Annotated in this window: 55 protein-coding genes (1 of these 55 running past the window's edge); 27 read left to right on the top strand and 28 right to left on the bottom strand. The window is 36.2% G+C overall.

Features of this window, described 5'->3' with window-relative positions; translation table 11 throughout:
- Positions 1 to 2,037 carry the 5' portion of an endonuclease MutS2 gene (locus B4F31_RS14320; RefSeq protein ID WP_286761579.1) on the bottom strand. Its footprint begins 150 nt before the window's first position, so the window shows 2,037 of its 2,187 coding nt (coding positions 1–2,037); the start codon lies at positions 2,035 to 2,037; its stop codon lies off the left edge, out of view.
- Positions 2,038 to 2,084: 47 nt separating this feature from the next.
- Between B4F31_RS14320 and B4F31_RS14315 the strand changes: the two genes are divergently transcribed.
- Positions 2,085 to 2,750 carry a uracil-DNA glycosylase gene (locus tag B4F31_RS14315; RefSeq protein WP_075326860.1) on the top strand — a complete coding sequence of 222 codons (666 nt, stop codon included), beginning with the start codon at positions 2,085 to 2,087 and terminating at the stop codon, positions 2,748 to 2,750.
- A gap of 2 nt (positions 2,751 to 2,752) precedes the next feature.
- Here B4F31_RS14315 and B4F31_RS14310 read toward each other — a convergent pair whose 3' ends face one another.
- The 7 genes from B4F31_RS14310 to B4F31_RS14280 form a co-directional block, all read right to left on the bottom strand.
- Positions 2,753 to 3,328: a hypothetical protein gene (locus B4F31_RS14310; RefSeq protein WP_075326859.1), complete on the bottom strand. Its 576-nt coding sequence runs from the start codon at positions 3,326 to 3,328 to the stop codon at positions 2,753 to 2,755.
- Positions 3,329 to 3,368: 40 nt separating this feature from the next.
- Positions 3,369 to 4,220 carry a substrate-binding domain-containing protein gene (locus B4F31_RS14305; RefSeq protein WP_075326858.1) on the bottom strand — a complete coding sequence of 284 codons (852 nt, stop codon included), beginning with the start codon at positions 4,218 to 4,220 and terminating at the stop codon, positions 3,369 to 3,371.
- Positions 4,217 to 6,271: a polyphosphate kinase 1 gene (gene ppk1, locus B4F31_RS14300; protein ID WP_093302690.1), complete on the bottom strand. Its 2,055-nt coding sequence runs from the start codon at positions 6,269 to 6,271 to the stop codon at positions 4,217 to 4,219. Before ppk1 ends, B4F31_RS14305 begins: the two co-directional genes overlap by 4 nt.
- A gap of 112 nt (positions 6,272 to 6,383) precedes the next feature.
- Positions 6,384 to 7,253: a nucleoside phosphorylase gene (locus B4F31_RS14295; RefSeq protein ID WP_286761578.1), complete on the bottom strand. Its 870-nt coding sequence runs from the start codon at positions 7,251 to 7,253 to the stop codon at positions 6,384 to 6,386.
- 1 nt (position 7,254) lies between these two features.
- A complete protein-coding gene (locus tag B4F31_RS14290) occupies positions 7,255 to 8,187 on the bottom strand; it encodes a DUF1835 domain-containing protein (RefSeq protein ID WP_286761577.1) in 933 nt (310 codons plus the stop codon).
- A gap of 26 nt (positions 8,188 to 8,213) precedes the next feature.
- Positions 8,214 to 8,564, bottom strand: a complete 351-nt coding sequence (locus tag B4F31_RS14285) for a translation initiation factor (RefSeq protein ID WP_075326854.1) — start codon at positions 8,562 to 8,564, stop codon at positions 8,214 to 8,216.
- 3 nt (positions 8,565 to 8,567) lie between these two features.
- Complete coding sequence (locus tag B4F31_RS14280) at positions 8,568 to 9,518, bottom strand: isopenicillin N synthase family dioxygenase (protein ID WP_286761583.1); 951 nt, start codon at positions 9,516 to 9,518, stop codon at positions 8,568 to 8,570.
- Positions 9,519 to 9,646: 128 nt separating this feature from the next.
- Between B4F31_RS14280 and B4F31_RS14275 the strand changes: the two genes are divergently transcribed.
- The 14 genes from B4F31_RS14275 (at position 9,647) to B4F31_RS14210 (ending at position 22,627) form a co-directional block, all read left to right on the top strand.
- Complete coding sequence (locus B4F31_RS14275) at positions 9,647 to 11,653, top strand: alpha-ketoacid dehydrogenase subunit alpha/beta (RefSeq protein WP_286761576.1); 2,007 nt, start codon at positions 9,647 to 9,649, stop codon at positions 11,651 to 11,653.
- Positions 11,654 to 11,782: 129 nt separating this feature from the next.
- Positions 11,783 to 11,944 (top strand): DUF1328 domain-containing protein, encoded by a 162-nt coding sequence (locus B4F31_RS14270; RefSeq protein WP_070055250.1) that lies wholly within the window; start codon positions 11,783 to 11,785, stop codon positions 11,942 to 11,944.
- Between the two features lie 92 nt (positions 11,945 to 12,036).
- Positions 12,037 to 12,516 (top strand): lipocalin family protein, encoded by a 480-nt coding sequence (locus tag B4F31_RS14265; RefSeq protein ID WP_075326852.1) that lies wholly within the window; start codon positions 12,037 to 12,039, stop codon positions 12,514 to 12,516.
- A gap of 15 nt (positions 12,517 to 12,531) precedes the next feature.
- On the top strand, positions 12,532 to 13,230 hold the full coding sequence (locus B4F31_RS14260) for an OmpA family protein (protein WP_286761575.1): 699 nt from the start codon (positions 12,532 to 12,534) through the stop codon (positions 13,228 to 13,230).
- A 75-nt stretch (positions 13,231 to 13,305) separates the two neighbouring features.
- Positions 13,306 to 14,433: an NAD(P)/FAD-dependent oxidoreductase gene (locus tag B4F31_RS14255; protein WP_286761574.1), complete on the top strand. Its 1,128-nt coding sequence runs from the start codon at positions 13,306 to 13,308 to the stop codon at positions 14,431 to 14,433.
- The gene (locus B4F31_RS14250; protein WP_286761573.1) at positions 14,430 to 15,149 is read left to right on the top strand and encodes a methyltransferase domain-containing protein; all 720 of its coding nucleotides are present in this window, start codon (positions 14,430 to 14,432) and stop codon (positions 15,147 to 15,149) included. The genes B4F31_RS14255 and B4F31_RS14250 overlap by 4 nt, the downstream gene beginning before the upstream one ends.
- On the top strand, positions 15,146 to 16,198 hold the full coding sequence (locus B4F31_RS14245; RefSeq protein WP_075326848.1) for a type III polyketide synthase: 1,053 nt from the start codon (positions 15,146 to 15,148) through the stop codon (positions 16,196 to 16,198). Before B4F31_RS14250 ends, B4F31_RS14245 begins: the two co-directional genes overlap by 4 nt.
- Positions 16,192 to 16,986 carry an enoyl-ACP reductase FabI gene (locus B4F31_RS14240; RefSeq protein ID WP_093302682.1) on the top strand — a complete coding sequence of 265 codons (795 nt, stop codon included), beginning with the start codon at positions 16,192 to 16,194 and terminating at the stop codon, positions 16,984 to 16,986. The genes B4F31_RS14245 and B4F31_RS14240 overlap by 7 nt, the downstream gene beginning before the upstream one ends.
- Before the next feature lie 7 nt (positions 16,987 to 16,993).
- A complete protein-coding gene (locus tag B4F31_RS14235; RefSeq protein ID WP_286761572.1) occupies positions 16,994 to 17,440 on the top strand; it encodes a 3-hydroxyacyl-ACP dehydratase FabZ family protein in 447 nt (148 codons plus the stop codon).
- A 12-nt stretch (positions 17,441 to 17,452) separates the two neighbouring features.
- Complete coding sequence (locus tag B4F31_RS14230) at positions 17,453 to 18,715, top strand: beta-ketoacyl-[acyl-carrier-protein] synthase family protein (protein WP_075326845.1); 1,263 nt, start codon at positions 17,453 to 17,455, stop codon at positions 18,713 to 18,715.
- A gap of 18 nt (positions 18,716 to 18,733) precedes the next feature.
- Positions 18,734 to 18,988: a phosphopantetheine-binding protein gene (locus B4F31_RS14225; protein ID WP_075326844.1), complete on the top strand. Its 255-nt coding sequence runs from the start codon at positions 18,734 to 18,736 to the stop codon at positions 18,986 to 18,988.
- The gene (locus tag B4F31_RS14220; protein WP_286761571.1) at positions 18,985 to 19,548 is read left to right on the top strand and encodes a 4'-phosphopantetheinyl transferase superfamily protein; all 564 of its coding nucleotides are present in this window, start codon (positions 18,985 to 18,987) and stop codon (positions 19,546 to 19,548) included. Before B4F31_RS14225 ends, B4F31_RS14220 begins: the two co-directional genes overlap by 4 nt.
- 73 nt (positions 19,549 to 19,621) lie before the next feature.
- Positions 19,622 to 20,338, top strand: coding sequence for a hypothetical protein (locus tag B4F31_RS14215; RefSeq protein ID WP_075326842.1), 717 nt, complete (start codon positions 19,622 to 19,624; stop codon positions 20,336 to 20,338).
- 267 nt (positions 20,339 to 20,605) lie between these two features.
- Entirely contained in the window at positions 20,606 to 22,627 is a 2,022-nt protein-coding gene (locus B4F31_RS14210; RefSeq protein ID WP_286761570.1) for an aconitate hydratase, read from the top strand.
- A gap of 132 nt (positions 22,628 to 22,759) precedes the next feature.
- On the opposite strand, the gene hpf is transcribed toward B4F31_RS14210, so the two are convergent.
- Complete coding sequence (gene hpf, locus B4F31_RS14205; RefSeq protein WP_075326840.1) at positions 22,760 to 23,065, bottom strand: ribosome hibernation-promoting factor, HPF/YfiA family; 306 nt, start codon at positions 23,063 to 23,065, stop codon at positions 22,760 to 22,762.
- Positions 23,066 to 23,316: 251 nt separating this feature from the next.
- On the opposite strand from hpf, the gene B4F31_RS14200 reads away from it, so the two are divergent.
- On the top strand, positions 23,317 to 23,808 hold the full coding sequence (locus B4F31_RS14200) for a DUF4251 domain-containing protein (protein WP_286761569.1): 492 nt from the start codon (positions 23,317 to 23,319) through the stop codon (positions 23,806 to 23,808).
- Between the two features lie 116 nt (positions 23,809 to 23,924).
- Here B4F31_RS14200 and B4F31_RS14195 read toward each other — a convergent pair whose 3' ends face one another.
- A complete protein-coding gene (locus B4F31_RS14195) occupies positions 23,925 to 26,060 on the bottom strand; it encodes a LytS/YhcK type 5TM receptor domain-containing protein (protein WP_286761568.1) in 2,136 nt (711 codons plus the stop codon).
- A gap of 413 nt (positions 26,061 to 26,473) precedes the next feature.
- On the opposite strand from B4F31_RS14195, the gene B4F31_RS14190 reads away from it, so the two are divergent.
- On the top strand, positions 26,474 to 26,986 hold the full coding sequence (locus B4F31_RS14190; protein WP_286761567.1) for a hypothetical protein: 513 nt from the start codon (positions 26,474 to 26,476) through the stop codon (positions 26,984 to 26,986).
- Between the two features lie 184 nt (positions 26,987 to 27,170).
- Here the strand turns inward: B4F31_RS14190 and B4F31_RS14185 are convergent, their stop codons facing one another.
- The 6 genes from B4F31_RS14185 to B4F31_RS14160 form a co-directional block, all read right to left on the bottom strand.
- On the bottom strand, positions 27,171 to 27,626 hold the full coding sequence (locus tag B4F31_RS14185; RefSeq protein WP_075326836.1) for a KTSC domain-containing protein: 456 nt from the start codon (positions 27,624 to 27,626) through the stop codon (positions 27,171 to 27,173).
- Between the two features lie 319 nt (positions 27,627 to 27,945).
- Positions 27,946 to 28,161, bottom strand: coding sequence for a VF530 family DNA-binding protein (locus B4F31_RS14180; protein ID WP_075326835.1), 216 nt, complete (start codon positions 28,159 to 28,161; stop codon positions 27,946 to 27,948).
- A 2-nt stretch (positions 28,162 to 28,163) separates the two neighbouring features.
- Positions 28,164 to 29,465, bottom strand: coding sequence for a DEAD/DEAH box helicase (locus B4F31_RS14175; protein WP_286761566.1), 1,302 nt, complete (start codon positions 29,463 to 29,465; stop codon positions 28,164 to 28,166).
- 222 nt (positions 29,466 to 29,687) lie between these two features.
- On the bottom strand, positions 29,688 to 30,140 hold the full coding sequence (locus B4F31_RS14170; protein WP_037321592.1) for a cold-shock protein: 453 nt from the start codon (positions 30,138 to 30,140) through the stop codon (positions 29,688 to 29,690).
- A 220-nt stretch (positions 30,141 to 30,360) separates the two neighbouring features.
- Positions 30,361 to 31,065: a TVP38/TMEM64 family protein gene (locus tag B4F31_RS14165; protein WP_075326833.1), complete on the bottom strand. Its 705-nt coding sequence runs from the start codon at positions 31,063 to 31,065 to the stop codon at positions 30,361 to 30,363.
- A 9-nt stretch (positions 31,066 to 31,074) separates the two neighbouring features.
- Positions 31,075 to 31,935, bottom strand: a complete 861-nt coding sequence (locus B4F31_RS14160) for an SdiA-regulated domain-containing protein (protein WP_075326832.1) — start codon at positions 31,933 to 31,935, stop codon at positions 31,075 to 31,077.
- 770 nt (positions 31,936 to 32,705) lie between these two features.
- Here B4F31_RS14160 and B4F31_RS14155 point away from each other — a divergent pair.
- A complete protein-coding gene (locus B4F31_RS14155) occupies positions 32,706 to 35,009 on the top strand; it encodes a transglycosylase domain-containing protein (protein ID WP_286761565.1) in 2,304 nt (767 codons plus the stop codon).
- Between the two features lie 159 nt (positions 35,010 to 35,168).
- Here the strand turns inward: B4F31_RS14155 and katE are convergent, their stop codons facing one another.
- Positions 35,169 to 37,319, bottom strand: coding sequence for a catalase HPII (gene katE / locus B4F31_RS14150; RefSeq protein WP_286761564.1), 2,151 nt, complete (start codon positions 37,317 to 37,319; stop codon positions 35,169 to 35,171).
- A 144-nt stretch (positions 37,320 to 37,463) separates the two neighbouring features.
- Between katE and B4F31_RS14145 the strand changes: the two genes are divergently transcribed.
- Positions 37,464 to 37,943, top strand: coding sequence for a hypothetical protein (locus tag B4F31_RS14145; protein ID WP_075326829.1), 480 nt, complete (start codon positions 37,464 to 37,466; stop codon positions 37,941 to 37,943).
- Between the two features lie 165 nt (positions 37,944 to 38,108).
- Here the strand turns inward: B4F31_RS14145 and B4F31_RS14140 are convergent, their stop codons facing one another.
- A complete protein-coding gene (locus tag B4F31_RS14140) occupies positions 38,109 to 39,623 on the bottom strand; it encodes a DEAD/DEAH box helicase (RefSeq protein WP_075326828.1) in 1,515 nt (504 codons plus the stop codon).
- Positions 39,624 to 39,781: 158 nt separating this feature from the next.
- Between B4F31_RS14140 and B4F31_RS14135 the strand changes: the two genes are divergently transcribed.
- On the top strand, positions 39,782 to 40,480 hold the full coding sequence (locus B4F31_RS14135) for a Crp/Fnr family transcriptional regulator (protein WP_286761563.1): 699 nt from the start codon (positions 39,782 to 39,784) through the stop codon (positions 40,478 to 40,480).
- A gap of 120 nt (positions 40,481 to 40,600) precedes the next feature.
- Positions 40,601 to 41,167 carry a hypothetical protein gene (locus B4F31_RS14130; protein WP_143083615.1) on the top strand — a complete coding sequence of 189 codons (567 nt, stop codon included), beginning with the start codon at positions 40,601 to 40,603 and terminating at the stop codon, positions 41,165 to 41,167.
- Between the two features lie 56 nt (positions 41,168 to 41,223).
- On the opposite strand, the gene cysM is transcribed toward B4F31_RS14130, so the two are convergent.
- Both cysM and epsC read right to left on the bottom strand, forming a co-directional pair.
- Positions 41,224 to 42,108: a cysteine synthase CysM gene (cysM, locus tag B4F31_RS14125; RefSeq protein WP_075326825.1), complete on the bottom strand. Its 885-nt coding sequence runs from the start codon at positions 42,106 to 42,108 to the stop codon at positions 41,224 to 41,226.
- Positions 42,108 to 42,896, bottom strand: a complete 789-nt coding sequence (gene epsC, locus B4F31_RS14120) for a serine O-acetyltransferase EpsC (RefSeq protein ID WP_093302663.1) — start codon at positions 42,894 to 42,896, stop codon at positions 42,108 to 42,110. Before epsC ends, cysM begins: the two co-directional genes overlap by 1 nt.
- A 473-nt stretch (positions 42,897 to 43,369) precedes the next feature.
- On the opposite strand from epsC, the gene B4F31_RS14115 reads away from it, so the two are divergent.
- Positions 43,370 to 44,584, top strand: coding sequence for an MFS transporter (locus B4F31_RS14115; protein WP_286761562.1), 1,215 nt, complete (start codon positions 43,370 to 43,372; stop codon positions 44,582 to 44,584).
- Here B4F31_RS14115 and B4F31_RS14110 read toward each other — a convergent pair.
- From B4F31_RS14110 to B4F31_RS14100, 3 genes are all read right to left on the bottom strand, one after another.
- Positions 44,573 to 46,426 (bottom strand): T9SS type B sorting domain-containing protein, encoded by a 1,854-nt coding sequence (locus B4F31_RS14110; protein WP_286761561.1) that lies wholly within the window; start codon positions 46,424 to 46,426, stop codon positions 44,573 to 44,575. The genes B4F31_RS14115 and B4F31_RS14110 overlap by 12 nt on opposite strands.
- Positions 46,427 to 46,538: 112 nt before the next feature.
- Positions 46,539 to 47,060 carry a DUF6155 family protein gene (locus B4F31_RS14105; RefSeq protein WP_286761560.1) on the bottom strand — a complete coding sequence of 174 codons (522 nt, stop codon included), beginning with the start codon at positions 47,058 to 47,060 and terminating at the stop codon, positions 46,539 to 46,541.
- Positions 47,061 to 49,304 (bottom strand): FUSC family protein, encoded by a 2,244-nt coding sequence (locus B4F31_RS14100; RefSeq protein WP_286761559.1) that lies wholly within the window; start codon positions 49,302 to 49,304, stop codon positions 47,061 to 47,063.
- A 302-nt stretch (positions 49,305 to 49,606) separates the two neighbouring features.
- Between B4F31_RS14100 and B4F31_RS14095 the strand changes: the two genes are divergently transcribed.
- The gene (locus B4F31_RS14095; protein ID WP_286761558.1) at positions 49,607 to 50,602 is read left to right on the top strand and encodes an NADP-dependent oxidoreductase; all 996 of its coding nucleotides are present in this window, start codon (positions 49,607 to 49,609) and stop codon (positions 50,600 to 50,602) included.
- A gap of 83 nt (positions 50,603 to 50,685) precedes the next feature.
- Here B4F31_RS14095 and B4F31_RS14090 read toward each other — a convergent pair whose 3' ends face one another.
- The 5 genes from B4F31_RS14090 to B4F31_RS14070 form a co-directional block, all read right to left on the bottom strand.
- Complete coding sequence (locus B4F31_RS14090) at positions 50,686 to 51,432, bottom strand: SDR family oxidoreductase (protein ID WP_075326819.1); 747 nt, start codon at positions 51,430 to 51,432, stop codon at positions 50,686 to 50,688.
- A 141-nt stretch (positions 51,433 to 51,573) separates the two neighbouring features.
- Positions 51,574 to 52,638, bottom strand: a complete 1,065-nt coding sequence (locus tag B4F31_RS14085) for an ArsO family NAD(P)H-dependent flavin-containing monooxygenase (RefSeq protein ID WP_414706140.1) — start codon at positions 52,636 to 52,638, stop codon at positions 51,574 to 51,576.
- A complete protein-coding gene (arsB, locus tag B4F31_RS14080) occupies positions 52,629 to 53,678 on the bottom strand; it encodes an ACR3 family arsenite efflux transporter (protein WP_286761556.1) in 1,050 nt (349 codons plus the stop codon). The genes B4F31_RS14085 and arsB overlap by 10 nt, the downstream gene beginning before the upstream one ends.
- Positions 53,679 to 53,744: 66 nt before the next feature.
- Entirely contained in the window at positions 53,745 to 54,077 is a 333-nt protein-coding gene (locus B4F31_RS14075) for an ArsR/SmtB family transcription factor (protein WP_208225387.1), read from the bottom strand.
- A 200-nt stretch (positions 54,078 to 54,277) separates the two neighbouring features.
- A complete protein-coding gene (locus B4F31_RS14070; protein WP_286761555.1) occupies positions 54,278 to 54,988 on the bottom strand; it encodes an SDR family oxidoreductase in 711 nt (236 codons plus the stop codon).
- A gap of 253 nt (positions 54,989 to 55,241) precedes the next feature.
- On the opposite strand from B4F31_RS14070, the gene B4F31_RS14065 reads away from it, so the two are divergent.
- The 4 genes from B4F31_RS14065 to B4F31_RS14050 all read left to right on the top strand — a co-directional run bounded on the left by B4F31_RS14065 (position 55,242) and on the right by B4F31_RS14050 (position 57,619).
- On the top strand, positions 55,242 to 55,616 hold the full coding sequence (locus B4F31_RS14065; RefSeq protein WP_075326814.1) for a hypothetical protein: 375 nt from the start codon (positions 55,242 to 55,244) through the stop codon (positions 55,614 to 55,616).
- Between the two features lie 189 nt (positions 55,617 to 55,805).
- The gene (locus tag B4F31_RS14060) at positions 55,806 to 56,423 is read left to right on the top strand and encodes a YqaA family protein (protein WP_075326813.1); all 618 of its coding nucleotides are present in this window, start codon (positions 55,806 to 55,808) and stop codon (positions 56,421 to 56,423) included.
- Between the two features lie 169 nt (positions 56,424 to 56,592).
- Positions 56,593 to 57,369, top strand: coding sequence for a DUF1206 domain-containing protein (locus B4F31_RS14055; RefSeq protein WP_286761554.1), 777 nt, complete (start codon positions 56,593 to 56,595; stop codon positions 57,367 to 57,369).
- A gap of 97 nt (positions 57,370 to 57,466) precedes the next feature.
- Positions 57,467 to 57,619, top strand: coding sequence for a YqaE/Pmp3 family membrane protein (locus B4F31_RS14050; RefSeq protein WP_243870480.1), 153 nt, complete (start codon positions 57,467 to 57,469; stop codon positions 57,617 to 57,619).
- The last annotated feature ends 52 nt before the right edge of the window (positions 57,620 to 57,671 follow it).

Raw genomic sequence — 57,671 nt, 5'->3', positions numbered from 1 at the left:
TTTAGGCGGAATCTTAGGCTTATTCGCTTCCTGGCGTTCTTTCTCGGTAGTTTTATCCTTTTCTTCTTTCTTCTTTTTTCTAATTACTTCAACCTTCTTTTTAACTTCCTGCTGAACCTTTTTCTCCTTTTCTTTCTGAATTTTTCGCTGTTTAGCCGACTCTTTTTTACGCTTGGAATTTTCAATTTCTACAAACTTGAGGAATTCGCCAATAAGCTCCTTTTTCTTTTTATTCTGAAAATATTTTTCACTCAGCTCATTTACCTTTTGTCCCATATAAATGAGGCGCTGGTTGCTGTCGTACAACTCCTGGTAGCTTTCCAGCTTTTGCTGGATCCTGGTATTGGTTTCCTCCAGTTTATCTTTTTCAAGAGCTGCCTTTTGTTCCTTAGTTTTTAGAGAATTGGTAGTTTTTTCAAGTTTAGAGCGTTCTTGCTGAAGTTTTGCAATACTCCTGTCAAACCTAATTTTTCCTTTTTCAACTTTTTTTCGGGATCTATTTATCAAACTATAAGGAATACCATTTTTTTGGGCAACTTCAAAAGTAAATGAGCTACCGGCTTCCCCAACCTGAAGCTTATAAATTGGTTCCAGGCTTTTAGAATCAAAAAGCATATTGGCATTGCTCATATTAGGCATTTCGTTGGCCAGCTTTTTTAAATTCGCATAATGCGTGGTTAAAATACCAAAAGATTCTTTTTCGTAAAAAACTTCGAGAAAAGTTTCAGCTAAAGCACCACCGAGTTCTGGATCACTTCCGGTTCCAAATTCATCGATAAGGAAGAGGGTTTTATCGTCACATTTCCGCAGAAAATAATTCATATTCTTGAGGCGGTAGCTATAGGTACTCAAGTGATTTTCTATAGATTGATTATCACCAATATCGGTTAGAATTTTTTCAAACAAGCACATCCTGCTATACTCATGAACAGGTACTAAAATTCCACTTTGTAGCATTAACTGTAATAATCCTACGGTCTTTAAGGTAATACTTTTTCCGCCGGCATTAGGCCCGGAGATTACAATAATTCTGTTGTCTTTTGCTAGTTCAATACTTTGCGGATAGGTTTTATCGCCTTTTTTCTTATTGCTTAAATAGAGTAGTGGGTGGTAAGCATCTTTAAGCTGAAGTTCGCGCTCTTTTGTGATTTTTGGCAGCAACCCATTGGTCATTTCGGCATATTTCGCTTTTGCCGCAATAACATCTATTTCACAAAGCAAATTCTGATAATCTATTAAAAGTGGTTTAAACGGCCTTATTCTATTGGTCAGCTCCTTTAAAATACGTTTAATTTCCTCTTTTTCTTCATACTCAAGATTATTAAGCTCACGAGTATACTGGTAAGTCGCTTCCGGCTGAATATAAACAATACTTCCGGTTTTCGAATTTCCTAAAATTCCGCCTTTAACCTTTCGGCGATGCATTGCCGTAACGGCTAAAACCCTGACGTTTTCAACCACACTTTCTCTAATTTCATCTAAATAACCATAAGAATGATAAGTGGTAAGCGCTTTTGCGAAACTGGAGTTAATTTGACCTTTTACCTGGTTAATTGATCGTCTAATTTGTTGTAAATGCGGCGTGGCATCATCTTTTAACTCGCCAAATTTGTTGATCACCGCGCCAATGCTATCTACAATTTCAGTAGTATATTCTACTTCAGAAGTTGTTTCAAACAAACTCGGGTAATACTCCTCGAATTTTCTAAAAAATTTGATGTGTGTATTTACAGTTTCTGAAAGGCTTGCGATTTTTCTGAAACTTCCAATTTCCAGGATAGAATCTTCAATTTCCAGAGTACGCAATTCATTTTTAATAGCATCAAAGCCGTGATTTGGAATGCGGCTTTCCCGGGTTTTTGAACTTACATACTCATTTGTTTGATGAAGTCCGAAGAGTGTCTTTTTTCCAGTTTTATATGGCTGAAGTTTTAAAGCTTTTTCTTTTCCCGGTCCTGTAATGCATAAATCTGAAATTTGCTGGCAAACAACAGGAAATTCGAGGTCTATAAGGCTTTTTGGTGCAATTTTAATCATAAATAAATTTCCCTACTTTTGAGGTTCTGCAAATTTACTTAATTAAAATGAAGGTAGATATACACCCCAGCTGGAAAAAAGAACTGGCAGAAGAATTTGAAAAAGGTTATTTTAGAAGCCTGACAGAATTTGTAAAAACCGAATATACCGAACATACTTGTTTTCCAAAAGGGAAAGATATTTTCTCGGCTTTTGAACACGCCACTTTTCCCAATACCAAGGTGGTTATTTTAGGTCAGGATCCTTACCACGGGCCGGGACAGGCTAATGGGCTCTGTTTTTCTGTTAACGATGGAATTCAATCTCCGCCATCGCTTCAAAATATTTTTAGGGAGATTAAAGATGATTTGGGTAAACCGGTACCAGATTCCGGAAATTTAGAACGCTGGGCAGATCAGGGTGTCTTATTGCTGAATGCCACATTAACGGTTAGAGCGCACCAGGCAGGTTCTCACCAAAAGAAAGGCTGGGAACAATTTACCGATAGGATTATAGAAATAATTTCTAAGGAAAAAGAAAATGTAGTTTTCTTACTCTGGGGCGGTTATGCAAAAAAGAAAGGAGCCATAATTGACTCCTCTAAACATCTTATATTACCCAGTGGGCATCCATCTCCTTTAAGCGCAAATCGTGGTTACTGGTTTGGTAATAAGCATTTCAGCAAAGCAAATGCTTATCTAAAAGAAAACGGGAAACAGCCAATAGACTGGTAAGCTTAAAATCTAAATCCAAGATTTACGTTAAACTGGCCCACGATAGTTGGAGAGTTTTCGCTAAGTAGATTTCTACCAATTCCTGCACCTAGGTCTAGAAAGAATCCTCCTGTAGAAACGAATTTGCCGCCAACGCCAAAGCCAAGCGCAAAATCTGTGTAATTTTCATATTCGTAATAACCATAGCCGTCTGGTCCCACTACATAATTATCGTCATATTCTCCACTGGAAAGCATTCCGAAACCGTGAACGTAGAAACCACGAGCGTAACGGTCGCCAAAGAAATATTTGTATTTCCCGGTTAGCGAAAAATCTTTATAAAATGCATCGTCTATATTCTCGTTGTCGCGATCTAAAGCTTTTATAAAGCCTTCAATTGCCCAACTGGAATTCTTGTCGATAATGCGTTCGTATGTGAGATCTAAAGCGCCAAAGGCAACGAGGTTAAGCGCACCAATACTTAATTCATTTTGAGTAATATCCCTTTTATCGGGTTCGGTAGTTTGGGTATTTTGCGAGTCTTGCGCGAAAGTAACTGATGAAATAAGTACTAAAAATAGTAGTAATAGTTTTTTCATTAAAGTAAAATTGATGAGTTATGATTGATGATTAATTAGGCTACAAATTATGAATAAATTCGGATGAACGCTGTTTTTTTGAAATTAAGTTTAGTTCCAATAATTTCTCCTGCACTTTTTCTACCTCAGCTTCAGCAATTTGCTCTGCACTCCAATGTGTAATATCAAGCCATTTTTCAATATCTTCAAGGCGCTGATCGTATCTTTCGGCTAATTTTTCGGCGATTTTTGGTAGTTTTTTAAAGCGTTGAGTCTCCCTGTTTAAAATTTCTAACATTGTCTTAAGGCGTTCCGGTTCATTTTTTAAACTCTCATTTCTGGCTGCAATCACAAAGCACGGCCAGGGCGTAGGGCAATCGGCAAGTCTTCTAAAGGTATGGTTATCTACCAGAGGTTTGGTAGTAAAATGCTCCCACATAAAATACTGGGCTTTATCTTCTTTTAGCGCTTCTACAGCTCCATCCAGGTCTTTTACTATTTCAAACTGTAATTCTTCAGGATTCCATTCGTGGTTTTGTGCATTAACATAGGCCATAAGATGTGAACCGCTACCTTTTCTGCTAATTGCCGCTTTTGTGTGTTTAAGTTCTTCAACCGATTTATACTTAGAACCAGCCGCTACGTGAATTCCCCAAACCAAAGGAGAACCTATGTAAGTTTGAATAATCTTACTTTCATTTCCCGAAATTATATCTTTTAAAATTCCTTCAGTTAAAATTACTGCGACATCAATTTCTCCAGATCGTAAGGCTTTGTTCATAGCACCGGTTCCACCTGGAAAATCTTTCCAAATAACATTAATGCCACGCGTTTCAAATAATTTTTCTTCTATACATAAATGCCACGGAAGGTTAAAATGCTCGGGGACTCCACCTACTTTTATAGTTTTCATTTGCTATGTTTTTCTTTTAAATAATTATAGATTTCGTATTGCGATCTCACGGGCTGCTCACCGTTTGTTCTCTTAACATACTCATTTTTCTCATCAGCATCCTGAATTCTCGCTTTTACATTATCGTTTAGCTGAATTTCAAGGATTTCTTTGAATTCCTGTGCTACATCTTTATCCAGAATAGGGGAGAGCACTTCTATTCGGCGGGAAAGGTTACGCGTCATCCAGTCGGCACTACCGTAATAGATCTTTTCATCTCCACCGTTTTCAAAAATATAAATACGCCCGTGTTCTAAATATCTATCTACAATACTGGTAATATAAATATTTTCACTTAAACCTTTAATTCCGGGAGTTAGGCAGGTAAAACCGCGAACCAGCAGTCTTATTTCTACACCGGCATTACTGGCTTTATAAAGTAACTCGATTATTTCGGGATCTTCAAGGCTGTTCATTTTAGCGGTGATTTTTGCCTTTTTTCCTTCCCGGGCGTTATCAATTTCGTTGTAGATAAGTTTAATAAATTCCTGTCGTGTAGAAAATGGAGAGATCAATAAGTTTTTTTCCCGCGGAATAATTAATTCTCCTTCAAGAACTTTAAACAAACGCGATAATTCTTTAGCAATTTGTTTATTTGAAGTAAAAATAGCGTGATCGCAATATATTTCTGAAGTTTCACTATTAAAATTCCCCGTGCCAATATAGGAATAGTTGACTAAATCATCGCCTTCCATACGCTGTACCAGCATTATTTTAGAATGCACTTTGATCTTGGGGTAAGAATAAATTACATTGGCGCCTTTTTCCTCAAATTTTCGGCCCCAAATTATATTATTTTCTTCATCAAACCTGGCTTTGGCTTCTACAAATACCGTAACCTGTTTTCCGTTTTCCAGAGCCTTTAAAAGTAAACTTGTTAATCTTGATTCATCTGCAACGCGGTATAAAGAAATCTTAATAGCGGTTACATCTTTATCTTTTACGGCCTGCTCCAGGAAATTCTCTACATAAGCAAAAGACATATAAGGGAAATGTACTGCCTGGTCTTTCTCTGAAATTGTTTCAAAATAATTTTTTGATCCCGAGAGTACTTTATGCTCTATTGCAGGAAGTTTTTTATAATGAAGATCTGGATTGTTTGTAGGATCGGGGAAAGAAAAGAAATCATTAAAATTATGATATTTCCCCCCAGGCATCATATCAATTTTTCCCAGCTTCAGCAGTTTTCTAATTTTTTTATGAAGAAAATTTGGCATTTCTGCATCATATAATAGTCGTGTTGGCTGCCCATCGGTTCTTTGAGCGAGGGAGTCGTAAATTTTTTCAGCTAAAACACCTTCATAAATATCTTCAATATAAAGCTCGGCATCGCGGGAAAGTTTAATTTCATAAACACCTTCAATCTTATGATCTTTAAAAATAGAACTTACCTGACTTCTAATAATTTCGTCTAAATAAGTTATGGAATTATCTTCGCCGTCGCCTTCAAGATTAACAAATCTTCCGCAGGCATCCACAGGAATATTTACGATCCCAAGTTTTTCTTTATCGGTAAAACTCACCACAAAATATAATTCGGCGTTTTGAAGAAAAAGTTCATTTTCTTCCTCAAGATCAATAACCTCGGGCTTAATATGCGATTTTACCTTTTGCTGAAAATAATTGGATGCAAATTCATTTTGGGCTGTATTAAAATGCTCGGCATCTATAAGAAGAATATCGTTTTTAGCAAGCTCAGGTAAAATTTGTTTTTGGTAAATCTCGCCAAATTTGTGCTGCTGCCGTTTTACTTCCTCCAGGATTTCCTTGGTAGTTTTAGTAGGTTTTAAGGCGAGTTTTTTACGAATGCTTTTCTCCACACGCTTCATTTGGCGAAGCTGCGCAACCCTTACCCTAAAGTATTCATCTAAATTAGAAGAGAAAATAGCTAAAAAACGAATCCGCTCGTAAAGCGGATTGAGTTTATCTTCTGCCTCCTGTAAGACTCTAGCATTAAAGCTCAGCCAGTTAAGGTCACGATGCCTTAATGGAATTTCTTGTGGTTCCTGCATTATTGATTAGTGGTTTGACCAAAAATACAAATAAGGGCAGAGGTTTGCTTTTAATTTTCTGTTAAATGCGCAGGCAGAAAGATTTTAAGACTCCTATAATTTTATAATAAGATTACTTTGCCAATTGCTCTAAACTGTATTGAATAAGCTCATCTACGGTATTTTTAGGATCTTTAGAAAATGTTCCCGCAGCCCGGTTAGCAATTATTGCATTCATTGAAATCGCATTATGTCCAAGTAATTTAGATAAGCCGTAAATCGCTGAAGTTTCCATTTCAAGATTTGTGATTTTCTTATTATTGAATGAAAACGAAGCTAGTTTATCGTTCATTTTATCATCCTGGAGTGCTAAACGTAAAATTCTACCCTGCGGACCGTAAAATCCAATATTTGTAGCGGTCACCCCTTTATGCAACCTGGAAGAAGCCATACGGGAAATAAGCTTTTCACTCCCGTCTACAACATAAGGTGCAGCTTTCTTTTTAAACCAGTCTAAATGTTGACTAAAAGCATCAGCAAATTCTGAATTTTGAATATGCTCGCTTTCATAGAAGTGTAAAAGTCCGTCAAAGCCAATAGCGCTTTCGCTAATTAAAAAGGAATCTACCGGAACTTCCTTTTGAATAGAGCCCGAAGTTCCAATTCTTATAATATCTAAACTCGTAATTTCTTTTTTAAGCTCCCTGGTTTCAAAATCTATATTTACAAGTGCATCAAGTTCGTTAAGTACAATATCAATATTATCGGGTCCAATGCCAGTAGAAATCACACTGATGCGTTTTCCTTTATAATAACCTGTTTGAGTATAAAATTCCCGTTTTTTTAATTTGAATTCAACTTTATCAAAATGCCTGGTAATTCTCTCAACCCGGTTAGGATCGCCCACTAAAATCACAGTCTTAGCAAGATGTTTTGGTAATAAATTTAAATGGTAAACGCTACCATCACTGTTTTGTATAAATTCTGAAGCTTCTATTGGCATATTATAATTTTAAAACTTTATGGGAGTCGGCATCATAGAGAAAATCAAAAACTCTTGCACCTCCCAAATATTCTTCGTTCTTAAGTTCCTGGTACAAATTTTTCTTCTGGTTTAAGACATCCTGACCTTTTGAGGTTAACACCACGCGATTATCTTCCAGCGCATAGAAAATAGATAGTTTACTGAGTACCCTTTCCATTTGAGAATCGCTATAACCATAATATCCCTGGTACTGCAGGGCGTAACCCAACAATTGGTTAAATGAAGTTATTTGCTGATTTTCTACCAGTTTAAGTACATTTCTCTCCAGCGAATTAATACCGGTTTTACTATTGGGAAAACGTTCTATATGCGCCCTAATGCAACTGGAAAGATATTCAAAATTTGAAGTCTTTTTTATTTGTTTTTTGAGTTTCATGGGGTCGTTGCTGCAATACAGCTCCCAAACCAAATTAGCAATCTCCAGGTCTTCTTCTTCTAACTGAATTTTTTTATTAAAATGATTTAATAAATGTTTTTGCGGAAGCCTGGAAAGCGGTAGAAATTCATCCTCTCCTTTTTGGCGTTTACTACATACCAGGTAAAAAGGAACTTTTGGCTGGTGTTCCCTGTAAAAACTTATGGCCGCCAGCATATTTATATGGCAAAAAAGATCGAATTCAAACCAGAGTACCACGTGGTCGTAATCTTTAGCTTTTTTTAGTTTTTTAAGCTGGGATACAAAACGTTTTTTATATTCTTCAGAAGAAATATTGTAGGCTTCTTTTAAAAATTCCTCTCTTTTCCTAATGAATTTCAAAGAACCGACTTCTTTAACACACGGCCCTTCGCAAAGCAATTCCCGCCAAACAATAATTTGCCCGGGTAGATCCAGTTCTTCAACCTGTTCGGTTAAGCTATCACCATTAACAATATGCAGGGCCTTTTTTTCCATTGGGAGAATTTAAAGGTTGGTGGAAATTAACCGCCAACCCGTTTTACATTATAACCATCTATTCTAAGCAGTTCCATAATTTTTTCCCTGTCGTCACCCTGGATAATAATCTCACCATCTTTAGCCGAACCGCCAACTCCACATTTTTTCTTTAGCTTCTTTCCAAGAATTACTAAATCGTCATTAGTTCCTTCAAAGCCTTTAATAATAGTAACGGTTTTTCCACCGCGACCTTTACTGCTAAAATGCGCTTCCAGTTGCTGATCTGCTGGTGCTAAGGTTTCTTCGGTTTCTTCGTGCTCGTTTCCTTCAAAATCATCATTTGTAGAAAAAACAAAACCGCCTAAATCTTCTAGTCCGAGTTTTTTCTTCGCCATAACTTACTTTTTTAGGAGTCCAATTTCTACCAGGCGCTGGTGTAAAAATTCGCCGGCAGTAATATCTTCATATTGTTTTGGGTTCTCTTCATCTATACATTCTTCCAGGCAATCTAAGCGCATCTCACTTCTGGGGTGCATAAAGAAAGGAATTGAATATCTTGGTTTATCCCATTGCTCCTTTGGCGGGTTAATTACGCGATGAATTGTAGAGCGTAATTTATTATTGGTATGTCTCTCTAACATATCTCCCACATTAATTACCAACTCATCTTCCTGGGGTACCGCATCAATCCACTCGCCATCTTTTCGCAATACCTGTAAACCTCCTGTAGAGGCTCCCATAAGTAAAGTGATAAGGTTTATGTCTCCATGAGCGCCGGCTCTAACCGCACCTTTAGGTTCCTCGGTAATAGGAGGGTAGTGGATTGGTCTTAAAATACTATTTCCGTTGCTGGCCCAGTGATCAAAATAATGTTCTTCCAAACCAATGTATAAAGCTAATGCCCGTAATACATAAATACCGGTTTTTTCCAGCATTCGGTAAGCTTCCATGCCTACCTTATTAAAATCCTTAAGTTCAGAAACCTGTACATTTTCGGGGTATTCTTCAGTAAGATTTGCATCTTCAGCCGGTTCCTGCCCAAAATGCCAGAACTCTTTAAGATCACCTTCTTTTTTACCTTTTGCGTGTTCTTTTCCGAAGGAAATATAGCCCCGCTGACCTGCAAGACCTTCAATTTCATATTTTTTCTTTATTTCTAAAGGAAGCGCAAAAAAACTTTTTACTTCTTTATATAGGTTTTCTTCCAGCTCATTATCAAGAAAATGATTTTTTAAAGCTACAAAACCAATCTCTTCGTAAGCTTTGCCAATCTCTTCAACAAATTTTTGTTTTCTGTTTGGATCATCAGATAGAAAATCGGCAAGATCTACGCTTGGAATATTATTCATTGCCATAATATGCTTAGTTTTTTGAGAATTTAACACACAAAGTTAAAGAAAAATACGGGAGCTAACGAGGCTTTTTAAATTTCTTAGCATTTATAATTTTGGTTACATTTGGTAAACAAATACACACTATGCAACCAAATTCTTCCCAGCCGCCTGCTATAAAATTTGAGAAGAAAAATCTCTCCTCAACCCAGTTATTAGACTTCTATGCATCTTTATTAAAGCCACGTTTAATAGAAGAAAAAATGCTCATCTTGCTAAGACAGGGCAAAATTTCTAAATGGTTTAGTGGGATAGGCCAGGAAGCTATTTCCATTGGAGTTACGAAAGCGCTTAACGCCGATGAGTATATTTTACCAATGCACCGTAATTTAGGAGTATTTACTTCTAGAAACGTCCCTTTAAACCGACTTTTCTCCCAGTGGCAGGGAAAACAAAACGGTTTCACAAAAGGTCGTGACCGCAGTTTTCATTTTGGTACCCAGGAGTATAAAATTGTTGGAATGATTTCTCATTTAGGCCCACAGCTTGGCGTGGCCGATGGGATTGCTTTAGCGCATAAATTGAAAAATGAAAATAAGCTTACCGCGGTTTTTACTGGAGAGGGAGGCACCAGTGAAGGCGATTTTCACGAAGCGCTAAATATTGCATCAGTCTGGGATTTACCGGTTTTGTTTTGCATAGAAAACAATGGCTACGGACTTTCAACTCCAACAAATGAACAATATAGATGTAAAGATCTTGCCGACCGGGCCCAGGGCTACGGAATGGAATCTCATATTATAGACGGAAATAATATAATTGAAGTATACTCTAAAGTTTCTGAGGTTGCTGAAAGTATTAGACAAAATCCCCGACCGGTTTTACTGGAGTTCAAAACTTTTAGAATGCGCGGCCACGAGGAAGCCAGTGGAACAAAATACGTTCCAGAAGATTTAATGAATTTCTGGCAACAAAAAGATCCCGTAGAGAATTTTAAACGTTTCCTCATAGAAGAAAATATACTTTCTGAAGAGCAGGATGTGCACTTTAAAAACGAAATTAAAGCTGAAATTGATGAAAATTTAAAAGCAGCTAATGAAGAACCGGTTTCAGAATACATTGAAATTAATGAATTAAATGATGTTTACCAGGAGTTTATATATCAAGAGATTAAAACAAATTCAGAAACTGAAACTATAAGATTTATTGACGCTATTTCTCAAGCGGTAAAACAATCTATGCAAAGACATAAGTCCCTGGTGTTAATGGGACAGGATATTGCAGAATACGGTGGGGTTTTTAAAATTACTGAAGGATTACTGGAAGAATTTGGCAAAGAAAGAGTGCGAAACACACCTATTTGCGAGTCGGCTATTGTTGGAACTGCAATGGGACTTTCTATAAATGGAATGAAGGCTATGGTAGAAATGCAGTTTGGAGATTTTGTGAGTTCCGGTTTTAATCCTATTGTAAATTACCTGGCTAAAAGCAATTACCGATGGAATCAAAACGCCGATGTGGTTATAAGAATGCCTTGTGGAGCCGGTGTAGGTGCAGGACCTTTCCATAGTCAGACCAACGAGGCCTGGTTTACTAAAATTCCGGGCTTAAAAGTTGTTTACCCAGCTTTTCCATATGATGCAAAAGGCTTGCTGAATACAGCTTTTAACGATCCAAATCCCGTGTTATTCTTTGAACACAAGGCCTTATACCGCAGTATTCGGCAGGAAGTTCCTTTAGATTATTACACCTTACCATTTGGAAAAGCTTCAATATTAAAAGAAGGGGAAAAACTTACAATTATAACCTATGGTGCAGCCGTTCACTGGGCTATAGATACCTTAGAGGGAGCAGAGTTAGAAAACATTGAATTAATAGATCTTCGTAGCCTGCAACCTTTAGATAAAGAGACCATAATTAATTCGGTTAAAAAGACCGGAAAAGCACTTGTACTTACTGAAGACTCGCTTTTTGGAAGTTTAGCCTCAGAAATTTCAGCAATTATTTCAGAAGCATGTTTTGAATTTTTAGACGCTCCAGTAATGCGACTTGGCAGTGGGGAAACTCCAATTCCGTTTGCCGCTGCACTTGAAGAAGGATATCTTCCGAAGAAAAAATTGAAAGAAAAATTACAGCAATTAATAGACTATTAATAATAAGAAGTCCAAATATTTCATATTTTAAGATTCCTTAACAGTTCTGCTGTTAAAGTATTAATAATCTTTTGTCTCCGTTCAACACCTACCGTAATTTAGATTACAACTAATCAAAAATCTTTTATTATGATACGTTTAATCGTTATTTTCTTAATCATTGCTTTGGTAGCTGCTATTTTCGGCTTTGGTGGAATCGCCGAAGGTTTTGCAGACATTGCTAAAATAATCTTTTACATTTTCCTGGTACTATTAGTAATTTCTTTAGTGAGCAGATTATTTAGAAGATAAAAACAAATAAATAAAGAATAAAATCCAATGTATTGCGCCAGGTACCAATCGGCAAGCATTGGATTTTTATGTATAACCCAAACAACTAACTAATGAAAAAAATATTTATACTTGGCTTTGTAGCGGTACTACTTGCCGCTTGCGGACCCAGCAAAACCGCCAAAGAAGCCAGAAAAACCTTTAATGGAAACTGGACGCTTACCAGTGTAACTTACCCAAATAGTTCTGGTGAGTTTGATGTTACCCTACTAAATGATGCCAATGCCTCCTGTTTTGAAAACAGTACGTGGAATTTTGTCTCTAATAATAACAGGGGCGCATATACTGTACAGGGACCTAATTGCAGTGCAGGGCAGCGGTATTTTGTTTGGTCTATAGATGAAGAAAATACTCCGGAAGGAATTTTCGATTTTCTATTGAAACCAACCGATGAAGATTATAACTCTACAACGGGAAATCAAGGTTTCCGAATGAATTTAAGATCACTTTCTGAAACACAAATGGTATGGGAACAATCTGTAATGCTTGAAGGTTCTCCATTTGTGATAAGAATGAATTTTTCTAAACTTTAATTAAATTAATTTACTATGAAAACTACTATAAACAGAATGTTTGCCATTCTTTTTGCTGCCACACTTCTTTTTAGTTGTGAAGCCACTAAGAATGCGAATAATAAACAAAAAGGAGCTGTAATTGGATCTGCCGGTGGAGCCGTAATTGGTGGTGTTGTTGGAAACAATACCGGAGACGGAAATACTGCGCTTGGCGCCATTATTGGCGGAGTTGTAGGTGGAGCAGCCGGAGCAATTATTGGTAACCGTATGGACGAGCAAGCCAAGGAAATTGAACAGGAAATTCCAGGTGCTGAAGTTGAAAGAGTTGGCGAAGGAATTAACGTGACTTTTGATGAAAGCAGCGGGGTATATTTTGATACTGAAAAATATAATATCAACTCTAAATCCCAGGCTACTTTAAATAAACTGGCCGATATTTTTAAAGATTATCCAGATTCTAATATTCTTGTAGAGGGACATACAGATGATACCGGTAGTGAATCCTATAACCTTACACTTTCTAAAAACAGAGCACAGGCTGTGACTAATTATTTAACCAGCCAGGGTCTTAGCAGCGGAAGATTTGATACTAAATGGTATGGCGAAGCCCAGCCTAAATATGATAACGAAACTGCAGAAGGTCGTGCTAAAAACCGTAGGGTAGAGCTTGCAATTGTTGCAAACGAAGAATTAAAAGAAGAAGCCAGGAAACAGGCTGAACAGAAGAACTAGGTTCTATTTCTTCAAACAAATATTAAATCCCGGAAATTTCCGGGATTTTTTTATGTATTTATTTATCTTCAACCAATGGCAGATTTTCAAGTAATTATAGTAGGTGCAGGCCTGGCGGGATTAACTGCTGCCATTCATCTTTCCCGGGCAGGAAAACGTGTCTTGCTTATAGAGAAAAAAGCATATCCCAGACATAAAGTCTGTGGGGAATACCTTTCTAACGAAGTAATTCCTTATCTCCATTCCCTGGATATAGATCTCGAAAAAGATTTAAACCCGGTAAAAATTCATAAACTCCTTTACAGTACCCAGAATGCAAAATCGATAGAAACTTCTTTAAACCTGGGCGGAATGGGCTTAAGCCGTTATGCTTTAGATGATTTTCTTTTTAAAAAAGCTGAAGAAAATGGAGCAGAAACTCTAATTGAATCAGTTGAAAATATAAATTTTGAAAATGATGAATTTACACTGAAACTTTCTTCAGGAAAACAACTAAAAACCCCTATAGTATTAGGTGCTTTTGGAAAAAGATCTAATCTCGATAAAAGCCTGGGACGGGAATTTATCCAGGAAAAATCTTCCTGGCTCGCTATAAAATCACATTATGAAAAGCCAGAATTTCCTCCAGATTTAGTGGCGCTACACAATTTTGAAGGCGGCTACTGCGGATTATCAAAAACTGAAACCGGCGCAGTAAACGCCTGTTATATGGTTTCGTATAAAAGCTTCAAAAAATACAGGAATACCGAAGAATTCAAGGAAAAAGTTTTATTTCAGAATGCTTATTTAAAAGGTTTCTTTAAAAAAGCTAAACCTCTATTTGAAAAAGACCTGAGTATTGCTCAGATCTCTTTTCATAAAAAATCCCTGATCAACAATCATATTTTGATGCTGGGTGACGCTACGGGCTTAATTCACCCGCTTTGTGGTAATGGGATGGCTATGGCTATTCATTCTGGAAAAATCGCTTCAGAAGCTGTTTTAAATAATTTCCACGGAAATAATTTAGACCGCAAAAACCTGGAAAATCAATACCGACAAAACTGGAATACGCATTTCGAAATCCGATTAAAGACTGGACGAATCCTTCAGAAAATATTGATCAATCCATTTTTAGCTTCAACTTCACAGCAGCTCGTTAAAAAATTTCCGTACCTGTTAGAGAAAATCATTAGTAAAACCCACGGGCAACCCTTAGTATGAGCATAGATACCTCAAAAAGAACAAACGCGGTTGAAATTATGGACGATTTTGACCTCCAGGGAAAAGAACTGGACAAAACCTTACGTGACCTGGATAACATAAACAAATGGTTGGGTGGGAATAAAATCACCTTAGAAGGAGTAAAAAATATTGTACAAAACCATTCGAAAACGAAAGAAATCCACATTGCTGATGTGGGTTGCGGCAATGGTGCTGTACTTCGGGAAATCGCGAGATGGGGAAGGAAGAACGGCTATAAATTTAAACTTACCGGCATTGATGCCAATAGCTATGCCATCAAAATTGCTGAAGAAATGTCTATAGACTATCCCGAAATTGATTTTAAATCTATAGATATTTTTAGCCTGGAATTTAAAAATTTTTATAGCGACATAATCTTGTGTACCTTAACACTACATCATTTTAAAAACGGTGAAATTTCAGCTTTACTAAACCTTTTTAATCAACAATCCAGGCTGGGTGTGGTGATTAACGATTTACATCGCTCCAAACTTGCGTATAGGTTATTTCAGGTTTTTTGCGCAGTTTTTATCAACAACGAGATTGCGCGAAAAGATGGGTTGACATCTATCTTAAGAGGATTTAAAAAAGAAGAATTAAAAGATTTTGCCGGGAAAATTCCGCAAACCAATCATCAAATTAGCTGGAAGTGGGCATTTCGCTACCAATGGATTATTCAGAAAGATAAAATATGAGTGTAAAAATTACAGGCGTAGAAAAAGAATTACCGCAGTATGCCCGGGAAACCAAAGATATTTTACCGTTGGTAGAAACCTGGCTTCAGGACCAAAATGATCGCTATCGACGAAAAGTATTGAAGATTTTTGAAGGTGCTGCGGTAGATAAACGCTATTCTATAATGGATCCCGAAGAAGTTTTCACGGCAACTTCTTTTGAAGATAAAAACAATATTTATATACGGGAAGTTAAGAAACTCGGCAAAAATGTATTAAAAAAAGCTTTACAGAATAATAAGTGGGAAGCAGATTCAATCGATTTTATAATTACCGTGAGTTGCACCGGGATTATGATTCCTTCCTTAGATGCTTACCTAATCAATGAAGTAAAATTACGCCAGGATATTACCCGGCTCCCGGTTACCGAAATGGGCTGCGCGGCAGGAATTTCAGGAATAATGTATGCCGCGAATTTTCTTAAGGCAAATCCGGGAAAACGAGCGGCCGTTATTGCAGTTGAAAGTCCTACGGCTACATTTCAGTTAGATGATTTCTCGATGGCCAATATGGTGAGCGCTGCAATTTTTGGAGATGGTGCCGCTTGTGTATTGCTATCTTCAGAGGAAAACGCTACAGGGCCGAAAATTCTGGGTGAAGAAATGTATCATTTTTATGAAGCCACCCATTTAATGGGTTTTGATCTCACCAACCACGGCCTCAAAATGATTTTAGATGAAAGCGTGCCGCAAACTATAGCTTCCCATTTTCCTGAAATTGTTCATCCGTTTTTGAAAAAATTCAACTCAAATATTGAAAAAGTAGACCATTTAATATTTCATCCCGGCGGAAAGAAAATTGTACAAACAGTTGAAGATCTTTTTGGTAACTTAGGAAAGAATATTGATAAAACCCGTGAGGTGCTTAAGCAATACGGGAACATGAGCAGTGCAACGGTGCTGTTTGTGTTAGAAGAATTTATGAAAAATCAGCCAAAACCGGGCGAGCAAGGCTTAATGTTAAGTTTTGGTCCAGGTTTTTCGGCACAAAGAATTTTATTGGAATGGTAACAGAGTTTAAAGATCGTAATTACTGGGCAATTATTTTAGGCGGAAGTACAGGCCTTGGCTTTGCCACCGCCAGAAAACTCGCCCATCATGGGATGAATATAATTATAGTACACCGTGATAGAAGAACCGATATAGCCGAAATAGAAGAAGCTTTTGAAGATATTAGAGAACAGGATGTTAAGTTTGAAAGCTTTAATGTGGATGCTACAAACGCTGAAAAACGAGCAAATTTAATTGAAGAAATTGCTAAGATCTTAGGAAAAGAAGGCAAAATTAGAAGTTTGGTACATAGTATTGCAAAGGGAAACCTAAAACCTATGACCGGTGATGAACCTACTTTAGATAATGTAGATTTTCAAATTACTATAGATGCGATGGCTATTAGCCTTTACGATTGGACAAAAGCTATTTTCAAAGCTAATCTTTTTGCAAAAGATGCCAGGATTATATCGTTTACCAGTGAAGGCAATAAAAAAGCCTGGGCCAATTACGCCGCGGTTTCTGCAGCAAAAGTAGCCTTAGAATCTATAACCCGAAATATCGCCCTGGAATTTGCTCCTTACGGTATTCGCGCAAATTGTATCCAGGCGGGAGTTACGGTTACCCGGTCTTTCCAGATGATTCCCGGGAACGAAACTTTACGCAACCACGCGCTAAAACATAATCCGTTTAAAAGGCTTACCGTTCCAAATGATGTGGCCAATGTGGTTTATTTATTGAGTAAAGACGAAGCCGGTTGGATTACGGGGACTATTATTCCGGTAAATGGTGGGGAACATTTAAAATAAGCAGCGATTGGATTATAAAAACATACTCGAAAAATTACCTTATTCAAAGCCATTCCTATTTATAGATGAATTGTTGAACGTAAATGAGAAATCTGCTGAAGGAATTTATACATTTCCAGAAAATTCTTTTTTTTATAAAGGGCATTTTAAAAATAATCCGGTAACGCCAGGTGTTATTTTAACTGAATGTATGGCGCAAATTGGCGTGGTATGCCTGGGGATTTTCCTGCTGGGAAATGAAAAAACTAATTCTGAAAATATTAAACTTGCCTTAAGTTCTTCTGAAGTAGATTTTTACTTGCCGGTTTTTCCCGGGGAAACGGTAAAAGTAGTTTCAGAAAAGTTGTTTTATAGGTTTAATAAATTGAAATGTGAAGTAAGAATGTATAGCAAGAAAGATAAGCTAATTTGTCGCGGAAAGATTGCCGGAATGATTAAAAACGAATCTGTTTAGAAATTTATTTAAATGAAAAAGCGCGTAGTCATCACAGGAATGGGTGTGGTTGCACCAAATGGTGTTGGGCTGGCTAATTTTGAAGATGCAATTAGAAAAAGCGCAAGTGGGATTAGGTTTGAAGAGGAACTGGAACGTTTAAACTTTAGTTGCCAGATTGCTGGAAAACCACAACTTTCGGAAGAAAAAATAGCTGAATATTTTACGTCTTTACAACTACGCGGACTTAATTCCAGCGGGATTGTGTACGGGGTAATTGCCGGAACCGATGCCTGGCAGGATGCAGGACTTAAAATTGGAGATAACGAACAACCAGATTGGGACTGCGGAATTGTTTTTGGCACCGGAATTCTAGGTGTAGATAAATTTCGGGAAGCGATTCATTTAATAGATGCCGGGAAAACCAGAAGGTTGGGAAGTACCAGCGTTATGCAAACTATGGCCAGTGGAATTAGCGCTTATTTAGGCGGTATTTTAGGCTGCGGAAATCAGGTAACTACTAACTCCTCGGCCTGTACCACGGGCACCGAAGCTTTATTAATGGGATTTGAAAGAATTGCTGCCGGAAAAGCAAAGCGAATGTTAGTTGGAAGCTGCAGCGATCACGGCCCTTATGTTTGGGGCGGTTTTGATGCCATGCGTATTTTACCTTCAAAATATAACAAAAATCCTACTGAAGCTTCCCGGCCAATGAGCGCCTCGGCAGCAGGTCTTGTGCCCGGCAGTGGAGCAGGGGCCTTGGTGTTAGAAGAATACGAATCGGCTAAAGAGCGGGGCGCGAAAATTTACGCCGAAGTTTTAGGTGGTGCTGTAAATAGTGGTGGCCAGCGGGGTGGTGGCAGTATGACGGCTGCTAATAGCGAAGCGGTTATTCGTTGTATTAAGGAAGCTATTCATTTTTCTAACATTTCATCAGAGGAAATCGACGTGATTAATGGGCATCTTACCGCAACCACTAAAGATGCGCTGGAAATTGAGAATTGGAAGAAAGCATTGAAAAGAAGTGATTTTCCGTATATAAATTCTTTAAAGGGAATGACCGGGCATTGCCTGGCCGCTTCGGGAAGTATAGAATGTGTTGCAAGTGTGTTACAGATGGATAAAAATTTTATCTTCGGAAATGTGAATTGCGAAGACCTGAAACCGGAAATAGCAAATTTGGTTTCAGAAGAGAAAATTCCAAGGAAAACTTTAGAGATACCAACTAATATTCTGGCAAAATCCAGTTTTGGATTTGGGGATGTAAATTCCGTAGTTATTTTTAAAAAAATATAAAGCTATTTATTACAAAAAATGAAAGAAAAAGAAATATTGGATGCTATCAAAAAGATCGTCACGCCTTATACCCAACGCAAGGAAGGCCTGGAAAATTTTAGCCAAAAAACCGATTTTATTAAAGACCTGGAAGTAAATTCGGCTAACCTGGTAGATGTGATTTTGGATGTTGAAGACGAGTTTAATATTGAAATAGACAACGAATCTATGGAAGGTATGCTCACTGTGGGCGATGCTAAAAATATTATTGAGCGCAAACTTGCTTCAGCGTGATTGGCAACGATATCATAGACCTTAACCTGATTCGGGCTCAAAGTAACTGGCAAAGAGAAGGCTTTCTTCAGAAATTATTTTCGGAAAAAGAACAAACTTTTATTCAGAATTCAGAAGATCCTGAATTAAATGTCTGGTTGCTTTGGAGTATGAAAGAGGCGGTTTATAAAGCGGTTCAGCGTAAATATAAGCTGAAGCGTTTTTATAATCCGAAGCAATTTGTTTGCGAACAGGTTAAAATTAATCCTGATAAGGCAAGGGGAGTGGTGTGCTATAAAGAAGATGTTTTTGTAATAAATTCTATTCTTTTTCCAAATATGATTCATACAATTACCGGAAACACTGAGTTTTCCCTTATTTCAGAAAATAAAAATTCCAGGCTCAGGTTGCTTCAAAAAATTGCTGAGCAGAGAGGAATTCCATTAGAATCCCTTAACATAAGTAAAGACCAGCAGGGAGTACCATTTGTGAGCTACGGGGGTGATAATCTGCAAATTCCGTTTAGCCTTTCCCACCACGGTAATTTTTCAGCTTACGCTGTCTCGTTAAATCTGTCCTAAAACCCGACTTCAGCATTGTGAAAACATAGCCTTATTTGTATCTTGAAACAACTAATTTAAAACGATTTTGATTATGAAGACTGTTGATAAGATGGAAGTGCTGCACAGCCAAAGTGCCGAATTTGTTGAAAAAGGTGAAACCGGTAAATTTTTAAAGTTAATCCCAGACACATTTATTATTAAAGGTGAAGAAAAAGATGGCGTTTTTAACCAGGGTTACGCTATTAGACATATAAACAGGCAGGATATACTGCTTATTGATGTAGTTGAAAAATCTTCTAAAGATGCTATAAAAAAGCTGGTAACCGATGGGTATAAAATAAAAGGTATTTTAATTACTTGCGATGCTATTTTAAAAGATGCTTATGCCGATCTAAAGACAATTTCTGAAGATGCCGGTGGCGCACCAATTTTTGCACATCCACGCAACAATTTTAAAGACAGTTTTAAAACCAAAGATATAACAGAACGCAAAGGAGTTTTAAAAGATTTTGGTTTAAAAGTTTTTGATCTTCCAGGAAACGGTGGCGCTTCAGTAGTTATTTATTCTGAAGTAAACGATGGAATGTTATTCCCGGGTGAAGATGCCGAAGGCTCTCCATATAATTCAAATTTAAATACCTTTAAAAGACCAAAAATGGATAAATCTAACGACGATTTTGGATTGGCAGGAAGCTGGAGTGCTTTTGATGAAGAATTTGCCTATTTATTTCCAAGAAAAGGAAAACCCGGTTTCAATATTGAAGAAGGTCAGCAAACCGATATTTTAAACGCTTTAAGCAGAAGTTAAAAATATAATTAAGCTGTTTCGAAAGTAGCCCGTTGAATATTTACAACTTAGATTCAGAATATTACAACAGCTATTTTTCAAACAGCTTTTTTTGAAGCCATAAATAAAGAAGAGAACCTTCTCTATTTGTGGCTTTTTTAATGTTTAAAGTTTTCAATATCCGCTAAACATTAAGTATTTAGGGCAGGGTAGAAGATATAAGATATTGTTAAACGCACCCTTTGTTCTTATAAATTGTAATATTTTAAAGCTTAAAAATAACCAACTATGTCTAAATTAAACGTAACTCAAAAATTAATTAAAGAACATTTGCTCAAGGGAGAAATGATTCCCGGAAAGGAAATAGGAATAAAAATAGATCAGGCATTACTGCAGGATGCTACGGGAACACTGGTACAATTAGAGCTTGAAGCTATGGGGCTCGAAAAAGCTCAAACCGAGGTAGCCGTGCAATATGTAGATCACAACCTGCTACAAACCGACTTTAAAAATGCCGATGACCACTTGTTTTTACTTTCGGCAGCGCAAAAATTCGGACTTTGGTATAGTAGACCCGGAAACGGTGTAAGCCATCCAGTACATATGGAACGCTTTGGGAAACCGGGTAAAACTATGGTAGGTTCAGATAGCCACACTCCGGCTGCAGGTTCTTTAGGAATGCTGGCCATTGGTACTGGTGGACTTGACGTTGCGGCAGCGATTGCAGGACAACCATATTTCGTGAAAATGCCAAAAGTTTGGGGCGTAAAACTTACCGGAAAATTACCAGACTGGGTAAGTGCTAAAGATGTTATTCTTGAAATGCTTCGCCGTCACGATGTAAAAGGCGGAGTTGGCAAAGTAATAGAATATTATGGCGACGGACTTAAGAATTTAAGTGCTATGGATCGTCACGTGATTGCCAATATGGGTGCTGAACTTGGTGCTACCACCACCGTTTTCCCAAGTGATAACGAGACAAAAAGATTTCTAAAATCTCAGGAACGTGAAGATGATTGGAGAGAATTGGTAGCCGATGAAGGTTGTGAATACGATCTTCACGAAGAAATAATTTTAGATGAACTGGTTCCCTTAATTGCCTTACCAACCAGTCCTGGAAATGTTGTTCCAGTGAGGGAGGTTGCAGGAAAATCAATTAGCCAGGTAGTTATTGGTTCTTCAGCCAATCCCGGTTTAAGAGATTTCTGGGTGGCAGGTGCTATAGTAGAAGATAAATCGGTTAGTAGTGATGTTTCTTTAGATATTAACCCAACTTCAAGGCAAATTATTCAGAATATGATAGAAAATAGAGCTTTTGCGAACTTAATCAAGGCAGGAGCGCGTTTTCACCAGTCAGGATGTATGGGTTGTATAGGAATGGGACAGGCACCGGCATCTGGAACTATTAGTTTGCGTACTATGCCCAGAAACTTCCCAGATCGTTCCGGTACAAAAGATGACCAGGTACATTTATGTAGTCCAGAAACAGCAGCAGCTTCAGCTTTAACAGGAAAAATTACCGATCCAAGGGATATGGAAAAGCTTTATAATATGAAGTATCCTAAATTTGAATATCCCGAATTTCAGATTATTAAAGAAGATATGCTGGTTGCTCCTCCAGAAGATGGTTCTAAAGTTGAACTTCAAAAAGGTCCAAATATTAAATCGCTCCCATATATTGAGCCTATGCAGGATAAATACAGCGTACCGGTTATGCTGAAAATGGGTGATAATATTTCTACCGATGAAATTTTAAAAGCAGGAGCAGAGGTACTGCCATTTAGAAGTAACCTGCCAGAAATTAGTAAATTTTCTTACACGGTTATTGACGAAAGTTTTTATGATCGTGCAATGAAAGCTAAAGGAGAACACGGCGGCCATATTGTAGTTGCTAAAGATAATTATGCGCAAGGTTCCAGTAGGGAGCACGCGGCAATTGCCCCAAAATATTTAGGACAGGTAGCGGTAATTGCAAATAGTTATGCAAGAATTGCCTGGCAAAACCTGGTGAATTTTGGTATTCTTCCGTTGGAATTTTTAGACATCGCAGATTATGAAAAAATAGATCAGGACGATCAAATAATTTTTAGAAACCTGCGGGAAGATATCATAAACCGAAATAATATTAAGGTAATTGTTAGAAAAGCAAATGGTGATAAACTGGAGTTTGAAACAAAACACAGTATGAGCGACAGACAAATTAATATTTTACTAAAAGGTGGAATTATTAATGAGTTTAAAGAACGTATTGAAGCAAACGAACTTGGTGAAGATCAAGCCAAAGATGCTGAAGAAGCCGAAACAAAATAAAAATTGATATTCCCGAATTCACTTCTGGATATTCTGATTACTATCTACCTGGTTTCTGAAACAATTGTAGGACGAAAAAAACCCTGATGTGAGTTACATCAGGGTTTTTTATGAATTAAACTGAAAATATTCTTAGTTTGAATGTGTTTTCATTTGGCCTTTTCTTTTTGATAACTGCCGTTCCAAATCTCTAATAGTTTCAGAGGTTGCAGCTTCAAAAGAGTTTTCGTTAGATTCGGCAAAAATTTGAGGCCCGGGAGCACTCAATTTAATATTACAAATATAACCTTTAGGATCCTGGACTTCTTCCTTTTTAAAATACACCTGGGCTTTCACGATCCAGTCATATTTATTCTCCAGTTTATCTAATTTTTTTTGAGCGAACTCCTGTAGTGATTCGCTTTTATCGAGTTTTACGAACTGATATATTGCTTCCATAAATAAGTTTATTTTAGTAGTACCAATAAACCCATAATTCTCTAAGTACCCAAATCAATTAAGTGATTCTTAGCAAAGGTTTAAGAATATTTTTAAGTGCATAAACTTATTTTTTAGTTGAAGATAAATTAGAACTATATTTATCAATAAAATAGCTTGGAAAAATTCGTGAACTACGAATTTAAAAGTCTTTTAAGAGTAATAAAAAGTTAAAGATTGTATCTTAAGCTAAGAATCTTATAAAGTTGATTATGAACCTTAAAATCAAATATTTAACTATTATTTTTGCTCTAATTGTACTGCAAAGTTGTGGTAGTAGTGCTGATACTACTAAAATTGCTGAAACCAAAGCTTTAATTGAAAGCATGGAATTTGAAATTGAGCACGATTGGCTCAACCCGATGTCTGGTGGTAGAATTAACCTGATAGGAAATACTAATTTTATACGCTTTAAAAAAGATTCTGTGAATTTATTTCTGCCATTTTTTGGTGAACGTTTTTCTGGCGGTGGTTATAATAATGAAGGCGGCATAATTTATAACGGCCCGTTACAGGATTTTGAAATTAGCAGCGGAAAGAATAATTCCCAAATAATAAAATTTTCTACCGACCAGGATACTGAGAATCTGGATTTTTCAATAAATATTTTTCCTGAAGGAAATGTAAATACCAGGGTGAATAGCAGCCAGCGTTCGTTTATATCTTACCAGGGAAGGTTAAGTGAGTTAGAAGAAGAGGAGTAGGTTCTAAATGAAAGATAAGTTTCAGCTCTAAAATATTCTATTTTACATAATATAAATTATAGTTCTTTTTTATATCTATTTAATTCTCGATATTATAATAACATACTATCCATTAATCATATCGTACTGTGAGCTGGAAGATATTTTTTCAAAAGTCGCTTCAATTCGTTTTTATCAATTGGCTTTGGAATATAATCATTACTCCCAATCTCAATAAACTTGTCCCTGTCATTAGGCATGGCGAATGCCGTTTGGGCAATAATAGGAATAGTTGGATTAAAAATTCTTATTTTTTGAATTGCTTCTTCGCCACTCATTTTTGGCATTTTTATGTCCATGAGCACCAAAGAGATTTCAGTATCTTTTTTAACCATTTCAACTGCTTCTAAACCATTTTCTGCATGTAGAATATTGGTTACCCCCATATTTTCGACGATCTTTTTCAGAATTAAATAATTCAATTTATCATCTTCAGCAATTAAAATCTTATGGTTTGGTAGCTGGGTTATTTCGTTATTCTCTTTATTGGTATGGGTTGTTGTGGTAGTGACTTCATCTTTAGGAATGCTAAAATAGAAGGTGCTGCCTTTATCTTCTTCAGATTCTACCCATATATTACCCCCAAGCATTTCGGCATAAGCTTTGGCTATTGATAAGCCCAAACCAGAACCTTCGTGTGGGCGACTTAAACTCGAATCTGCCTGTACAAACCGATCGAAAATAACACCAATTCGGTTTTCCGAAATTCCTATACCATTATCTTTTACATAAAAAACAATATTACCGTGTTCATCTAAACTTCCAAATTCAATAATTCCGTCTGCAGTAAACTTATTAGCATTACTCAACAAATTGATAAAAATGCTGGTAAGCATATTTTTATCGGTATAAAGCATGGTATTGGTATGAAGATATTTGCTGGTACATACTATTTTGTTATTCTTTTTACCAGCTATAGGCGTCGCCACATTTAGGTGATTCGCTATTATTTCAGAAAGATTAAAGTTAGATTTATTGACCTTTATTTGCCGGGTTTCCACCTGGGAAATATCTATTAGATCATTGATAGTAGAGAGTAATCTCGTACAACTTAATCGTAATACTTCATAATACTTTTCACGAACCTCTTTCTCCGATGATTCTTTCAATAGGTCTATAGTACCCATAATTGCATTAATAGGAGTACGAATTTCGTGACTTATATTTTGTAGAAAAACACTTTTTAAGCGATTACTCTCTTCTGCTTTTTCCTTTGCTTCTTTTAGATTATTGAGTGTGGCTTTTTTCTCTGTAATATTCTCTCCTAAACTGGCTATACCCTTTATTTTTCCGTAGTCATCGGTAATTACCGAATTGTACCAGGAGATATAAAGTTCTTTATTGTCTTTTGTGAGTATCTTACTTTCAAAATGATGTAGGCTTCTGTTATTTTCAAATAATTCTTTAAGACCTTTTTCCGTAGTTTCTTTTTCATCTTCAGGCACAAAAATATCAACAGTGTTTTTGCCAATAAGCTCTTCCTCGGTATACCCGGTAATTGAAAGTAAATAGTCATTACAAAAAATGATCTTGCTGTCGATATCAAGATTTATAAAAACCATATTAATGTCCAGCATCATTTTAGTAAATCGCTGCTCAGATTCATATAACCTATCTTTTTCTTTTCGGTTTCTCCAAACTTTTAATTGCCGGTTCATTAACAGTCCAAGAAGTACGGTGATAACTGGGTATATAATTAAAATAGGCAAAGCCATAAACTCTACAAGAGCCAGAGCCCCCTCTATTGGTATAAATATGGGCAGAATTAACATACACACGTGCACTATCACACCCAAAAGATATAAAGATACTATGCTGTTTTTGACCCCTAGCCTTTGTTGAAAATATTTCCACCCAATACCTAACAAACCCGAAATTATAATGAGGCCAACTCCTGCTATTACATAATCCCCACCAAGATACAAGCGGTAAGCTGCTATAATTAAAATGGCAATAATGGTGGGTACAGCTCCAAGGTATAAGCCGGCTATTGCCAATAAAATTGTTCGTAGATCAAAATAATGTCCTGGTTGATACGTCCAGGGCGTAAACATTAGGAGAACCCCAATGCCCCCAACAATAATACCTGCAAAAACATTGGGGAGTAATTTTTTAGAATGGGTAGAATCAATCCACTTTGTGGCATATAAAAAACTGAAAACCAAAAGCAATGCTACGTTTTGTATTAATCCTGAAAAAAAGGGGTAATCCATATTTTAACGGTGAGTTTTGGAAACAGTTTATTAAATTTTAATAAACTTAAACATCTAGATAAGTACTAGAGACAAAATGAATTTACAGAAACAATTTTGTTCAATGTATTATTAATGCTGCATCACTGATTACTTAAAGTACTAAATATAAGAATTTATTACTATACTAACCATTGAGTAATCATTAGCCTACACCCATAAAAAAGCTAGCGGTGCCACTACTTCCCTTTCAAAAATGGCATACACACTTTTAAATTATCGCACTCTATACAACCAGGTTTAAAAATAAATCTTTAGTAAGATCCGCTCCATCCTCTTATCAAATAAATTATCCTCATTTATTTAACAGCAAATTAAAATTATCTCCTCTCCTTTTTTATAATTTAGATTACTTAAACCAAAAAACTAAGAGTATGAGAAATTTTGTAATGATTTTAGCCCTTGTAGCTATAGGTTTTACAAGTTGTAACGATAATGCCAATAAGGATTTGGAAAAGCAACAACAGGAATTAACAAAGGCCAATGATAGTATTGTGAGTACCCACGAAGAGCTTAGGCAAAAGCACCAGGAATTAATGAACAATCATAACCAGGTATCACAGGAATTACGCGGACTCGAACAATTGGAAGATTCTACCCAATTAGAAAAACTGGCAGAGCTTGAAGGGCAAATTAGAGACCACCAGGCTACCCTGGCTTCTCACGAAGAAATGATTAGAAGTCATAACGAGCTTAATAAAGAATACGGTTCTTTAAGCACCGATGAGAAAAAAGCGCAACTTGACGAAATGCAAAAAACTCACGAACGTATTATGAGTGAACAGGACGAAATCAAATCGGAACACGATGGGATTGAAAAAGGGCATCAATCTATTAAGGATGTAATTGCTCAATCTTCCGGTGAAGATTCTGAAGACTCGATGTAATTTATCGAGGTAGTTTACTATAATTGAATAAGAAAGAAGGCTGTTTGAAAGTTTTTAACCCGTCATCCTGAACTCGTTTCAGGATCTAACATGATTATAATTAATTTCATATTAGAAGCTAAAACGAGTTCAGCTTGACGGAAATAGATCTTTCAAGCAGCCTCTTTTTATGCCTAAAATCTAATTAAGCTGTTTCCAACTCAAGATCTTTCTTAGATTTTCTATATAAAAAAGAACTATAAATATTTCTTTTCGCAAATCGCACTTGTTTGTCTGAACTGATGAACTTCATAAAAAGCTTCTTGTTCACTCCAAAATATTCGTAGGTAGTACCGTTGGTAAAAGAGATTTCCAGTAGGTTTCCTTTGTGCTGGTAATCTGCAATTCCGGCTTCGTTTATAGTGCGGTTATATTCTTCAAGGTTGGCTTCGCGAGTTTGTGGCGCAATGCTTACCAAAAAGTGATAGCCATCTATAATCTCTTTGCTCTTAATTTCGGCTTCGGCGTGCTTCTCGTCGGTTTCCCTAAATTTATCGGGATGCCATTCTTTCACCAGGTTTCGGTAACTGGTTTTAAGTTCTTTAAGGTCGATCTCTTTTTCAACATTAAAGAGCTTTTTATATTGATTTACACGCTTCATTTTTCTTATTTTAAATAAGCGGCAAAACTACTCCTTTTTATCGGATAATAAATAGGTTATTCTCCTACCCTTTTCCTTTATTTTCTCTAAAACTTTAAAAGGTACATCCAGTTGAGCAAATGGTAAGTAACCAAACCAGCAATTAAAGCTATTACTAGCTTTAATCCATTAAATCTTAACCATTGTAGAATGCTTCTCATCAAAATATCTAGCGAAATTTCCGATTTTACCTCAAAACCGAAATATCAAAGATATCTGTAATTATTGAATTAATTTTACGGATATCCGCATTAATGGTAAAAATAGGGAAATTCAGTACTTAAAGCGATTCAAGGTATAGATTCTCTACTTTGGTTCTTGCCCAGGGCGTTTTTCGTAAAAACTTTAAGCTGGATTTTATAGAGGGATCTTGCGTAAAACATTTAATATTGATGCGTTTCCCCATTTCTTCCCAGCCATATTTTGCTACCAGAAATTCTAAAATTTCGGCAAGTTTAACACCGTGTAACGGATTATTAGGTTGTTTGGATTCCATATTTAAATATAACGCACTCTTACTTTTTTCTTTTTAAGCCTGGAATTGTTAAGCGTTGAAATAAGTTCTTCAGCTTTTTCATTTGGAACAGCCACAAATGCGCAATCCTGTTTCAGTTCTATAAGTCCCAGTTCTTCTTTTTTAAGATTCCCCTGCTTTAAGAAAAGTCCAGCGATATCTCCTTTTGAAATTTTATCTTTTCTTCCTCCCGAAATAAACAAGGTAGTCTTTTCAACTACATCGGTATTGTGTTTCTTATTCTGAATTACATAATCATTTGATTTAATAAAATCTGGAAGGGTTCTTCTATCTGAAAGTACATAAGCAATTCCCTCCTGGTGCATTCTCGCTGTACGCCCATTTCTATGGGTAAACTCTGAAGCCTTAAAGGGTAATTGATAATGAATTATAAAATCTATCTCGGGCACATCTATGCCACGCGCAGCAAGATCGGTAGCGATCAAAATTCGATGCGTTCCATTTCTAAATTTAATAAGTGATCTTTCCCGGTCTTTTTGCTCCATCCCGCCAGAAAAAATTCCGTGCTTAATATTATTTTCACCCAGGAAATCACTTACTTCAGCTATACTATCTTTTAAATTGCAAAAAATAATTCCTGAGCCTTTAGCATTTTCAGAAAGTAATTTTACAAGGCTTTGCAATTTGGTTTTTGGATTTACCTGTATGGTTTTAATTTCCAGGGATGGCTGTTCTCCTTTTAAATAATCTACTCGCTTCGGATTTTTAAGACCTACAAAACCCGGAATATCAATATTTTGCGTTGCTGAAGTCAGGATGCGTTTATCTAAACCCGTAAGCTCCCCAATAATTTCTTTCATTTCGTTTTCAAAACCTACTTCTAAAGATTTATCAAATTCATCTAAAACCAGCGCTTTAATATTTTTGGTGGAGAAAGTTTCCCTTCTAAAATGATCGGCAACCCGGCCGGGCGTACCTATTAAAATGGCGGGGGCGTGTTGCAATTCTATTTTATCTTTAGAAAAAGCTCTGCCGCCGTAAACAGCGTTTGCTTTAAAACCGGCACCCATTTCGCGGGTAACCTGTTCAATTTGAATAGCGAGTTCACGAGAAGGCACTAAAATCAAAGCCTGCACTTCTGCCAGGTCTGGATCTAATATCTCAAGTAAGGGTAATAGGAATGCCAGGGTTTTTCCCGATCCTGTTGGCGAGAGTAGCACCGTATTTTGGTTTTCGGCAATAGTTTTAAAAGCTTCCTGCTGCATAGCATTAAGCTGGGAAATCTCCAATTTGTCAAGGATTTCCTGTAAATTCTTAGTTTGCATGTTAATTGAAATAATAAAGCCTTAAACCAGACTTTAAGGGGAAACACCCCCGTTAGGAAAGATAAAAAAGATAAAAAAGAAAGGTTCAGCAATAATTAAAGATTACCGAACCTTTTATGGGTGTTGAGAATTACTCGATAATTGAGGTTTTATACTTAAATGGCTAGCGTATAAAAATTAAATAATTTATACTCTAAATACCTCGAAAGTTTGTTCGAAAGTTTACTGTTGCTTAACGCGAACAGCGTTCATACCTTTCATTCCTCGTTCCAGTTCAAAAGTTACCTTGTCGTTTTCGTCAATCTCATCGATTAATCCGGTAACGTGAACAAAATATTTTTCGTTGTTTTCTGAATCTATAATAAACCCGAAACCTTTAGAATGATCAAAAAATGAGACCTTTCCGTTTCTTTGCGGATCTTCTTCTGGCATATCCTCTTTCTTAGGAACACCAATTTCTATACTTTCGGCTTCAACTTCAACTTTTTGAGAAGGATCTGGTGGAGTGTCGGTAAGATTTCCATCAGCATCTACATAAGCGATCATATCTTCAAAATTACCGCCTTTGTTAGAGTTCTCTTTGCGCTCCTGCTTCTTAGCCTCTTTTTCTTTACGCTTTTTTATTTTCTTTTTTTCTTTTTCAGTTTTACTGAATGTCTGCTGCGATTTGCCCATTAATTAATTTTAATTAGTAATTGAGTGAGTAAGCTTGAATTTTTTTCCTGAAGATTTTTGTGGTAGTAACCCGGCTTGTAATGCCATTAATCTTCAATAAATGTAAAGAATCCTGGTTAGGACACTGCTTAAACTTCTACAAAGATAAGTGATAGAAATTAAATTACTTAATTTGAAGCGAATAAATAATTTACGATTTCTTAAAACCACTGCTTCCCTCCTATTTTTTGCGCTTTTTCTTATCCCACCACACGTATAAAATAAAAATAACCAAACTTACAATAGATCCCCAGAGAAGTCCGGTTTTTAGGCCATCGGTGCTTTTACCTATAATTGCAATAAAAATAGTGAGCGGGGCAATACCTACAAGGGTTGCACCAATAAAACGCCAGTAACCCATTTTAAGAATTCCTCCCACAAAGCTAATGGCATCGTTAGAAAGAAAAGGATTTATTCTGGTAACGATTACCGCCCAAAAGCCATAATCATCAATAAAATCCTCAATTTTATTTTCGTTTTTTGGGCCTATTAACTTTTGAACAATTACCGGCCCAAAATAACGACCTATAAAATATCCTACGCTTGAAGCCGAAAAAATAGCTGCGAAAATAATTAGACTTCCAAAAAAAGGCCCATAAGCCAGTATTGAAACTACCATTAAAGCCACTGATGGAATCACGATTAAAAACATTTGCGCCACCATAGCCAGGATAAGTATTGTTGGGCCCAACCACCCAAATTGGGAAACCCACTGGGTGATACGCTCTTCATCGTTACTGGTTAACACCTCCCAGGCGTTGGAGAAAAATTCCCTTACCCCGGGAATAAAGAAATAAGCCGCTATCAAAGCAGCTATTATAATTCCAGAAACAATTAGTGGGGCTTTACTTTTTTTTACGGAGGTAGTTTCAATAGATTCGGGCATAGAATTTATTTAATCGTTTAGTTTAACTCTCAAAATATTTGCGGGTTGTCTCCTACTTTCATTAGAAATATATAGCCTATTTTCCTCATCAAAAGCAAGACCTTCAGGCTGGGGAAAAGTTTCAGGATCAAGAAGATGAATTTTCGCCTCGTTTCCATCCTGGTCCAGAATGATTAATTTTGGCTGATTTCCTTCTAAAATATATAATTCACCGGTAGTTGGATGAAACCTTATAGAAGAGGGTCTAATAATTTGGGAAGACTTCCCCCCTCTTAGATTTTGGTAAATTTCATCGCGCCCGTCTAAAGTGAAGAGTCGTTCCTTATTTACTTTTTGGATAGTAAGATTAAAGGTATAAATTCCTTTGGTTTCTTTTCTATTGTTGTATTCTTTAACCGCAAATAATAAGCGCTTATTTTTAGCATCAAATTCCAGGCTTTCAATGCCATTACTATCTAATCCAGATATTTGATAAGTATTTATTTCGGGATTATTTTCCCTAAAACCGGCTACTTTAAAAATTTTACCATCACTTCTTACAACATAAGCCGTGTCTTCTATTACTGTTATATCTTCATAATCACCGCTTTCCCCAAAAGAAATCCTGGATGTGATTTTTGAGGTTTCTATATTGAAAATAAAAATCATCCCATCTTCATCCTGAATGCAGGCAACCTCGTTATTCCCAAGGTAGCTTATGCCTGATATTTCCTGCAGGATTGGGGGTAAATTCCATTTCTCCTCAATAGTATAGGTCTTATTATCGTCGTCAAAAGATAAGTAACTGTTATTTTTAAAAGCCCAGAAAATGCACCCGGCGAGAATGAACACCCCTACCACAATACCAATTACTATTTTATTCAATTTCATATAACTCGCTCCAAGTTGATTTCTAAAATAGGTTTAATATTAAAGTCTGCCACCATAATTAAATATTATTAACACCCAGATTTTAAAATTACCAAAAAATACCGGCCGAAACTTCCCCTAAAAACCCCCTATTTGTTAAAAGTAAGTTAATTTAGTACTATTTATAGCATAGTACTGTAACAAACCAAATTCAATGGAGTCTATTAGATATAAACCTTTAAATTTTAGAAATTATGAAAACTTTTGAAACAATTAGCCGACCATTTTTTAACCAGGAAAAGAAGAACTCTAAAAGTACCTGGACCAGTAAAAGACGTTATTTAAAATAATCACTAAAAATTAGAAATCATGAAAAATTCAGTAAACCTTCGTTCATTTTTAAATCAAAGTAAGTCCAATAATCGTAGTAACTGGGAAATTAAACGCCGTTACCTTTAAACTTAACACAATGAAAATTCAGGAGTATATTAATTTAAACTGTGGAAGTACGCGAGAGCCCCAGGTTTTTGGGAAAAAACCCCGTAACAAGTTCCGTGAAAATTTTACCAGGAACACCTGGTGTTTAAACCTTAGACCTATGAGTTAACCTTAAAAACATTCGCCTTATGGAACTCAGTAAACCTTAGCCGGCACCTTAAAAAGTAGCCGGCTTTTTATTTTCAAAGATTTGGATATTGCTGAATGTCTGAATTTTAAAAAAACTTAAAATATCTTTAAAATTTAATTTTGGTTTGTATGGTATTTGTTTATTTGTATCAATTAAACCTCCTATGCTAAACAAGATTAAAAAATTTCCCAAAATAAAATGGGCTCTAATAATACTTCTAAGCCTTTTTGCTCTATTTTTTCTGTTTTTTGCAAGTATTTATTTTGGAGCCTGGGGCCAACTCCCTTCCTCTACCGAATTAAAAGAGCTTAAACAAAACAGGGCAACCGAAGTTCTGGCCAAAAACGGAGATCTTATTGGCAAATTTTATGTGTTTGATAGGCAACCTATCACCTATAAAGAACTCCCAACCCATTTAATAAATGCCCTTGTGGCTACCGAAGATGCACGGTTTTTTGAACATGATGGAATCGATAATCGAAGTTTATTACGTGTTGTTTTTAAATCAATTCTGCTTCAGGATGATTCGGCCGGCGGCGGGAGTACCATTAGTCTTCAATTAGCCAAAAATATCTACGGAAGAAAAGATTACGGTGCTTTAGGGATTGTGGTAAATAAATTCCAGGAGGCCATTATTGCCAAAAGACTGGAAGATATTTATTCAAAAGAAGAAATTATCAGGCTCTATTTTAATACCGTTCCTTTTAGTGACAACACTTTCGGAATTGAGAGTGCTTCTATGAAATTTTTTGGAAAGCATACTTCAGAAATAAATCTTGAAGAAGCTGCGGTTTTGGTAGGAACTTTAAAAGCTTCCCATTCGTATAATCCAAGGATTTTTCCTGAAAGAAGTCGGTTACGCCGGGACGTGGTTCTCGAACAAATGGGAAAATATGGATATTTAACTGAAGAAGAAGTACAGGAAGCCAAGCAACTCGAATTGGTATTAAATTATAAAAATTACAGTCACGATAAAGGGCTTGCGCCATATTTTAGGGAACAGGTTAGAAAAGATGTAAGTAAAATTCTGGATACGCTTAAAAATAAAGACGGAAAGAAATTCAATATTTACCGGGACGGTTTGAGTGTGCACACTACCCTGGATGTAAAAATGCAAACTTTAGCTGAAGAAGCCTTAAAAGGACATTTACAAAATTTACAAAAACAACACGAGGATGCCTGGGGAAGCGCAGCGCCATGGTTAACCAACCGTGAAATTGTAAACGATGCTTTAAAAAGAACTTCAGCCTGGAAAAATCTTGAGAAAGAAGGTCGTAGTGAGACTGAAATTATGGATGTTTTAACCCAGGAACATCCAACTGAATTATTCAGTTATGAAGGTACAGAAACCAAAAATATAAGTACACGAGATAGTGTTGCCCATTATCTCAAGTTCCTTAATGCGGGAATGTTGGTGGTAACCCCACAAACCGGGGCTGTACAGGCCTGGGTTGGCGGGGTAAATTTTGAACATTTTCAGTATGACCATGTTTCCCAAAGTAAGCGCCAGGTAGGCTCTACGTTTAAGCCTTTTGTGTACACCGCGGCTTTAGAAAACGGTATAGAACCCTGTGAATATTTTTCGGCCCGGGAGGTCACTTATGCAAAGGGATGGACCCCTTCAAACTCCGGTAGCGAAGAAGAAGATCCGCATATGAATTACAATTTAAAAGAAGCATTAAGTAAGTCTATGAATACCATTGCGGTTAAAGTGCTTATGGAAACTGGTATTGAAAATGTTGTGAACCAGGCTAAAGCAATGGGAATTAAATCAGATTTACCCCGAGTGCCCTCTATTGCACTGGGAACTGCCTCTTTAAATTTAACCGAATTAACCGAAGCTTACACTCCTTTTGCAAATAACGGAAAAACCAGCAAAGCTTTTTATATCACTAAAATAGAAGATGGCGAGGGCAATATTTTAGCCGAATTTAAACCTGAAATTTCTGATAACAGAAGTCTTTCTGAAACCAACAGGAAGATCATGATAGAAATGATGAAAGCCACGGTAAATGAAGGTACAGCAACCAGGTTAAGAACAACTTACGGATTAAGAAACGATATTGCTGGAAAAACGGGAACTACCCAAAATAACAAAGATGGTTGGTTTGTGGGAATAACCCCAAATCTTCTAGCCGTAACCTGGGTAGGAGCTGACGATCACAGAATTGGGTTTAGAAACACTTATATTGGGCAGGGTGCTAATTCGGCTTTACCGGTTTTTGCAAAATTAATGCAGAAAATGAATAACGACCCCGACTTTAATGATATTACACAGGCAAGATTTGCACCTCTTTCTGTTGAAATTAAAGAAATGATGGATTGCGATCCTGAAAAACGCGATGGTTTCTTTAAGCGACTTTTTGGAGGTGGTGATAAAGATGAAACCAAAAAACCAGAAAAAGAAGAAAAAAAGAAAAAGAAAGGCTTTTTTAAACGACTTTTTGGTGGAAAGGATAAGGATTAAAAAAGAGACTGTTTGAAAAGTCTAATTCCGTCAAGCTGAACTTGTTTCAGCTTATAATTTGTTTAAATTATAAAATCTTAGATTCTGAAATAAATTCAGAATGACGACTTATAAAACTTTTCAAACAGTCTCAATATTTATAACATATTTCAGAAAAAATTATGCAGGAATACTATCTTTTTCCTCTCTTTTCCAGAAACGGTGTTGTCCTATAGCTTTAATAAATTCTGATGATTTATCTTTTCCTACAATCACCCCATCTTCAGCAAGGTTTTTCTTATCCAGTTTATTCCAGAAATAAGTTTCTTCAATTAAACCGTTTTCCTGAGCTGTAGCAATTGGTTTACAATGCTTGTAACCTTCGTTTAAAAAATGAATTGCTTTCGGAATTTTTTTCAGTGCCATATGGGCTTTTTCACCAGCCGGAACATAAAAAGCGTCAAATACTACAGAAGCACTGGTTCTAAAAGCTTCATCTACTTTTAGTGATTTACCATCGGCGGTTTTAACTTCAGTAGAATTTGGCCCAAGAATTTTTACCATCGCCCCTTCTTTATCCAGGGCTCTCTTCATATCGTTAACCGATTTATCATCTACACCATCTGCGCATAAAAACGCTACTTTTCTGGTTGCAATATTTCCAAATCCATTGCGCATCATACTTAATGCAGGGTCTTTATCTAAAGACGGATTGCTCTTAGTAGGTTCATAACGTTCTGGATCAAAATCTGCAGGAACTCCATGATTTAATTGTGTTTTTTTCTTTGGTACAGGCATTCCCAAATTAGATGCAACTTCTTTTGCCAGTTCTTTACTTACCTCGTTTAATAAACCAAGTACTCTTTCCCTTACTTCTGCCACATCTACTTTTCCCAGTTCAAAACTGAAAGCATTAATAATGTGTTGCTGCTCAACTTCACTCTGGCTGTTAAAGAACAAAGTAGCCTGGCTAAAATGATCTTTAAAACTTTCGCTGCGTTCACGTACTTTTTTAGCATCAACTTTTTCAGGATAACTATCAAATCCGCCTTCTGCAATCTTGGCCTGGAATGGGCAGCCATTTCCTAAAGAATTTGGCTGATAACTGGTTTGTCCTTTATTTATTTGCTGACGCATATGCCCATCACGCTGGTTGTTGTGCATTGGTGCAATTGGCCGGTTAATTGGGATTTCGTGAAAGTTTGGTCCTCCCAGTCGCTTCAGTTGGGTATCGGTATAAGAGAATAACCTACCCTGGAGTAGCGGATCATTAGTAAAGTCTATTCCGGGTACAATATGGCCGGGGTGGAAGGCTACCTGTTCGGTTTCTGCAAAGAAATTATCGGGATTCCTGTCTAGCACCATTTTACCAATTTTCTTTACCGGCACCATCTCTTCCGGAACTAGTTTTGTAGCATCTAGAAGATCAAAATCAAATTTATGCTCATCTTCTTCAGGAATTAATTGAACTCCTAACTCCCACTCTGGGAACTGGCCGTTTTCTATTGCTTCCCAAAGATCTCTTCTATGGAAATCGGGATCGTTTCCTGAAATTTTTTGTGCTTCGTCCCAGGCAACTCCGTGAGTTCCTAACAATGGTTTCCAGTGGAATTTTACAAAAGTTCCTTTTCCCTCTTTATTTACAAATCTAAAGGTATGAACGCCAAAACCTTCCATCATTCTTAAACTTCTTGGAATTGCCCTATCACTCATAGCCCACATAATCATATGCATAGACTCTGGCATTAGGGAAACAAAATCCCAAAACGTATCGTGTGCTGAAGCTGCCTGCGGAATTTCATTATGTGGTTCTGGCTTTACAGCGTGAATTAGATCTGGGAATTTTATAGCATCCTGGATAAAAAACACCGGGATATTATTTCCTACCAGGTCATAATTTCCTTCTTCGGTATAAAATTTAACTGAAAAACCGCGTACATCCCGGGCTAAATCGGTTGAACCTTTAAATCCAGCCACAGTAGAAAATCTTGTAAATACCGGGGTTTTCTTAGATGGATCCTGTAAAAAACCGGCTTTGGTATATTTCTCCATAGATTCGTATACCTGGAAATATCCATGGGCTCCAGAACCGCGAGCGTGTACTATTCTTTCTGGAATTCTCTCGTGGTCAAAATGGGTGATTTTTTCTCTTAAAATAAAATCTTCCAGCAAAGAAGCGCCCCGGTCTCCAGCTTTAAGAGAGTTTTGATTATCATTAATTCTAACGCCCTGGTTGGTGGTTAAAAACTGTTCCTGGCCGTCTTCCCGATTTTTTTCCAGGTCTTCATGCTTCTTATTTTTGGAAGCTTTTTTCTTTCCGTCATCTTTCATAATTATAATTTTTTATTGGTTCCCTTAAAATTCATAAATAAATGGCTGTAATAAAATTTAGCGCTGTTAAATAAATCCTATAATTACTGATGTGCTTTTGAAGCAGGTAAATATTCCGCAATTTTGAAATTCAAGAAGGAAAAAATGAAAGAAAATACTGCCAAATTCAGCAAACTGGATTACCAAATTAGCCATTGGATGTATAAATATGGGAAACCCATTTTACGATTTTCACTGGCCATAAATTTTATTTGGTTTGGAGCTTTAAAAGTGGTTTGGGATAGCCCGGCGCAGGAACTTATTGCAGCTACTGTTTTTTGGTTTGATCCTGAATTTTTTATTCCTTTTTTAGGGGTTTGGGAGGTTTTAATAGGCGTATTTTTACTCTCTAAACGCACGCTAAGGCTGGCAATTGTTTTACTGGTATTACAAATGCCCGGAACATTTTTACCTTTTATTATTTTACCTGAAGTTTGCTTTGAAAATTTTCCATTTGTGCTAACTACCGAAGGCCAGTATATTATTAAAAACCTGGTGTTAATTAGCGCAGCTATAGTAGTTGGTGGCTCGGTTAGGGAAAGGGAATTTATTGAGCGGGATGTAAAATCTGCAGATACCGATTAATTCTATTTCTTCTTCTTAAAGATTCTGAACCCGCCAGACGCCTAAGGCAGGTTCAGAAAAAAATCCCGCTTCGAAAATCTTCGCAACGAGATCTATTAGTTTGTATTTTGACTTCAACTAATATGGAGTATAATCAAGAAAAAACTTACTTGACGTAAAAACCACTTAAAATTCTTTATTAATGGCCATTCGCAATTTTCGGGAGTAATCTTCTTCCAACCAATCGCGGTAATTTTTAGTGCTCTTGCTTATACAATAAGAATATTGCTTAATGCGAGAACTAATATCATCTTTAAGCTCTTTTGCAAGGATTCTTGCATCAAAAACATCTTCAGAATTTTCTACGCACATTTTTACGTGCTGCTCCATAGACCATTCTAAGACTGCTTTAGATTTTAATCCTTTTTTAATCACTTTATCGTAAGCTTCTTCAACGTCAAAATCTACATCTTCGGTATTAGAAAATTGCTCCCTTATTTCGGGAGGCATTACGTATTTAAACTCACGCTCAATTTCTTCATCACTTAATAGATTTTCAAAATAGAAATCTGGAGCCCTAAAGATTTGTTTCCAGTCTACTGGAGAACTCCACTCTCCAAAACGAGCCAGGTTATTACCTAAATCTATCACATTGAATTCAGATTTTCCCGGTAAAACCCTGGAGCCACGACCAATCATTTGAAAATAAAGCGTTAGGGATTTTGTAGCCCGGTTCAATACAATGGTTTCTACCGTAGGTTCATCAAAACCGGTGGTAAGAATACTTACCGAAGTTACAATGGCATCAGGCGTGTGCTTAAACCATTTTAAAATATCTCTTCTATCCTGTTTACTGGTGGTATTATCTAAATGCCGAATAGGTAAACCTGCATTTCTAAAAGTCTCATAAACTTCAATAGAAGTATTAATACCATTATTAAAAATAAGGGTTTTCTTTCCCTTAGAGCGTTCGTAATAAGCTGTAAGCAGTTTTTCCTGCATGGAAATATTAGAATATAACTCTTCTGAAGATTTTACGGTATAATCTCCATTCATTCCCACTTTTAAACTGGTAAGTCCTACGTTATAGCTATAGGTATTTGCACGGGCCAAAAAGCCTTTTTCAATAAGTGAACCTATAGAATCTCCTACAATGAGTTCGCGGTAGTTATCCTTCATAGGTAATTTTATGTTAGAGCTTAGCGGCGTGGCCGTTACTCCAAGAATAAAACACTTCTCAAAAAATTTAAATAATTTCCGGAAAGAATTATAATGAGCCTCATCTATAATTACAAGCCCAATATCTTTAATTTCCAGCTTTTCATCGTGCAAGCGGTTATTTAAGGTTTCTACCATAGCCACAAAACACATATAGTCTTCCTGATCTGGTAATTCTTTAACCTTGGAATTTATAATTTTATTACGCACGCCAAACCCATCTAACATATTGGAGGTTTGCTTACACAATTCTATTCTATGAGTTAGAATAAGTACTTTCTTTTCGGTACGTTGTATATATTCACGCACCATTTGTGAAAAAATAACCGTTTTACCACCACCTGTAGGTAATTGGTAAAGCAGGTTATAATGTTCAGGATGCTTATCTATCACATTAAAGATCTTGTCTATATCTTTTTGTTGATAGTCATAAAGTTCCTTGTCAACTTTTTTGTCTTCTATTCCAAAGGTTTCCACCGCCATAATTTTTTTTCAGATCTGCAAGTTTGCAAAAATAGCTGATTTCTTAGGTTTAAAGAAATATTTACGACAGAAATACAATTTAATAATTAGGAAATGAGTAATTTTAGAATTCATTTTTTGTTCCCTCCCGAAGGTTTTATAAATCAAAACAATTGATTATGAATCAAAAAGGAAAGGGAAATGCGTTGGGATTAAAAACCATTGAAAACAGTATTCTTTTCAAAGATTTTGATAAAGAATCTTTACTATTGATTGCTTCCCAGTTTATTATAGAAAAATGGCCAGCTCATACCTGCAGTAGCTGTTATCAATTAAGACATCAATTTCATATTATAATTTCGGGCCGTTTAAAAGTTTTTAAAACAGACAAAAGGACTGGACGGGAATTTACTTTGTTTTTACTTAGAAAAAATGACTTCTTTGATGTTATAACTTTAATTGAAGATTGCTCTCACAAATTATATTATGAGTCTTTAGAAGATGTAAAAATGTTATCTACACCTATATTAATTGTACGACGGTGGTTAATTAAATATCCTATATTAAACCAAAGATTGCTCCCTTATTTAGGAAAACAACTTTTAAATATAGAAGAGTATGCCGTTAATCACACTCTTCTAGAAATTCCCGCTCGACTAGCCAGTCTAATTTTAAAGAATATAAATCAGGAATCAAAAAAGCTGGAATTTATTAATGACCTGTCTAATGAAGAAATTGCCAATTTAATAGGATCTACCCGCGCTGTAGTAAACAGGCACTTCCAGGAATTTAAGCATGAAGGAATATTGAAATTAGGGAGAAAAAAGATAGAAGTTATAAATTTAACCCTACTTATAAAGAAAGCGACCAACCAGTAAAAATTTATTCAATTAAATTTTGTTAAATATTATATTAGTGATACTTAAGTATTTTTACTTCAAGTAATACTCGATTAATTTTAGAGAACAATTATTTATTAATCTCTAAATTAAATTATTATGAGAAAGTTAATCTTAAGCTTACTTTGTATTGCCTTTTTAGGGATGGCATATTCACAGAATGTAATTAAGCTAGACGAATTGAAAATGGACTTAAATCCAAAATCCCTTGAAATTGAAGAATCTTCCAATTCATTAACCTATAATGTGAGTGAAGATTATGTAGGCCAATTTCATTCCAACCCAATGAAATATGCCAGGCAAAATTTTAGCATTATGGACTTTATTACTGCCAACCGCGATAAAGAATACGATACATATCAGGTTACTTTTATCACCAATAAAGGGAATTTAAAAGTTATTTATAATAACCTGGGAGAAATTATTTCCAGTAGCCAAAAATTTATCGATATAAATTTACCTTATAATTCTTTGATAAGTGTTCTAAAAGCTAACAAGGGTTATAGCATTGTTGGCACAAAACATTTAGCATTTTCCAGGGCTGGAGGAGAAATTAATAAGGAGTTTTACAAGGTGAAGCTTGAAAATGGTAAGAAAAGTAAAACTGTAAAAATGAATATTAACAGAGACGCATCAGGCGTTGCAGTGGCAACAATTGTTGAATAACCCAATTTTTAATTTATACTCCGGAAATTAAACCATTCAACTTCCGGAGTAATTTTTTATTCAAAAATATTTGAAGACAAATACCGGTCTCCCCTATCGCAAATTATACTTACTACAATCCCTTCTTCCAACTCATTGCATAATCTAATTGCTGCAGCTGCAGCACCTCCACTGCTCATTCCGGCAAAAATTCCTTCTTCAACAGCGAGTTTTTTAGTCATTGTCACGGCCTCATCTTCACTTACTTCCAAAATTCGATCAACTCTCTCTGGTTTAAAAATTTTGGGTAAATAAGCTTCTGGCCATTTTCTAATTCCTGGAATACGGGAATCGTCCGTGGGTTGAACTCCAACAATTTGAATGTCTTTGTTTTTTTCTTTTAGATAAGTAGATGTTCCCATTATGGTACCCGTGGTTCCCATTGAGGATACGAAGTGGGTGATTTTATGTTTGGTATCGTTCCAAATTTCAGGTCCTGTAGTATTATAATGCGCCTGCCAGTTATCGTTATTACTAAACTGGTTAATCATAAAATAATCGCCACCAGCCATTTTTTCTTCGGCATAATCGCGCGCTCCTTCAATACCACCATCTGCATCAGTAAGCGTAACTTTTGCTCCATAAGCACGCATAGTTTGTACTCTTTCTATAGTAGAATTTTCTGGCATTACCAGTTCTATATCCAGTTTAAATAATCCGGCTATCATTGCCAGAGCAATTCCTGTATTACCACTAGTGGCTTCAATGAGTTTGGTTTCTTTCGTAATATCTCCCCTGTCTAATGCGCTTTTAATCATATTATAAGCGGCCCTATCTTTTACGCTTCCGCCGGGATTTTGACCTTCCAATTTAAAATATAGCTTAACCTTAGGATTTTTAATAAGCGTTTGCGCTTTTACGAGAGGCGTATTTCCTATTAGGTCTAATATAGAATCGTTCATTATTTACTCGTCTTTTTAATATTAATTTGAGGTGTATGGGAAACCATAGAATTTTTAGGTACCGAAGCGGTTAACCAAACATTTCCTCCAATAATACTATTGGCACCAATTACCGTTTCCCCACCAAGAATAGTAGCATTGGCATAAATAGTAACATTCTTTTCTATGGTGGGATGCCTTTTTATATCTTTTAGGTTACGGTCTACAAAAAGGGCGCCCAGGGTAACTCCCTGGTAAATTTTCACATTATCTTCTATTACTGCGGTTTCCCCAATCACCACTCCTGTAGCGTGGTCTATAAAAAATGGAGTTCCTATTTTCGCCCCAGGATTAATATCGGTTCCCGTAAGTCCATGGGCACATTCTGTCATTAAACGTGGAACCAAAGGAAGTCCGAATTTATAGAACTCGTGGCTAAAACGATAAATAGCAATAGCGAAAAAGCCGGGGTAAGATAAAATTACCTCTTCCAGCGAGTTTGCAGCGGGATCGTTTTCTGAAATAGCACGAGCATCTTTATTGAGTTTCTCAAGAATTCCCGGTAATCTGTCTAAATATTCCTGCCAAATATCCCGGCAGGGAGTTTTCGGTTCCCAGCAAACAAGATCTGCCAATTCTTCAAAATCTTTCCCCAGTTTTATAATATTCTCTTCTACCGGTGTTTCTTCATCAAACAACGTGTAAAAGAGGTTATTTGTAAAAGCCTCTGTTTTCTCTTTTATACTGAATTTTAAATTCGGTAGTTTCTTTTGTGCTTTTATCTGCTCTATAACCTCATTCTGGCTCATTTAAAACTATAATTTTAGAATGATAATCTTTGATTTATTCAAATGTAAACAATAGCCAGTCAAATTACATTTAAATTGCTATAAATGCTTTCAATAAGCCTATTTAATTTTTGAAATATTAAAGATTCAAGTTAATATTCTGCTAGTTAATATTTTCATAATTAACTATTAACCAGTTTATTATAAGTATATCTTTATTCTATTAATCAATAAATATAAATAAAATGGCACAGCAAGCAAATCACAAAAAGGACGATGCAAAGAAGGAGCCTAAAAAATCACAGGCAGCACCAAAAAAGCAACCAGCCAGAGAAGGAAAGCCTAAAAAATAATTTAGGTTTATTCAAAAAATCGAAATCCAGGCCACCTCAAAAGGGTGGCTTTTATATTTCAAGAAATTAAAACACATACTTTTCTCTATTGTTCGCCTGTAGTCTTAAATTTGCAACTTTTAAAAATTGAAATAGAACAGTTTGAAAGATTATTTCTACTTTTTACGAGAAAATTATAGAAAAGTCAGTTTTGGCTGGCTACTTACATTTCTATCCAGTTTTGGGCAAACTTTCCTAATTTCATTATATGTTCCAGAAATTGTAAAAGCTTTTTCAATAACCGAAGGTACTTTTGGAGCCATTTATGCAGGCTGTACGGTAGCGGCTTCAGTAATTATGCTTAGCGTGGGGCATACCGTAGACCATAAACCGGTGAAAAAAGTAACCGCGTTCACCGTGTTAAGTCTTGGACTTTCCAGTATTTTGCTAGGGCTTTCTTATCATATCGCTATACTTTTTGTTGCTTTAATAGGCTTAAGACTTTGTGGGCAGGGATTAATGAGTCATATTAGTATGACCATAATTTCCAAATATTTTGATAAAAACCGCGGAAAAGCACTTAGTATTTCTTCCCTGGGATATTCTATGGGAGAAGCAGTTTTTCCAATTATTATCACTTCAATAATCGCTTTTTTTGACTGGAGAATGGCGGCAATTATAAGTGGTGTTGCCCTCCTACTCTATTTAATTCGTTTAAAATTCACAAATTTAATAGCTTTTGACCAGCAACTTTCTACCGAAGGAAAACCTTCTACCTGGTCGCTTTTGAAAGATTACAAAAGCGTGGTGGCCGATAAACGTTTTGGGATTATGATGCCTGCCAGTTTTATTTTAGGTTTTACCAACACTGCTATTTTCTTTTATCAATATGTGTTTGTGGAAGATAAAGGCTGGTCTCCGCAACTTTATGCAACATTTTTTACGGTTTATGCCATTTCCAGATTTATATTTTCCCTGGTTGGTGGCACGTGGGTTGATAAATTTACTGCGAAAAAAATGTTTAGAATATATCTTATTCCAATGACCTTAGGTCTTATTCCTTTTGCTTTAATGGATAGTATTATTGGTGCACTTTTATTCCTAATTACTGCCGGTATCACCGGCGGAATGGCGGGAACGGTTAAAACATCCTTAATTGCTGAAATTTATGGAACCGAAAAAATGGGTGCCATTCGAAGTGTTTTTACCATGTTTATGGTTATTAGTACTGCTTTAGGGCCTTTATTAGTTGGATTTATGATTGATGGCGGCTTTGATTTTAGTACAATTATCCTGGTAATATTTGCGGCAATGCTTTTAATAAGCCTTAACTCACAACGAATAAAAAATATTAGTAAAAAAGCTTCACCGCTTTAAACTAAAAGAACCTTTCAGCGTTTTAAAGCCTTCAATTTTAATATGATACCAGTAATCGTCTGACGGAAGGGAACGCCCGTCTAGGGTGCCATTCCAGTTAAAGTCTTTACCATCATCTGCTTTTATTAACTTCCCGTAGCGATCAAAAATTCTTATTTCTGAAGAAGGAAAATATTCGAGTCCGTTAATGCTGAAATCATCATTATATCCATCTGCATTTGGGGTAATAAATTTTGGGATCACAATATGCGGAAATTCCTGGATTACTGTTTTACACGACGAAAGATCGCGCATATAAATGGTATAAATTCCGCCGGGAACCAACGTAAAAATATTTGAGGATTGAAAATTAGTACCATCTATAGAATATTCGAAATCACCTTCGTTGGCTGGGGTAATCACTATATTTTCTTCCTCTGAAATTATCGATTCAATTTCGGCAATATCAACCTGGTTAATTTCAAAGTTTTTAGTGGTAGAGCAGCCCTCAGCCGTGGTAAGAACTACGCTATAATTCCCCGCAGAATTTATTTCTATTTGTTCAGAATTCTCTCCCGTAGACCATTGATATGAAAGCCTCGGTAAACCGGCTTCCAGGATTAAACTGGCCCCGTCACAAAGTTGTAGAACTTCATCTTCAACCTGTGGAGTTTCATTTATAGTAAATTCTATCGCTGTTTTAGCACTCGGGGTACATTCTAAACCTTCATTTAAAGCTTCAACATAATAAGTACCGGGTGATTCGGGCAGATAAGAAGTGGTATTTTGCGCCAGTAAATTTTTATTTCCATCATACCAGTTCGCTACTTCATTTTCTTCAATTGTAACATTTAAAGTTGGAATTTCTTCATCACTACAAATACTCACATCACCCCCGCTTTGTGGTGGCGCAGGAGTTTTTAAAATATTTACCGTAAAAATTTCTGAAACAGAACTGCAAAGGTTTGCGTTTAAATTCACCGGATCTTCGGCTACTTTTACCCTGTAATAACGGGAAGTATTTAAGGCCGGAGTATTGTATATTCCATCATTTTCACCGGGAATATTTATCCAGGTTTGATTATCGCTACTTTCCTGCCACTGGTAGGCGTGAGTATTATACACCGAATAATCTGGAGTTGCTTCCAGGCTAAGATTTACAGGGGCTTCTTCGGCACAAATATCTATTCGGTTTTCATCATTTTGAGCAGTAACCGTAGTTAGATCGCCGCAAGATCTAAAAATTATATCGTCTATGGCAAGATCATTTCCGCAGCCGCCATCACCATTATTGAACATTTTTAGAATTACAGAATCCTGGCCTGCTTCAGTTTGAAAAGTAAGTGCATATTGCTCCCATTCCGGACTGCTTTGTGAGGGAATATTTCCTGTATTTCCTTCTTTTAATAAGTTAGCATCGTTCTCATCCCAAATTTCGAAACGTACATTTATAGGAATTCCACCATCTGGACATACCGTACTGGAACGATTGTAAATATTAATTAAATAGGCAGAAAACTCATATGTAGTGTTTTCACAAAGTCCGTTAATTTCTGTCCTGTAAAATCTGCCAGAACTAAAAGAAGCATTTACAATTAAGGCATCGCGATTTGAAATGGTGCCGTTGGGTAAACTTGAATGCCAGGAAGTAATTACCCTTCCTATTTGGCTGGACAGAGTATATTGTCCATCTTGTGGATCCTGGTTTACATAAGTATAATTCGTAGTGCCGGTGGGTAATTGCGAGACGGTTTCAAAATCTTCATAAAAAATAGGGTCACCCTTGCTCCCTTCACAAAAGCCTAACTGGGCAAAACCTGAAGTGCAAATAATAAGAAAACAAAAAAGAAAGAAAACTTTCATTAATTATAAGGTGAATCCCATAGCAAAAATCCCTGGCTTAAATCTATTTCCGGTATTAAGCTAATATTAGCTTCCAGCATCATGCTGGTTTCATTTTCCCAAATGTACACAATTACGGCGCGTCTTGAAATTGCATTTCAATTTTTTCAAACCTGTAAGCGTTTGGCCAGCTCTGATTTTCGGCTTCCGCAGCTATTTTCAAAATTCTATTTTTAAAATCGGGAAGTACGCCTTCTTTCAGAATAAACTTCACCGCTTCTTCATAAGATTTGAAGATACTTTTACAAAAAGCTTCCTTTAAATTGCTTTTTTCTTCAGCAAAAGTTTGCGCAATTTCAATATTAAAAAGCATTAAATCTGCGGTTAAATGGGGTTCTACCCCAAGTTGTTGAAAATGTTTAATTTCCTTTTGGGCAATAGATCTACGGGCTTTTGGTTTGCGCCTAGTTTCAGGAAAATATTCTTTAGAAATCTTTAATTTGGCCTTCCGCATTAGTTCTTCTTCCCGCGGATTAAACACAAAATCGTAAAAAACCTTTACCGGTTTAAAACGTTCGTAGAGATCAACAATTTGCTCTTCCAGCTGCTCCTTATCTAATTCCTGAAGGTATTTTTTTAATTGGCGTTTACTCATTTAGCTGAAGTTTGTTTTCGCTATGGTCTTTTGAAGGTTTTCTGAAATTTCTAATAACCACTGCACCTGGCTACTTACCAATTGTGCTTCCTGTAACCTTAATTGTACATCTTTTTGGTCTTTTACGGGATCTTCCTTTAACTGATTTTCCCTTTCTACCAATAATTCTTTATAGGTTTTTAATAAAGCTGAAGCAGCTTTTTCTGTGCGGGCAGTGTCAAAACCTTTTAATGTTTCTTCCTCTTCTAATCCTTTTATAGCATTTTCTAAATTAGTACAAATATGGGACACAAAAACTTCAAAATTCTTAGAAGCTGCCGTAGTTTTATGATTTTGAATAAAAGTTCCCAGCGAAGCCAAAGCCGAAAGAAAAGTTTGATTTAAACCTACAATTTTATAAAGCTGCGCTAATTCTTTTTGCTTGTATTTTGGCTCCTGCGTCATTCGTTGAAAAGATGCACTTAAATTCCCCATTTCTAAAAATGCCTTTTTTCTCGAAAGTTTATAAGATGTAGGTAAAGTTCCTTTTTTATGATAAAAACTATCAATTTCTTCCAGGTATTTTTTGTTGGCGCCAATACTTTCTTTAATCACATTTTTAATAAGCTGTGATTCCCAGGCCGGCCATAAAATAAAATTCCCCAAGGCAGCAAGGCCGGCTCCCAATACGGTATCTATAACCCTAAACTGAATCACATTAAAAACATCTGGTTTTAAAAGGGAATAAATAAATACAATACTCAAAGTAATAAAAACAGCTGCTGTCCGGTAGTTACGTTGAATTAGAGAAAAAGCAAGAGTAAGGGAAAACAGTCCTAAAATTCCATAAACTACCTGGTTTTTTGTTATAAAAACAATCCCCAATGCGATTACCGCACCAATTAAAGTCCCCACTATTCGCTGTTTAGACCGGTCTTTTGTGAGCCCGTAATTGGGTCGCATAATTACCACAATAGTGAGAATTATCCAGTAAGCATTTTCAAAAGAAAAATATAATCCTATGCTGAATCCTACTAAAATTACAATAGCCAGCCTTAAGGAATGCTTAAAAATTGGAGAACCAAAATTGAAGTTTTCAACAAGTATTTTAGGGTCGTAATCTTGCGGAGTAATAAATTGGGAAACTTCTTTATTTTTCAGTAAAACCGGTTCCCGGGTATCCAAATTATGTAAAACCCTAACTATGGTATTTATTTTTTGACCCTGCTTTTCTAAATAATCGAATAAATTTTGAAGCAGAAATGTTTTCTCATTATTTTCTGAAGAAATAAGCATCCTAACTTCCTGGAAATTTTCTTCTACAGCCTTTAAATATTGCCTGATTTCTTTTGTTGAAGATTTCTTTTTCTTCTCTATAACCACAGAAATTTCATCAAGCTGAAAAGCAATTTTTTTAATCAATTTTTTAAAACGCTCCAACAATTCGCGGTCTTCCTGTAAAACTTCGTCCATTTTACTGTAATCTACAGGATTGGCCATTGCCAGCTCTAAAATATCTACTAATTCAATAAAAATTAATAAGCGTTTTCGGGCATAATTTGAATTCCCCGAGGCACGCCTGGCGTTTATAAGAATATTGCGTAAACTTTCGTGCTTTTCGTTAAGATCGGTTTGAAGGATAAATAATTCCTTCTGAAGCTTTTCTCTTTTAGCGGTTTCAGTAAGTAAATGCGCCCTTGTTTTTAAGTATTTCGCGGTAAGTTCAAGACATTCGGCTAAAAGCTGTTCGGTATGGTGTTTAGGGTTTAGAAAATTCCAGATATTACTTAAAACCAAATACCATAAACCACCTCCAACAATAAGTAAACCGCGTTCCCAGGGTAGAATTTCAGTAGAAATATTTGCAAAACTTAGTACAATGGCAAATAAACCGGCAAAAGCTACCAGTGATGCCCTAAAACCGTAAACCGCGAGATAGGCAATACCAAACATTAATATTCCTAAAAATGGTAAAACAAGCCATAGATAAGCTGAAGCATAGCCCATAATTATAGAAACAATACCGGCCAGCATAGCTGCAAGAATCACCCCTATATTCCTGTGTCTAAAACTCCCGGGTATATCACTAGGAGAACTTAACAACGCGCCCATTGCGAGAACAACTCCAATTTCAAAATTCCCCAACCAAATAAAAATCCCCACAGGTGAACCTATAGCAAAAGTGAGTACCATTGCCTTAGAGAAATCGGTGCTTCTAATATATTTCAGGAATTCCTGCCAGTAAGTAAGTATAATGTTAGGCAAATCTTATGCGTTTATCGAAGCAAAGTTACGGTGTATTATAGAGTATCAACCAATAGTTTAAGAAATGATAACATTTGAAACATAAATTAGATTACGGTGCATCTTGCTACGAACTCATTCTTTTCGGTTTAATCGATTTCTTTTTCAGAAGTAAGCAGCTTAAGAAATGATTTTAAGTTTAAATTAATAATTGTGAGTTGCAGGGTTCTATTCTTAGCAGTAATTTGAACAAAAGCTGAATTTTCCTTGCCGTGATATAATTAAGAAAAATTCAGTATTAAAAATAATTAAATAGTTTAGAAATGAATAAGAGTATACTTTTAAAGAACCGCCCGAAGGGAAAACCTTCTTTATCAGATTTTGAAATTACCGAAATTGAAAAGTCTTCACCAAAAGATGGAGAGATTCTATTAAAGACTAAATATATTTCAGTAGATCCATATTTACGCGGAAGAATGCGAGATGAAGAATCTTATATTCCTCCTTTTGAATTAAACGAACCCATAGAATCTATGTTGGTTGCTGAAGTTATAGAAAGCAAAAACAAGGATTTTAAAACTGGAGATGTTGTAAGCGGAATGTTGAAATGGGAACTTTTTCAAACTCACACGGGTGAGAATTTGAATAAGATTGACACCAACCTGGCCAAACCAAGTGCCTACCTGGGCATTTTAGGATTAACCGGGCTAACAGCTCATTTAGCACTAAAACATATTGGGAAACCTGAAAAAGGTGAAACTCTAGTGGTTTCAGGAGCCGCCGGTGCTGTTGGAAGTGTAGCCGGACAAATTGGAAAAATTAAAGGCTGCAGAGTAGTTGGAATTGCAGGAAGTGATGAAAAGATTGATCATATAAAGGAGAAATTCGGTTACGATGAAGGCATCAATTATAAAACCACTGAAAATATGCAAAAAGCCATTGAGAAAAATTGTCCCGATGGTGTAGATGTATATTTTGATAATGTAGGTGGTGAAACCCTGGACGCAGTGATGATGAATATTAACCGTTTTGCCCGAATTATTAATTGTGGTGCCATTTCTATTTATAATGAAAAAGGCATACCTACGGGCCCGAGACTTGAAGGTATTATGATTAAAAAAAGTGCTTTAATGCAGGGCTTTTTAGTGCGTAATCATTTTGACGAATTTGAAAGTTCTATTAAAGAATTAGCAGGATGGTTAAATGAAGGAAAGCTTAAGTACGATGAAACTATTGTAAAAGGTTTCGATGAAACACCGCAGGCATTTCTAGATCTTTTTGAAGGAAAAAATACCGGAAAAATGGTAGTTGAAATTTAAGGAACACCCTCTAAATATTAGACATTAAAAAAGCGTGTTTGAAAAATTCCAAACACGCTTTTTTATTTAATAAGGAAGCTAATCTATTGCTCCTGATCTGTTGGCATGATATATACATCATTAATATTAGCTCTTTTCGGCTGACTTAATGAATAATAGATTGCTTCAGCAATATCTTCTGCCTGCAATGGAGTTAACTCTTTAAACATTGGCTCCATATCTTTCTTGATCTCATCGTCTGTAATAGTATCTGTTAATTCTGTAGATACAAATCCTGGATCTATAGAAGTTACATTTATTCCGTAGTGAGGAGCTAATTCGGCTCTAAGTCCTTCAGTAAACATTTTTACCGCTGCTTTGGTAGCACAATAAACAGCTCCACCTGGATAATATTTGTGTGCTGCACTAGAAGAAATGTTAATTATATTTCCACTTTTCTGCTCCATCATTGTTGGTAGCACTGCAGAAACACCATTAGTTACCCCTTTTATATTTACATCTATCATTTTATCCCACTCATCGGTATGTAGGTTCTTAACGTAAGAAAGTGGCATTAAACCGGCATTATTTATAATTCCATCAATGCTTCCAAATTCTTCTAAAGTTGAGGAAACAACTTTTTTAAAATCTTCTTTCTTAGTAACATCGGCCGGAACTACTAAAGCCAATCCACCGTTTTTTACGATCTCATCTTTCAAAGAATTCAATCTGTCCTCACGGCGTGCACTTAATACTACATTAGCGCCTTCTTTAGATAATTTTTTTGCGGTAGCTTCTCCAATTCCACTAGAAGCTCCAGTTATAATTATAGTTTTTCCTTTAATACTCATATCTAATTTTTTTGGTTTTACTCAAAATTAGCGTAGAGTATAGTATCTAACCAGCAATTTTAGATTTTTAGTATGGGTTTAACGGCATAGCCTAACATGCATCAATATTAGAGGAGAAAAGCTCTTAAAAAATTGGGAAATTTAGTCTTTTAGATATTCGGTAATTTCTTTTATGGTAGCGCGTGCGCTTCGGCCCACCCCAATTAGAGTAGCAGAAGCATATCCTGTCCAGCCACCATAACCCACTAACCAAAGTCCGTTAGTGTTTTTAGCTCTGGTTCCTTCGGTTTTAATTTTACCCTTAGCATCTGGCTCCACTATATTATTTAAATGATCTGTAGCATAATGAAAGCCGGTACACCAAATTATAAGGTCAAAATCTTCTTTAGTTCCATTTTCCCAAATCACGCCATTCTCGGTGAACTCGGTGAAACTTCCTTTGGTTTTAAGCACACCTCTTTCCCGAGCTTCCTTAACTGTGGGCACCATAACAATATTTCCAAGGTTATAAGCTGCGGGATCAAATTTCTTTCCCTCCTTCTCGGCCTTATATTTTGCGGTAGCTACATTAAAAAGTACTCTCCCATCTACATCGTCTGGCAAATATTCGGGATCTTTTAAAGTTGTCCAACTGGTATTCGCTACTTTAGAAATTTCGGCTAAAATTTGTGCTCCGGAATTTCCTTCCCCAACAATAAGTACGTTCTTATTTTGAAGCTGTTCTGCATTTCTATATTGAGCCGAATGAATTTGTTTTCCGCGGAAAATATCTATTCCTTTTATCTTCGGAATAAATGGCGCTTTCCAGGTTCCAGTTGCTGAAATTACTGTTTTTGCTGAAAAATCTCCTGCTGAAGTTTTAAGCTTAAAAACACCTGATTCTGTTTCTATATTATCAACTTTTACCTGACGCTTAACCGGAAAATTATAACGTTCTTCGTACTTGCACAAATAATTAATTACGTGATCTTTGGGTGGAAATCCATCCTCGTTCTTAGGCATTAGCCAACCGGGCAGCGAAGACTGATCTGCTGGAGAAAAAAGCCTTAAAGAATCCCAAGTTTTTTGCCAGGCACCACCGCAGTTTTCCTGCTCATCAAGTATTAAATAATTCAGTTTTGTTCGTCTTAAATAATAAGCGCAAGCGAGTCCGCTTTGGCCGCCTCCAATTATTATTACATCGTAAACTTCAGCCATTATACTAATTTTTCTTTAGGATAATATTTCTGTTTCAACCAAAACGCGACACTTACCAAACCAATTAAAACCGGAACTTCCACCAAAGGCCCAATAACCCCGGCAAAAGCCTGCCCGCTATCAATTCCGAAGACAGCAATTGCTACGGCTATTGCAAGTTCAAAATTATTCCCGGTTGCGGTAAATGAAATGGAGGCATTTTGCTTATAACCTGCACCGAAATATTTAGAGACAAAAAAGCTTATAAAAAACATCAGAATAAAATAAACTACCAGCGGAATAGCAATTAAAACTATATCTACCGGGATTTCCACGATGGTTTCACCTTTTAAGCTAAACATCACTAAAATTGTGAATAAAAGCGCAATAAGCGTTAGCGGTGAGATTGCCGGAAGAAATTTTTCTTTATACCAGGCTTCGCTTTTAGTTCTAACTAAAATCACCCGACTTAAATAGCCTGCCAGGAATGGAATACCAAGATAAATAGCAACGCTTTTAGCAATTGTACCAATAGAAATGTCTACAATAGCGCCTTCAAACCCAAAATATGGCGGTAAAACGGTGATAAAGATCCAGGCATAAAAACTATAGAAAAACACCTGAAAAATACTGTTTAAGGCAACCAAACCAGCACCATATTCGCTACTTCCTTCCGCGAGATCGTTCCATACTAAAACCATAGCGATACAACGGGCAAGGCCAATTAGAATAAGGCCAACCATATATTCGGGATGATCCTGGAGAAAAATTATGGCGAGAAAAAACATTAAAATGGGGCCTATAATCCAGTTTAGTAATAAAGAGACACTAAGAATTTTTAGGTTTTTAAAAATCTTAGGTAAATATTTATAATTCACCTTGGCTAAAGGCGGATACATCATTAAAATTAAACCTACGGCAATAGGGATATTTGTTGATCCAACGCTATAGGAGTCTATAATCCCGGCACTTTGTGGCATATAATAGCCAATGGCTACCCCTATAAACATTGACAGGAAAATCCATACTGTGAGATATTTATCGAGGAAATTCATCTTTTTTCGAGCCATAACAAAAAGAATTTTTTATTCTATAAGTAAGATTTGAGTTGAAATTTTGGATACCCAGCTATTGCTTTAGCAACACTCATCGTTAGGAGAAATATTAGAATCAAGAAAAGTGGCAAAAAGTTCTTTTACCTGGTTCCATTTTTCGGGGTTTATACAGTAACAAACCCGGGTTCCTTCTATATCTCCTTTTATAAGTCCTATGTTTTTCAGCTCCTTTAAATGCTGTGAAATGGTAGGCTGCGCCAACCCCACTTCCTGAACAAGGTCGCCGCAAATACAGGATTTTGATTTTATAATTTCCTGTAGAATGGCAATTCTTGCAGGATGTCCCAGAACTTTGGCTATTCCCGCCAGTTCGTTTTGCAAGGGGCTAAATATTTCAGATTTTGTAAGACCCATTTTTTAATTGTTTATTGCAATATTACGATAAAAGAAATGATAAAAAAAGAGGTGTCTGGAAAGTTCTTAAAATTGTCATCCTGAATTTATTTCAGGATATAAAATGTTTATAGTTAAAACAAATTAGAAGCTGAACCAAGTTCAGCTTGACGAAAATTATACTTTTCAGTCAGCCTCCTCAATCTATGTTATTTAAAAAATTATTTTTTAGGTGGTTGCGATGGTCTTACCTCTATCTTACTTGGTAAGGTACGCTTATTCATTTTTAAAAGATCTACAACTAATTCACCAATATCTTCCGGTTGAATCTTCCAGGCATCTTCTGCATTTGGAGTGTGATCATTAAAATGCGTAGCCACAGAACCCGGCATAATGGTACTTACATTAATTCCTTTTTGTCTAAGATCCAACATCACCGCCTGGGTAAATCCTGTTAAGCCAAATTTACTGGCATTATAAGCAGCTCCTCCGGCAAAAAAGTTAGTTCCGGCAAGACTGGAAATAGTAATAAGGTAACCTTTAGATTTTTCTAAAGCAGCTAAACTGGACTTAACGCTATAAAAAACTCCTGTTAAATTGGTATCTATTGTTTCCTGCCATTTCTCTGGAGATAATTCGTCTATAGATCCAAAATGTCCAATTCCAGCATTGGCCACCATCACATCAAGTTGCCCAAATTTATCTATTGCAGCTTTTACGGCTTTTTCCTGACTTTCGTAATTTCTAACATCAGCTTCAAGACCTAAGGCATCAGTTGCGCTTAGTTCTTTGGCGGCTTTTTCAGCAGCATCTTTAGAACGGCTTGTTATGGCTACTTTCATTCCCAAATCTAAAAGCGATTGGGCCACGCCATAACCAATTCCTTTACTTCCACCGGTAATAAATGCAACTTTTCCTTTTAATGAACTCATAGTATTTTAATTTTTTAGTTAGGCTAAAGCTACTAAACAATGCGATTTCGCTGAAATCTTAAGGACTAAGATATTGTTAATTTTAGAGGCTTTATAATTAAGGGTTAAATGAAGATTATAAGAATAAATAATCTCAAAAACTCATTTAAAAGTGTATAAAAGCTTCTTAATTTCTTTGTTAAAATGTTTTATAAAACTACGAAAGCAGTACATTTGCAAAAAAATTAGTATAACCTGATTAACCTATATTCTCTTGAATAATATCAAAGCCCAAAAATTACTCAATAAGATTCAGCGTGATTTAATGCGCAATGGAATAATTACCAATACCCTGGTAAACGATCTGAAAGAATTAAGAACCCTTGTTGTAGAAGAAGGGCAGCCTTTATTGGCAAAAACCATCAGGTTAACTTTTGAACACGTAGAAGCTTACGATTCTTTTAATATTGCGATCCCAGAAGATGATCCGGTAGAGGAAGGTGAAGAAGCTCCTTTACAGGAAGAAGCAACCGGGCAGGAAAGCCTTGATTATCTACTTTCTTTAATGGCAGATCCTTCTAACCGTGTAAATGAATTGGAGCTACGTGAATACGTAAAAGCATTCAATGAATATGCTGAAGAAAACTAGATCTTAGCTTGAAAGAGTAAACTGGTCTGGTATTTGAATATTAGTCGGCATAAAAACCTTATTGAACTACCTCGATAAGAAATCCTGGGGTAACCCATAAGGCATTAAGCTGAGATAATTAAAGGAGCCGATATATAAATCGGAATATTTAAATCTCGCTTAGTGAGTAAATTGCTAAAGGAGAATTTGATGAAGAAAGATGCGAAATCTAAAAAGAAGTCGCGCATACGCTTATTGCACCAGTATTATAGTTATACCGGTTTTTACAGCTTTGTTTGGAAAAGTGTAAAAAAAGCAATTTTACCCATAGTTTTATTTGTAGCAGCGCTTTGGGCAATAGATCGTTGGGTGCTGGATATTGAGCAAATGCTGGTAACAGTAACCGAAACTTATTCGCCGCTGGGTATTATAAGTGTTTTCTTTGCGTCAGAATCTTTACTGGGATTAATCCCACCAGAACTATTTATAGCCTGGTCTGGCAAATCTTCCAGTCCAATTCTATACCTTTCTTTACTGGCACTGGCTTCCTACCTAGGAGGTGTAATTTCTTACTTTATAGGCCGCTGGATGACTAAAATCCCGGCTGTACACGAAGCTATTGAGGTAAAAATGGCGCAACATATTAAAAACACCCGAAAATGGGGTGGATTTTTAATTATAGTAGGTGCCCTACTCCCAATTCCGTTTGCGATGACGAGTATTGCAGCCGGAATTATAAAATTTCCATTCCCAAGTTACCTTATGTTTGGTTTACTGCGTTTTGTAAGATTTTACCTGTACGCCCTGGTTATTTTTGAAATGGTTTAAAAATTTTTACTTTAAATATTTCGCTAACCAGATCTTTTCAACCCTATATTTAAAACATTTAAATTTTCCAAAATTCACAATTTTGAACCTTTAAAATTTTCCCAAGTCTTCGTTTAACCGTTTTCAAAGAATTAAATTTAGTTTACTAACCAAACAAATTCTTAAGAAAATGGACTCTAAATTAAAGAAAATGGCCCGGGTGGGTTATGTTGCTAAAGCTACTGTTTATGGCATTATGGGAATACTTACTTTTCTCGCTGCATTTAATATGGGCGGTCAAAAATCCAGTAATTTACAGGTAATCAAATTTTTGGAAAACCAGTCATTTGGAAATGCCTTACTGGTTTTAATAGGTCTTGGTCTTTTGTGCTACTCGGCCTGGCGATTTATTCAGTCCATTCAGGATCCTGAAAATATTGGAGACGATAAAAAAGGGAAAGGAAAACGTGTAGCCTATTTTATTAGCGCTATTTTGTATCTGGGCCTGGCGGTTTATGCATTTATGACGTTAATAAACGCCGGATCATCTTCAGGTGGCAGCTCTGGTGGTGGAATTACCGGAACCCTTGGTGTGGTGGTTTTTGCAATTATAGGCGTAGGCCTTATTGTGGCCAGTATTGCCCAATTTAATAAAGCTAAAACAAAGAAATTTCTTGAAGATTTTGGCTACGACTCTATTAAAGATGAAAAGAAACGGAAAACCGTAAAAAACACCGGCTACCTTGGTCTAATTGCTCGCGGAATTATTTTCGGGGTTTTAGCTTATATTTTTATAAGGGCAGCCGTAGAATCTAATACTTCAAATATGAAGGGAACCTCTGATGCTTTTTCATTTTTGCAGGATTCACCTTATGGTTCTTGGCTAATGGGATTAGTTGCGGCAGGTTTGGTTTGCTATAGTATATACGTATTTATGCTGGCCAGATACAGAAAATTCAAAGCATGATATTTTGTTAAACCCTTACCAAGAACCCGTTAAATCTAATTGGATGACTTGTATTTCTATGTAATTTCGATAGAAATAACCAATTAAAAAAAATATTATGTTAACGATCATTTTAAATATCTTATTACCTCCCTTAGCCGTTTTTATGAAACACGGTCTTGGAGTAACTTTTTTAATAAGTTTACTATTAACAGCTTTAGGTTGGATTCCCGGCGTAATTCACGCTTTTATAGTAAACGGTACACGCTAAGCTTTTAAACTAATTAACCAATAAAAAAGAGGCTGTCTGAAAAGGTAGCCTT

Source organism: Salegentibacter sp. UBA1130 (assembly GCF_002311535.1).
In the GTDB taxonomy this organism is placed as follows: Bacteria; Bacteroidota; Bacteroidia; order Flavobacteriales; family Flavobacteriaceae; genus Salegentibacter; species Salegentibacter agarivorans.
This window is presented reverse-complemented; position numbering and strand designations above follow the sequence as displayed.

Coding starts and splice junctions, on each gene's coding strand:
- B4F31_RS14250 (WP_286761573.1), top strand. CDS start 14,430: ATGAGCATAGATACCTCAAAAAGAACAAACGCGGTTGAAATTATGGAC.
- B4F31_RS14095 (WP_286761558.1), top strand. CDS start 49,607: ATGAATAAGAGTATACTTTTAAAGAACCGCCCGAAGGGAAAACCTTCT.
- B4F31_RS14270 (WP_070055250.1), top strand. CDS start 11,783: ATGATACGTTTAATCGTTATTTTCTTAATCATTGCTTTGGTAGCTGCT.
- B4F31_RS14190 (WP_286761567.1), top strand. CDS start 26,474: ATGAGAAATTTTGTAATGATTTTAGCCCTTGTAGCTATAGGTTTTACA.
- B4F31_RS14165 (WP_075326833.1), bottom strand. CDS start 31,065: ATGCCCGAATCTATTGAAACTACCTCCGTAAAAAAAAGTAAAGCCCCA.
- B4F31_RS14310 (WP_075326859.1), bottom strand. CDS start 3,328: ATGAAAAAACTATTACTACTATTTTTAGTACTTATTTCATCAGTTACT.
- B4F31_RS14275 (WP_286761576.1), top strand. CDS start 9,647: ATGCAACCAAATTCTTCCCAGCCGCCTGCTATAAAATTTGAGAAGAAA.
- hpf (WP_075326840.1), bottom strand. CDS start 23,065: ATGGAAGCAATATATCAGTTCGTAAAACTCGATAAAAGCGAATCACTA.
- B4F31_RS14230 (WP_075326845.1), top strand. CDS start 17,453: ATGAAAAAGCGCGTAGTCATCACAGGAATGGGTGTGGTTGCACCAAAT.
- B4F31_RS14265 (WP_075326852.1), top strand. CDS start 12,037: ATGAAAAAAATATTTATACTTGGCTTTGTAGCGGTACTACTTGCCGCT.
- B4F31_RS14070 (WP_286761555.1), bottom strand. CDS start 54,988: ATGAGTTCATTAAAAGGAAAAGTTGCATTTATTACCGGTGGAAGTAAA.
- B4F31_RS14140 (WP_075326828.1), bottom strand. CDS start 39,623: ATGGCGGTGGAAACCTTTGGAATAGAAGACAAAAAAGTTGACAAGGAA.
- B4F31_RS14295 (WP_286761578.1), bottom strand. CDS start 7,253: ATGCCAATAGAAGCTTCAGAATTTATACAAAACAGTGATGGTAGCGTT.
- B4F31_RS14285 (WP_075326854.1), bottom strand. CDS start 8,564: ATGGCGAAGAAAAAACTCGGACTAGAAGATTTAGGCGGTTTTGTTTTT.
- B4F31_RS14240 (WP_093302682.1), top strand. CDS start 16,192: ATGGTAACAGAGTTTAAAGATCGTAATTACTGGGCAATTATTTTAGGC.
- B4F31_RS14195 (WP_286761568.1), bottom strand. CDS start 26,060: ATGGATTACCCCTTTTTTTCAGGATTAATACAAAACGTAGCATTGCTT.
- B4F31_RS14050 (WP_243870480.1), top strand. CDS start 57,467: ATGTTAACGATCATTTTAAATATCTTATTACCTCCCTTAGCCGTTTTT.
- B4F31_RS14290 (WP_286761577.1), bottom strand. CDS start 8,187: ATGGAAAAAAAGGCCCTGCATATTGTTAATGGTGATAGCTTAACCGAA.
- B4F31_RS14180 (WP_075326835.1), bottom strand. CDS start 28,161: ATGGAATCCAAACAACCTAATAATCCGTTACACGGTGTTAAACTTGCC.
- epsC (WP_093302663.1), bottom strand. CDS start 42,896: ATGAGCCAGAATGAGGTTATAGAGCAGATAAAAGCACAAAAGAAACTA.
- B4F31_RS14210 (WP_286761570.1), top strand. CDS start 20,606: ATGTCTAAATTAAACGTAACTCAAAAATTAATTAAAGAACATTTGCTC.
- B4F31_RS14105 (WP_286761560.1), bottom strand. CDS start 47,060: ATGAGTAAACGCCAATTAAAAAAATACCTTCAGGAATTAGATAAGGAG.
- B4F31_RS14145 (WP_075326829.1), top strand. CDS start 37,464: ATGAAAGAAAATACTGCCAAATTCAGCAAACTGGATTACCAAATTAGC.
- B4F31_RS14305 (WP_075326858.1), bottom strand. CDS start 4,220: ATGAAAACTATAAAAGTAGGTGGAGTCCCCGAGCATTTTAACCTTCCG.
- B4F31_RS14215 (WP_075326842.1), top strand. CDS start 19,622: ATGAAGACTGTTGATAAGATGGAAGTGCTGCACAGCCAAAGTGCCGAA.
- B4F31_RS14170 (WP_037321592.1), bottom strand. CDS start 30,140: ATGGGCAAATCGCAGCAGACATTCAGTAAAACTGAAAAAGAAAAAAAG.
- cysM (WP_075326825.1), bottom strand. CDS start 42,108: ATGAACGATTCTATATTAGACCTAATAGGAAATACGCCTCTCGTAAAA.
- B4F31_RS14110 (WP_286761561.1), bottom strand. CDS start 46,426: ATGAAAGTTTTCTTTCTTTTTTGTTTTCTTATTATTTGCACTTCAGGT.
- katE (WP_286761564.1), bottom strand. CDS start 37,319: ATGAAAGATGACGGAAAGAAAAAAGCTTCCAAAAATAAGAAGCATGAA.
- B4F31_RS14260 (WP_286761575.1), top strand. CDS start 12,532: ATGAAAACTACTATAAACAGAATGTTTGCCATTCTTTTTGCTGCCACA.
- B4F31_RS14075 (WP_208225387.1), bottom strand. CDS start 54,077: ATGGGTCTTACAAAATCTGAAATATTTAGCCCCTTGCAAAACGAACTG.
- B4F31_RS14060 (WP_075326813.1), top strand. CDS start 55,806: ATGAAGAAAGATGCGAAATCTAAAAAGAAGTCGCGCATACGCTTATTG.
- B4F31_RS14280 (WP_286761583.1), bottom strand. CDS start 9,518: ATGAATAATATTCCAAGCGTAGATCTTGCCGATTTTCTATCTGATGAT.
- B4F31_RS14160 (WP_075326832.1), bottom strand. CDS start 31,935: ATGAAATTGAATAAAATAGTAATTGGTATTGTGGTAGGGGTGTTCATT.
- B4F31_RS14225 (WP_075326844.1), top strand. CDS start 18,734: ATGAAAGAAAAAGAAATATTGGATGCTATCAAAAAGATCGTCACGCCT.
- ppk1 (WP_093302690.1), bottom strand. CDS start 6,271: ATGCAGGAACCACAAGAAATTCCATTAAGGCATCGTGACCTTAACTGG.
- B4F31_RS14245 (WP_075326848.1), top strand. CDS start 15,146: ATGAGTGTAAAAATTACAGGCGTAGAAAAAGAATTACCGCAGTATGCC.
- B4F31_RS14175 (WP_286761566.1), bottom strand. CDS start 29,465: ATGCAAACTAAGAATTTACAGGAAATCCTTGACAAATTGGAGATTTCC.
- B4F31_RS14315 (WP_075326860.1), top strand. CDS start 2,085: ATGAAGGTAGATATACACCCCAGCTGGAAAAAAGAACTGGCAGAAGAA.
- B4F31_RS14255 (WP_286761574.1), top strand. CDS start 13,306: ATGGCAGATTTTCAAGTAATTATAGTAGGTGCAGGCCTGGCGGGATTA.
- B4F31_RS14055 (WP_286761554.1), top strand. CDS start 56,593: ATGGACTCTAAATTAAAGAAAATGGCCCGGGTGGGTTATGTTGCTAAA.
- B4F31_RS14130 (WP_143083615.1), top strand. CDS start 40,601: ATGAGAAAGTTAATCTTAAGCTTACTTTGTATTGCCTTTTTAGGGATG.
- arsB (WP_286761556.1), bottom strand. CDS start 53,678: ATGGCTCGAAAAAAGATGAATTTCCTCGATAAATATCTCACAGTATGG.
- B4F31_RS14185 (WP_075326836.1), bottom strand. CDS start 27,626: ATGAAGCGTGTAAATCAATATAAAAAGCTCTTTAATGTTGAAAAAGAG.
- B4F31_RS14135 (WP_286761563.1), top strand. CDS start 39,782: ATGAATCAAAAAGGAAAGGGAAATGCGTTGGGATTAAAAACCATTGAA.
- B4F31_RS14155 (WP_286761565.1), top strand. CDS start 32,706: ATGCTAAACAAGATTAAAAAATTTCCCAAAATAAAATGGGCTCTAATA.
- B4F31_RS14200 (WP_286761569.1), top strand. CDS start 23,317: ATGAACCTTAAAATCAAATATTTAACTATTATTTTTGCTCTAATTGTA.
- B4F31_RS14090 (WP_075326819.1), bottom strand. CDS start 51,432: ATGAGTATTAAAGGAAAAACTATAATTATAACTGGAGCTTCTAGTGGA.